The sequence below is a fragment of the Halomonas salinarum genome, assembly GCF_012062845.1.
In the GTDB taxonomy this organism is placed as follows: Bacteria; Pseudomonadota; Gammaproteobacteria; order Pseudomonadales; family Halomonadaceae; genus Onishia; species Onishia salinarum.
Genome location: NZ_WWNB01000025.1, coordinates 1 through 41,260, shown reverse-complemented (window position 1 = coordinate 41,260; position 41,260 = coordinate 1). Strand labels below are relative to the sequence as shown.

Annotated in this window: 28 protein-coding genes, 4 pseudogenes and 1 riboswitch; of the genes and pseudogenes, 14 read left to right on the top strand and 18 right to left on the bottom strand. The window is 56.3% G+C overall.

Going from position 1 to position 41,260, the window contains the following annotated elements; all coding sequences use genetic code 11:
• Positions 1-515, top strand: a 515-nt coding sequence (locus HF027_RS14405) for an integrase core domain-containing protein (protein ID WP_168016826.1), incomplete at its 5' end; no start/stop codon positions are given.
• A 9-nt stretch (positions 516-524) separates the two neighbouring features.
• Here HF027_RS14405 and HF027_RS14400 read toward each other — a convergent pair.
• Together HF027_RS14400 and HF027_RS14395 are read right to left on the bottom strand one after the other, a co-directional pair.
• A complete protein-coding gene (locus tag HF027_RS14400) occupies positions 525-1,541 on the bottom strand; it encodes a CNNM domain-containing protein (protein ID WP_168016824.1) in 1,017 nt (338 codons plus the stop codon).
• 299 nt (positions 1,542-1,840) lie between these two features.
• Positions 1,841-2,095: pseudogene (locus tag HF027_RS14395) on the bottom strand (transposase); the annotation flags it as partial.
• Between the two features lie 232 nt (positions 2,096-2,327).
• On the opposite strand from HF027_RS14395, the gene HF027_RS14390 reads away from it, so the two are divergent.
• From HF027_RS14390 to HF027_RS14360, 7 genes are all read left to right on the top strand, one after another.
• Complete coding sequence (locus tag HF027_RS14390; RefSeq protein WP_168016822.1) at positions 2,328-3,674, top strand: UDP-glucose dehydrogenase family protein; 1,347 nt, start codon at positions 2,328-2,330, stop codon at positions 3,672-3,674.
• A 9-nt stretch (positions 3,675-3,683) separates the two neighbouring features.
• Positions 3,684-5,339, top strand: a complete 1,656-nt coding sequence (locus HF027_RS14385; RefSeq protein WP_168016820.1) for a glycosyltransferase — start codon at positions 3,684-3,686, stop codon at positions 5,337-5,339.
• A gap of 159 nt (positions 5,340-5,498) precedes the next feature.
• Positions 5,499-7,079, top strand: coding sequence for a PilZ domain-containing protein (locus tag HF027_RS14380; protein ID WP_168016818.1), 1,581 nt, complete (start codon positions 5,499-5,501; stop codon positions 7,077-7,079).
• The gene (locus tag HF027_RS14375; protein WP_245184866.1) at positions 7,057-7,953 is read left to right on the top strand and encodes a polysaccharide lyase; all 897 of its coding nucleotides are present in this window, start codon (positions 7,057-7,059) and stop codon (positions 7,951-7,953) included. Before HF027_RS14380 ends, HF027_RS14375 begins: the two co-directional genes overlap by 23 nt.
• Positions 7,954-7,990: 37 nt before the next feature.
• A complete protein-coding gene (locus tag HF027_RS14370) occupies positions 7,991-9,229 on the top strand; it encodes an alginate lyase family protein (protein ID WP_168016816.1) in 1,239 nt (412 codons plus the stop codon).
• A 47-nt stretch (positions 9,230-9,276) separates the two neighbouring features.
• Positions 9,277-11,913: an SEL1-like repeat protein gene (locus tag HF027_RS14365; RefSeq protein ID WP_245184865.1), complete on the top strand. Its 2,637-nt coding sequence runs from the start codon at positions 9,277-9,279 to the stop codon at positions 11,911-11,913.
• A gap of 284 nt (positions 11,914-12,197) precedes the next feature.
• Positions 12,198-12,286: riboswitch (cyclic di-GMP riboswitch) on the top strand.
• 459 nt (positions 12,287-12,745) lie between these two features.
• The gene (locus HF027_RS14360) at positions 12,746-15,430 is read left to right on the top strand and encodes a cellulose binding domain-containing protein (protein ID WP_168016812.1); all 2,685 of its coding nucleotides are present in this window, start codon (positions 12,746-12,748) and stop codon (positions 15,428-15,430) included.
• Between the two features lie 72 nt (positions 15,431-15,502).
• Here the strand turns inward: HF027_RS14360 and HF027_RS14355 are convergent, their stop codons facing one another.
• The 3 genes from HF027_RS14355 to HF027_RS14345 all read right to left on the bottom strand — a co-directional run bounded on the left by HF027_RS14355 (position 15,503) and on the right by HF027_RS14345 (position 20,003).
• Positions 15,503-16,357: a UTP--glucose-1-phosphate uridylyltransferase gene (locus HF027_RS14355; RefSeq protein WP_168016810.1), complete on the bottom strand. Its 855-nt coding sequence runs from the start codon at positions 16,355-16,357 to the stop codon at positions 15,503-15,505.
• Positions 16,341-18,059: a glucose-6-phosphate isomerase gene (gene pgi, locus HF027_RS14350; protein ID WP_168016808.1), complete on the bottom strand. Its 1,719-nt coding sequence runs from the start codon at positions 18,057-18,059 to the stop codon at positions 16,341-16,343. The genes HF027_RS14355 and pgi overlap by 17 nt, the downstream gene beginning before the upstream one ends.
• A gap of 117 nt (positions 18,060-18,176) precedes the next feature.
• Positions 18,177-20,003: a putative bifunctional diguanylate cyclase/phosphodiesterase gene (locus HF027_RS14345; protein ID WP_168016806.1), complete on the bottom strand. Its 1,827-nt coding sequence runs from the start codon at positions 20,001-20,003 to the stop codon at positions 18,177-18,179.
• A 469-nt stretch (positions 20,004-20,472) separates the two neighbouring features.
• On the opposite strand from HF027_RS14345, the pseudogene HF027_RS14340 reads away from it, so the two are divergent.
• The 3 genes and pseudogenes from HF027_RS14340 to HF027_RS14330 form a co-directional block, all read left to right on the top strand.
• Positions 20,473-20,805, top strand: a pseudogene (locus HF027_RS14340) (transposase); the annotation flags it as partial.
• 129 nt (positions 20,806-20,934) lie between these two features.
• Positions 20,935-21,654 (top strand): helix-turn-helix domain-containing protein, encoded by a 720-nt coding sequence (locus HF027_RS14335; protein ID WP_168016804.1) that lies wholly within the window; start codon positions 20,935-20,937, stop codon positions 21,652-21,654.
• A gap of 100 nt (positions 21,655-21,754) precedes the next feature.
• A complete protein-coding gene (locus HF027_RS14330; protein WP_245184863.1) occupies positions 21,755-22,561 on the top strand; it encodes a Crp/Fnr family transcriptional regulator in 807 nt (268 codons plus the stop codon).
• Between the two features lie 12 nt (positions 22,562-22,573).
• Here the strand turns inward: HF027_RS14330 and HF027_RS14325 are convergent, their stop codons facing one another.
• The 5 genes from HF027_RS14325 to HF027_RS14305 form a co-directional block, all read right to left on the bottom strand.
• A complete protein-coding gene (locus HF027_RS14325) occupies positions 22,574-24,016 on the bottom strand; it encodes a TolC family outer membrane protein (protein ID WP_245184862.1) in 1,443 nt (480 codons plus the stop codon).
• Positions 24,016-25,407, bottom strand: coding sequence for an HlyD family type I secretion periplasmic adaptor subunit (locus tag HF027_RS14320; RefSeq protein WP_168016802.1), 1,392 nt, complete (start codon positions 25,405-25,407; stop codon positions 24,016-24,018). The genes HF027_RS14325 and HF027_RS14320 overlap by 1 nt, the downstream gene beginning before the upstream one ends.
• A complete protein-coding gene (locus HF027_RS14315) occupies positions 25,404-27,152 on the bottom strand; it encodes a type I secretion system permease/ATPase (RefSeq protein WP_168016800.1) in 1,749 nt (582 codons plus the stop codon). The genes HF027_RS14320 and HF027_RS14315 overlap by 4 nt, the downstream gene beginning before the upstream one ends.
• Positions 27,153-27,223: 71 nt before the next feature.
• The gene (locus tag HF027_RS14310; RefSeq protein ID WP_168016798.1) at positions 27,224-29,611 is read right to left on the bottom strand and encodes a sensor domain-containing protein; all 2,388 of its coding nucleotides are present in this window, start codon (positions 29,609-29,611) and stop codon (positions 27,224-27,226) included.
• A 446-nt stretch (positions 29,612-30,057) separates the two neighbouring features.
• On the bottom strand, positions 30,058-30,528 hold the full coding sequence (locus tag HF027_RS14305; RefSeq protein ID WP_168016796.1) for a PRC-barrel domain-containing protein: 471 nt from the start codon (positions 30,526-30,528) through the stop codon (positions 30,058-30,060).
• Between the two features lie 370 nt (positions 30,529-30,898).
• Here HF027_RS14305 and HF027_RS14300 point away from each other — a divergent pair, with 370 nt between their 5' ends.
• Positions 30,899-31,918 carry a fatty acid desaturase gene (locus HF027_RS14300; RefSeq protein WP_168016794.1) on the top strand — a complete coding sequence of 340 codons (1,020 nt, stop codon included), beginning with the start codon at positions 30,899-30,901 and terminating at the stop codon, positions 31,916-31,918.
• A gap of 213 nt (positions 31,919-32,131) precedes the next feature.
• Here HF027_RS14300 and HF027_RS14295 read toward each other — a convergent pair whose 3' ends face one another.
• The 6 genes from HF027_RS14295 to HF027_RS14270 form a co-directional block, all read right to left on the bottom strand.
• Entirely contained in the window at positions 32,132-32,266 is a 135-nt protein-coding gene (locus HF027_RS14295; protein WP_168016792.1) for an integrase core domain-containing protein, read from the bottom strand.
• Positions 32,253-33,440, bottom strand: coding sequence for an AI-2E family transporter (locus tag HF027_RS14290; protein WP_168016790.1), 1,188 nt, complete (start codon positions 33,438-33,440; stop codon positions 32,253-32,255). The genes HF027_RS14295 and HF027_RS14290 overlap by 14 nt, the downstream gene beginning before the upstream one ends.
• Positions 33,441-33,667: 227 nt before the next feature.
• Positions 33,668-34,156 carry a Spy/CpxP family protein refolding chaperone gene (locus HF027_RS14285; protein ID WP_168016788.1) on the bottom strand — a complete coding sequence of 163 codons (489 nt, stop codon included), beginning with the start codon at positions 34,154-34,156 and terminating at the stop codon, positions 33,668-33,670.
• Positions 34,157-34,283: 127 nt separating this feature from the next.
• Positions 34,284-34,853 (bottom strand): phasin family protein, encoded by a 570-nt coding sequence (locus HF027_RS14280; protein WP_168016786.1) that lies wholly within the window; start codon positions 34,851-34,853, stop codon positions 34,284-34,286.
• A gap of 679 nt (positions 34,854-35,532) precedes the next feature.
• Positions 35,533-35,982 carry a GNAT family N-acetyltransferase gene (locus HF027_RS14275; protein WP_168016784.1) on the bottom strand — a complete coding sequence of 150 codons (450 nt, stop codon included), beginning with the start codon at positions 35,980-35,982 and terminating at the stop codon, positions 35,533-35,535.
• A 221-nt stretch (positions 35,983-36,203) separates the two neighbouring features.
• Positions 36,204-37,346 carry a histone deacetylase family protein gene (locus HF027_RS14270; RefSeq protein ID WP_245184861.1) on the bottom strand — a complete coding sequence of 381 codons (1,143 nt, stop codon included), beginning with the start codon at positions 37,344-37,346 and terminating at the stop codon, positions 36,204-36,206.
• A 913-nt stretch (positions 37,347-38,259) separates the two neighbouring features.
• On the opposite strand from HF027_RS14270, the pseudogene HF027_RS15675 reads away from it, so the two are divergent.
• Positions 38,260-38,504 (top strand): annotated as a pseudogene (locus HF027_RS15675) (transposase); the annotation flags it as partial.
• A gap of 329 nt (positions 38,505-38,833) precedes the next feature.
• Positions 38,834-39,991: a reverse transcriptase domain-containing protein gene (locus tag HF027_RS14260; RefSeq protein WP_280730189.1), complete on the top strand. Its 1,158-nt coding sequence runs from the start codon at positions 38,834-38,836 to the stop codon at positions 39,989-39,991.
• Positions 39,992-40,335: 344 nt separating this feature from the next.
• Here the strand turns inward: HF027_RS14260 and HF027_RS15785 are convergent, their stop codons facing one another.
• Positions 40,336-40,461, bottom strand: a complete 126-nt coding sequence (locus HF027_RS15785; RefSeq protein ID WP_276605691.1) for a hypothetical protein — start codon at positions 40,459-40,461, stop codon at positions 40,336-40,338.
• 626 nt (positions 40,462-41,087) lie between these two features.
• Positions 41,088-41,260, bottom strand: a pseudogene (locus tag HF027_RS15670) (IS701-like element ISCARN75 family transposase); the annotation flags it as partial.

The following is a 41,260-nucleotide window of genomic DNA, read 5'->3' as shown; positions in this document are numbered from 1 at the left end:
TCGCCATCGACCGTGCCACGCGTTGGGTCTATCTGGAGGTCAGGCGCAGTCAGTCAGCGAAGGATGCGCGTGCGTTCATGAAGCAGGTGAAAGAGAAGGCCCCCTTCAAGATCCAGACGGTGCTCACCAGATTGTTCCGTAGGTACTACGGAAAATCCTTTACCGATCGCTTCACTCGGGCCGGTGAGCGTAAGCCCAGCGGGAATCATGAGTTCGACCAGGAGTGCCAGGTCCATGGCATCGAGCATCGCCTGATCCAGCCGGGAAGGCCGCAGACGAACGGCATGGTTGAACGTTTTAATGGCCGCATCGGTGACGTGCTGGCGACTCGGCGCTATACCTCAGGCGAGGATCTGGAGCAGACGCTGAAACGCTATATGTGGTTGTACAATCACCATATCCCGCAGAAGGCGCTGCACCATCAGTCACCGATTGCGGTGATGAAAGAATGGCAGGCCAAGCGGCCTGAGTTATTTACCAAGCGGGTGGTTAATCATGCGGGACCCGGCAGGTAGAAGAAAACTCTACTCGTTTTTCTTAAGCATCTTCGTCCAGCGCTGACGTGCGTACTTACGCAGGTTGGCGACGTTATCGGTCTCGTCGACGATGTCCTGCCCGAGAATCGTCTCGATGATGTCCTCCAGGCTAATAATGCCCACCCAGGTCCCCAGATCGTCATACACGACACAGAGGTGCTGACGATCCTGGACCATCATCGTTAACACCTGCTCGACGCTCTCATCGGCAGACACCGTCTTGACCGGGTGCATCAGCGACTTGAGGTCAGCATCGCCCTCGGCGTGATAGGTATCCGCCTTGTGCACATAGCCCAGCACCTGCTCGCCGCCATCCATCACCGGGAAGCGGGTAAAGGGTGAACGACCCAATTCCTTGTCGAATTCGTCCACCGTCATGTCCGGCGTGACGGTGACCGAGACGGTACGCGGCGTCATCACGTTCTTCACCAGGATGTCGTGAAGGTTGAGGATGTTAACGATGACCCGGGTCTCTTCGGGATCCAGCGCCTTCTCCTTCTGACCGATCTGAGCAAGGGCTTTGATCTCGCCACGCATGTCGGTGTCGAGCACGTCCTTGCCGATACGCTTGGTGATGCGCTCGGAGAGCCAGAGGAAAGGTTTGAGGATCCACACCATGGCGTTGAGCGTCGTGGCCAAGAGGCCGGAGAGCTGCCGCCAGTAGGTGGCACCGATGGTCTTGGGAATGATCTCGGAGAGGAACAGGATCAACAGCGTCATCACCGCCGAAGCAATGCCGAGCCAGGCTTCACCGAAGACCACGGTGACCTGGGCACCGACGCCGGTGGCCCCCACCGTGTGGGCGATGGTGTTAAGCGTCAGAATCGCCGCCAGCGGCTGATCGATATTGTGCTTCAGATGAGCAAGCTGCTCATGCAGCTTGGGGCGCGACTCTTTCAGCTGCGCCACATAGCTGGGGGTCATGGAAAGGAGCGCGGCTTCAAGCAGCGAGCATAGGAAGGAAACGGCGATAGAGAGTGTCGCAAACGCAACAAGCAGAAGCATGGGGTCTCGTTTGGTGGCCAAGGGGAGCCGCACGGTGCGGCGTCGGTATCTTCACCGAATCTACCACTTGATCGCAAGGTGAAGTAGTCCCCGACATACGGACCAGGCCCTAAGCAGAATTGCCCCGGTTTTGCCCCTCACCCCATATCAGGACCGGTAAGCCCGCCTCATTCCTCAGGGCATCGAGAAACTTAACCGCCCCGGTTTTCCCGGAATCCCGTTGGTTTGGATCACGCTGCAAGAACGCCCCCCTGAAGTAGTTGATGGTGTTCATTTGTCACTTGAATTCAGGCAGTAGCCTTTTGTTGTATCGATTTTTCCCGCTCCCAGCGCTCACAGCGAGCTTCCAGTTCCTGGATTCGCTGCTGCTCCGGCGTTAGTGCTTTGGAGGTGGGAGTCACCCCGCCACGTTCTTCAGCGAGCTGCTTTACCCAACGCCTCAGGGCGTTTTCGCCAACATCCAAAGAGCGGCTGGCTTCGGTAACAGAGTAGCCTTGGGTGTGCGACAGCGAACAGAGAGAAACCTCTACATCACATATCCTCGATTCGTAGATGGCAAGGGACCTACTGGTACAGGAAGTTCCCCCCGCGCGTCACACAACATGCGACGCCACCATGACATGAACCTTCTCGCCACTCATCTAATGATGAAGACGAGTTGGTTTACTTAGATTGAAATTGTTCGATGTCGAGCTTTAATACTTCGCGTCACAGCCTGCAGGAAGGCCTCTTCAGCCTCCTGTCGCGAGGCCATTGCGCCGCACATCAGCTAGGAGTAACAGGGAAATGAAGATCAGCATCTTCGCTTGTGGTTATGTGGGGCTCGTAACGGGCGCCTGCTTAGCCGAAGTCGGTCATGACGTCATTTGCGTCGACGTGGACAAGGACAAAGTGGACAGACTCAAGGCGGGCGAAATACCGATTTTTGAACCGGGGCTGGAAAACCTGGTTCGTCAAAACCAGGCGGCAGGTCGATTACGCTTCACCACCGATGCCGTCGAAGCAGTTAAATTTGGCTTGCTCCAGTTCATCGCCGTTGGCACCCCTTCCGACGAAGACGGCAGTGCCGACCTCCAGTACGTGCTGAAGGTTGCCGAGACCATCGGTCAGCACATGAATGACTATAAAATCATCGTCGATAAGTCGACTGTGCCCGTTGGAACCGCCGACAAAGTGAAGCGTGCCGTTGCCATCGAGCTTGAAAAGCGCGGCCTTGACCTTGCATTCGACGTTTGCTCTAACCCGGAATTCCTCAAGGAGGGTGCGGCAATCGAGGACTTCTCGCGCGGTTCTCGAATCATTGTCGGCACCGACTCTGAGCGCGTCAGGGAAGCCATGCGTGAATGCTATGGCCCCTATAACCGTCAGCGCGACAAGTTGATGTTTATGGGCGTGCGCAGTGCCGAACTGACCAAGTACGCAGCCAATACGATGCTTGCGACCAAGATAAGCTTCATCAACGAAGTCGCCAACCTCGCCGAGCGCCTCGGCGCCGATGTCGAAGAGGTCCGCCACGGGATCGGTTCCGACCCGCGCATTGGTTACAGCTTTATCTACCCCGGCTGTGGCTACGGTGGTTCCTGCTTCCCCAAGGACGTAAGAGCCCTAGCCAATACCGCCAAAGAAATCGGTCACCCCGCTTTAATAATCGAGGCGGTAGAACGAGTCAATTCCCGGCAAAAGACAAAGCTGTTCGAAAAGCTCTACCAAGCCTTCGACGGCCAGTTGGCTGGCAAGACCATCGCCGTATGGGGGCTTGCCTTCAAACCCAATACCGATGACATGCGCGAAGCCCCCAGCCGAGACCTCATGGAAGCCCTTTGGGATGCAGGTGCGCGCGTTCAGGCGTTTGATCCCGAGGCCAGCAACGAGTGCCGCCGCATCTACGGGCATCACGACGACCTCACGCTTGCCGAACATCGCGAAGACGCTCTGGAAGGTGCCCATGCACTGGTTATCTGCACCGAATGGAAAGCCTTCCGCACCGTCGACTTCGACCAGCTGAGAAAGACGCTGCTTGAGCCGGTGTTGGTCGACGGCCGCAATATCTTCCACCCCGAAAGTGTCAAGGCCGCCGGACTTGCCTACTACGCTATCGGCCGGGGCGACTCAGCCCGCGCCGTTCTGGCTTGAGGCATTCCGATGAGCGCTAAACGACGGGGTTATTCCTCTGCCAGCCGGATGACGGAGCTGACCACTTTTTTGTTCGGCCTGGCGCTGCTGGTCGTCACCATCAGTGGACTGCCAACGGGGGTGTTCTCGCCAGCATCGAAAAGCTTCTTTTTCATCATCGGTTGGATCGCCATCTGGCGCTACTCCTGGTGGGGAGTACAGGCTGTTCGCTCGCTCTGGTACAACCGCGTTGTCTTTCCGAGCCTGCGTGCCGAAGCCGACGCGGTCGGTGAGACCGAAAAGCCATCGGAGCTATTCGTACTGTGCACCTCCTTTCGTATCGACACGCATGTCAACTTTCAGGTATACGATGCCTTGATACGAGAGGCTCGCAAGTACGGTGTACCGACGACGATCTTCGCCTCTGTGTCGGACCGTACGGACGTGGATATCATCACTCACGTCCTGGATGAGCACCGCTGGCCCGACAACGTCAAAGTGCGCTACATGTTCCAGAAAGGTGACGGCAAACGCTCCGCCATGGCCGAGGTGCTTCGGGCCATTTCCAGGAGCCTGCCCGCGCCGGATTCGCTGCTTATATCGATGGACGGCGATATTCGCCTGGAGCCAGGCACGCTGTCACGCACGCTTGCTTTCTTTATGTCCCAGCCCGACCTGGGCGCATTGACCACCAACAACCGCGCCGAGGTGACGGGTAACGACATCACCCGCGAATGGTATGACCTGCGCTATGCACAGCGCCATCTGATGATGAGTTCGATGTCATTATCTCGGCGTCTGCTGGTGCTCACGGGCCGTTACAGCGTCTTTCGTACCGACCTCGCCATCCAGCCGGACTTCGTCGAGCTGATCGAGAGCGACCATGTCGACCACTGGCGTTTCGGTAGCTTCAAGTTCCTTTCGGGTGACGACAAGTCATCCTGGTACTGGTTGCTGAAGAACGGCTGGCCCATGCTCTACGTTCCCGATGTCTACGTCACCGGGTTCGAGGAACTGCCCGATCGGCACCGCTTCTTTGCTTCGACAACTGACCTGATGCGCCGCTGGTTCGGCAACATGCTGCGCACCAGCAACCGCGCCATCGCCCTGGGCCCCCGCCCGATGGGAATGTTCGCCTGGTGGAGCCTGGTCGACCAGCGCATCTCCATGTGGACGACCCTAGTGGGCCCCACCGTGGTGGCCCTGGTGGTACTTTTCATACGTCCCTCGTTCTTCTTCACCTACGTGCTGTGGGTACTCTTTAGCCGCAGCATTGCCACCTTGATCCTTGCCTGGCAACGCGGACGCTTTAGCCTGCTTTGGATTCCGCTGATTTATTACAACCAGCTGTGGGGCGCAATACTGAAAACCTACGTCAGTTTTCGCTTCAACCGGCAAAAATGGTCACGCCAGGGCATATCTGCAGGCGAGCCTGGCGATCAAAGAGCGGCGCGCAGACAGCGCCGTATGGGCCATGCGCTGCATGGTCTCGTCTATGGCGCCCTTCTCTTCATTCTGATCCTCTCGACCGGCGTCATGACGCCTCCAGATCGTATCTCGCTGCAAATCGGTATCGATCAGCTAGGGGAGCATAGCCAGGCGCCCAAGGGGCTTGATCGTTCGCTCGACATCCCCTTTATCGACAAGCCCTGCGAACCAGTCCGCTGTCTTCTGGCCATTTCCTGACAGAAGGCAGCCTGATCAAGATCCTGCAGCATGACGCCATCGCGAAGGACCACCGCATGGCGTTCTCAATGACCAAGTGCAACACAAGATTCAGGGTCGAGCCCCCGGCCATGACCGCACTGGCGGCGACTTACCTCTGACGCAAGGAGCGATTTACGGATGGAAGATGATACGTTGCATGCTAAAAACCAGCGCCATACCCCCTCTCTCGGGGAGAGCCTGAAAGCGACGAACACCGACACTACCTCGCACGCGAAAAGTGTCGATCAAGAGAACCAACGCCTTACTCAAGGCAAGATGCTAAAGCACGAGCGTCGTGACGAGAGGGGGTATATTCGAGTGGCGATACCGTTTCGCGTCACTCTCAACGATAGCAACGCCGAGCTAAACGGCAATGATGTCTCTCTTGGAGGCTTTTCCGCCCAGAGCCAACGTAGTTTCGAACCCGGCGAGCGCATTTCCGCCTCACTGCTGATGGCAGCAGGTACCTTTGAACTCATCGTGCCCCTCAAGGCGGAATGTCTATACGCCACGCCCATTGAAGCCGGGAAAGGCTATGACGTCAGCTTCAAGATCACCGACATCGAGCCGAAACACCACGAGTCACTGCGTCAAATCATTCGCAGCGGGCTGAGTGGCCGTGCGCCCGATATCGACGGAATACTGGACAGCGAAGATCCCCAGACACCGCGCAAGCGTCAGTCGACCAAGCCGACGCCTACCTCGCGCCCCCCCAAACCTATCGGCCGCTACATTCTTCTATTTCTGGCGATCGGCTTATTGATTCTGGCCGGCGCAGCAACAGCCTATCGCAACTTCATGCTGATTGAGCCCAGCTTCGCCGCCGTGACGGCCCCCCGCATCGAAATTCGCGCCCCTAGCCCCGGTGTACTCGGTGAACACGAGTTTACCGCTGGAGACCGCGTTGAACGTGACCAGTTGTTAACCAATGTGATCAACAGCGACCTCAGGTCAGACATGATCCTGGCAGAGGCAGCTCTCAACTATAACAACCGGCTGATCGAAAACCTGCGCGAAAGCCTCGAGGGCAACAACCAGGAGGTCAGTCTGGCTAACTCCGCACAGCCGGCCAGCGGTGACACCATAACGTTCGAATCCGTTTCGCCGGATATTGCCGAGGCGCGTGTCGAGCAGTTCGAAGTGGTGCGCGATTATGAGAACTCGCGTATCGCCGCCCTCAAGGAACTTGAGGCCAGCAACGAAATATACAGCCCTTGCGACTGCATCGTGGCGTGGGCGCTGAGCAGTGCCACCGGGGTCTATATCGACGAAGGCGAACGCATCATGACCCTGATCCGTGCCGATGAAGGCGATGTGATGGTCGAGGCCCTGGTGCATATGGAGGATATTAGCCGCATTGAACCCAACCAGCAGGCCTACGTCACGTTGGCCAATACCAGTCAGCCGATTCGAGCCCGGGTGCGCAACGTTGCTCTCGATATCGAGCTTCAGCCCCGGGCAGGCTTCCCCAGTTGGGTAAGGCAACAGCAGAACGTCGCCAGCGTCCTGCTGATTCCCGAGGAACCACTGCCTGCAGAAAGCGTGGGCCAGCCGGTAGACGTTCGCTTTACCGAAACACAACTGTTGAGTGATGCCTCAGAGAGAATCTGGCAAGGCGTTAACTGGATCACCCAGTCCAGTAAGGGCCTTTACCGCGCCGCCATCGAGAAAATAGACACCTATAGGGAAGGCTCTGATGAAACCAGCAATGAAGGTTAATGGCCTCAATCCGCGCCTCGGCTTTCGCTACCAACGTCTACTGTTGAGCTTGCTGACCGTGCTGCCACTCGGCGCTGGAAACGCCGACGAAGCCACGGATGCCGTCGTCAGTATCCCCCAGGTAGAAACCTGTTCCCAACGCTATGACTTGGCCAGAGACCCACGTCCACTTCCCGACGCAGATGGCCATCGTGCCGTTCGCCAAAGCTTTGATACCACCCGGCACTGGGGCACCGAAGAGAACGTGGACCGCTTGGGCGCTGACCACACCGGTATCGGAGAAGCTGGGCTGCGCGTTCACTACCCTGCGGGCAGTTCATCACCGGGTGAGGACCCCCTCGGAGGGGCGGGCTTTTACAGTGAGCCCTCCCAGCTTCGAGGGGCCGAACGTGCCTGCCTGAGCTACAAGGTTCGCTTTCCGTCCGACTTCGACTTCGTCAAGGGAGGCAAGCTGCCAGGACTATATGGAGGTGAAGCCCCTTCCGGCGGCGAGGAGGTCGACGGCGAGAATGGCTTTTCGATGCGTTTGATGTGGCGCGAAGAGGGTAAAGGCGAGCTTTACCCCTACGTGGTCGGCTTCGAAGGGGATTCGATCGGTCGTGGTTCATGGCATTTCCCCGTCGGCCAGTGGGTCACCATCGAGCAGGAAATCGTGCTTAACGACCCTGGCCAGAAGAACGGCCTGGCGCGGATCTGGGTCGACGGCAAACCGGTACTGGAGCATCAAGACATCGTCTTTCGTACCACACCGGACATCACCATCGACGGCCTGATGTTTTCCACCTTCTTTGGCGGGACGGGTAAAGGCTGGCGCACACCACGCGACCAGTACGTGGATTTTGCTGCCTTCCATTTCTACACCCCACGACCCTGAGCGCCAGCATTAGAGCGCCGATGGAGCGACAACGATCATGCCTCATGCCGTAGCAAAAGGACTGACCATTGCCCTGATGACGACGATGGCCAGTATCAACCTGGCGGCTGATACTTCCTCAAGAAGTACTATGTCCACCGAAGAGCGCGAGGATCTCAACCTCTCCGAATATCGCGTGACCGATACAAACGCCAGCTATTTCGACGTTAACGCGGTCATGCCTCTACTTCAGCAAACCGATAACGCGCTTTTACTGCAGTTGAGAGACAACCTTTCGACGGGCCCCAGCTGCCGCCAGAAACTTAATTCGGAACCCATCACCACGCGGGGGGCGATACCCAGTTTCTATCCCAGACCCGATGCGTGGGAGCTGGCCACCGGGCCGATATTCGGTTTCGAAGATAGCGTATCGACCCTGGCCGGTGCTTACGTTGCGAGCAGCGACCCTTACTATGCCGAATGCCTGGTGCATTACCTGCATGGCTGGGCCGAGGCTGAAGCCCTGACCGCTTTTGTCTATGATTCGGCGCGACCCCAAGCCTGGTTCGCATCCGAATCCATGCTGTTCGCGGCGGCCATGGCTTACTCCGTCGTGCGCCCCTTCATCGATGGACTTGAGGAGGAACGGGCCGATATAGAGCAGTGGCTGCACGGCCTGGCCTTGGAACACTCCTCAATCCACGGCCATGAAGAGGACAGTTGCTGTAATAACCATTTATATCGTCGCGCACTTTACGCCAGCATGATCGGCGTGTTGGTCGAAGACGATGACCTGTTTCGCTTCGGTGTCAAAGCCCTCTACTCAGCCCTGCACGACATGACCGAGGAAGGTGCCCTCCCCCACGAGGTACGTCGCGGTCGACGGGCGACACACTACCAAAACTATGCGCTTAGTTACCTCATCACCAATATGCAGGTCATCCATCGCCAAGGCTATGACATCTTCAATCTGGAATATGAGGGCAGCAACATTCATGAAGCCGTCGACTACCTGTTCCAGATTCTCGACGACCCCGCCGCATTAGGTGATTACGCGCCGCTGGAGCAATACACCGGCTTCCTGCGGGACCCGCAGTACTTCACCTGGATGGAAATCTACCTTTCTCACTTCGATCATCCAAAGATGGCCAGTCTGGTCACCCGAATACGGCCCGCCTACAACCGTAGTGCGGGTGGCCACATCACGCTGTACTTCATGGATCCCTCCGCCCAACAGCACATTTACACCAATGAACGGCGTCGGGACACCGAAGCCTTCCGGGGCTTGAACAATTGAACACTAACGGAACCACACAAGGCCGTGGTGCCCCCATGGAGAGAACAATGCAAAGGGTTCGACAATTACCCACGTTGCGGCTGACCGGCACACTAGTGTTGTCGGCTTGGCTCGCCGGCTGTGCGATCAACACTGACCAACCTTCTGTCAGCCAGCATGCTCGTCCCGTACCGGCCCACTATGCCGGCTGGTTTACCAGCGGGCCAGACGCCGATATCGACGGATCGGACTGGGGCAGCATCAATCGTGCCCAGGATCGTATCGACGAGGAACGTTACGACGAAGCCATCGCGTATCTGCAGCCCCTGATGCATTTCTATATCCCCCCTGCCTTTTACGAGATGGCCAAGCTCTATGAACATGGGCTGGGTGTCGACCAAGACCCCGCCGAAGCAGCACGCTTGTATGGCGAGGCCCTCAACAAACCTTCCTCGATACGCGGCCATGCCTCGCTCAACCTCGCTAAACTTTATCGCGAAGGTCGCGGCGTAAACCGTAACGACGTGCTTGCTTATCATCTACTTTGGCAGGCTAAAGAGGCCAACCTCGACCGGACAGCAGAAGTCGAGCTTGCCGAGCTGCTGTCCGAAGGCGGCGAAGGTGTAGAAGCAGACCCAGCATTAGCCCGCGAGCTCTACGAACAGGCGGCCTCCCAGAATAAAGCGCAAGCCCTGAGCGCCCTGGCTGAAGCGCACGCGCCCGGCGGTTGGCTGGAAGAGGATGCAGCAAAATCGAGAGCGCATGCTCAGCATTACGCCAAGCAGCTCGAAGCCAAGGCCGAAATGGGCGATGTTGGCGCCATGCTGCAGTTGGCATCGCTCTACTCTCCCGACGGGCTGCTCGGCGACCAGCCTGCTCAGCGCATCCGCTGGCTGACGTTGGCCGCTGATGCCGGCGACATTGATGCCCTGGCTCGTGTCGGGCACGAGATGACCCAAATGGGCAACTATCGACAAGGGATAACGGTGCTGGAAGATGCCGCCCGTCAGGGTCACGTCGAGGCCATGACCTACCTCGGCCAGGCCCTACTATCGACCGAGAACGCCGACCAACCCGATCCGGTCCGCGCTGAGCGCTGGCTGCGCGAAGCCATCCAGGCGGACTCGGACGACGCCCGGGTCATTCTCGGCCGCGCCCTCGTCGAGGGCCAGGCGGGTCTCGACGACCTACCGCGTGGCATGGACCTGCTGGAAAAAGCAGCAGAGCGTAATCACCCTTTGGCACTGGCCCAGCTTGGCTCGCTACTCATGGACGATGAACGCGTCGAAAGCCAACCCGTCATTGCAGCCCGCTATCTCAAGCGCAGCCATGAGCTTGGCCATCCATGGGCCACCCATCAACTAGGCGCTGCCTACCTGACGGGCCGCGGTGTGACGCAAGATCCTCAACGCGCGGAGGAATTGCTGCAAAATGCCGTCGACCTCAACCAGACCGGCGCGATGCGCCTCCTGGGTGAGGCCTATTTAAAAGGCGATGTTTTGCATCCACAGCCGCGTCGCGGCGAAGAGCTGCTTGCACAAGCCGCCGATCAAGGAGACACCACCGCCATGACCCTGCTTGGTGAGGCCTATCTCGATGGCACGCTTGAGGGCAATCCTCGGGAAGGCATTCACCTACTGACACAGGCCGCCCAGCAAGATGACGGCTACGCGATGATTGTGCTGGGTCGCGTCTACCGTGAAGGCATCGGCGTTAAGCGCGACCTCAACGAGGCCAACCACTGGTTGACCCGGGCGCAGGAAGCAGGCCATGCGTCCGCAGATGATGCGCTCACCTACGTGCAACGTGATCTCGGGGCAGAAGGCAATATTGATGCGCTTATCGCCGCTGCGAAAGGCGGCCATCCGGGCGCTATGGCCGACCTGGGTCGAGCTTATCTCGACGGGAAGGGGATCGAGCGCAACCAAAGCCAAGCCGAGAACTGGCTAAAGCGGGCTCACCGGGCAGGGCATGCCGGTGCCGGTGCAAGCCTTGGCCGCCTATATCTTGACCGGGGCAACAGTGAAAGCGGTATCGACTACCTCAGCACCGCCGCCGCCAGGGGACATGCCGGTGCCAGCACCGACCTTGGTGAAGCTTATTTAACCGGCAATCATGTCGAACAGGACGTGGTGCGTGGCTTCGAGCTGCTAACTACCGCGGCCGAATCAGGTGTTCCCCATGCCGCTTTCATGCTGGGCGATGCCTACCAACACGGTAACGGGGTTGCAAAAGATGCTGTACCGGCCGAGCGCTGGTATCAACAAGCAAGTGATGGTGGCGCCGTCTATGCGCAAACGGCGCTGGGTATCGCTTATATGCGCGGTGAAGGCGCCATTGTTCAGGACGTCCAGCGTGGTCACGAGCTGTTGATGGATGCTGCTGAGCAGGGCCACGCCGGCGCCCAGGCGTCTCTTGGCCGTGAATACCTTCGCGGGGAGAATATCGAAAAAGATCCCGAGCGTGGGGTCAACTACCTCTACGAGGCAGCAAGCCAAGGACATCGAAGCGCACGCCTCGCCTTGGCCGGGGCTTATCTTTCAGCTCGCGGGCATGAGAATCCCAATCAAGAGCAAGCAATGCTGTGGCTTGATAACCTCATCGATAACGAGGGACAAATGGCGATCGAGACGCTGCATCAACTGCTCATCGAAGAGGCTGCCTTCGCCGCCGTCGACGAGATGAAAGCAACATCTCAGGAGTGACACCACTCGCTCACCGGATCTCCCCGGTGAGCGTTGGCTTCAGGTAATGTCACGCAAATCCACGATGTACAATCTCTCCCCCCCCAGTCAGCAACCCCGCCCAGGCGCCCAATTCAATTGAGAATCCATCTCAACAGGTGGCATCAGGTTACTTTGTTCCTGATTTGTGTGGCGCGCAATTCCCCTCTTGTCGAAAGCACTCCCTTCAGTTAGCGTGATTCCCGGTTAACTCATCGAAAGGTGATGCGACTCTCGGCAAGCTGGTTGCTTCAACCGTTTGCCGGAATAGACAAAGGCAAACCCGTCGAAAGGCGGGGGCGCAAAGTCACCGGTCTAAAAGGCTTAACAGCCTCAAGATAGCGGGACCGCCTACCCTCCCTCTGGGTCTGAGTACGATATTCTCTTGCTCGACTTCATAGAAGTGTTTTCGGTCCCCTACTTGGTATTCATTCAAGCCTTTGCCTTCGGTAAACATCCGTGGCAATCGTTTACTGGGGATTGGTTAATGAGCTCACCTGCAATTCTTAACAAGCATCTCGTCACAAAACGCCGATCACCATCATGATGTTCTTACTGATCATGAGGCGTCTCCTATGGGTCTGACCAGCACTTAGCCCATCGTCAGATTTAACGAAGAAACGTTAACTCACTAATACGTAGATAAAAGGATTTTTCCATAGATCTTCAACCTTAAACGTCAACTCAACTAAATTAGATTAAACTTATACAATAATTTCTAATTTATAGAAGCGATGACGAAGGATGCTCTGCAGGGTACTGAAGGTGCGACTACGTAACCCGTTTCTAAACTGCGACAACCTGGAGTTTTATCATGGCTTCTATACATCATATTGATACCGGCACCTCGGCCGATGACATCAATAACCTGATCCGTAATGCCGAGTCTGGCGCGACCATTCAATTCGCCGCCGGCAACCATCTGCTCGACGATGGACTGCGGATCGATCGCTCCGACATCTCCCTGGTGGGCGCAGGGTCACAGGAGACAACGCTCACTTTCACCGACGAAGCGCTGGCCAGAAATTCGGAAACCGCCATTCATGTGGAAGGAGAGATGGAGAGTCACGTCGGCCTTCTGAAAAGCGGCGTTGAAGAGGGTGATCGCCAACTGACGCTGGATCGAGGTCACGATCTCAAGCCAGGCGACACCGTCAGGGTCTGGCAGGAAAACGACGATGCCTTCTTCGACGCGATCGGAGACACCGCTTGGCGCAAGGTGGAACACGCCGAGCTGCGCACCAGCATGGCCCGCGTGGAATCGGTGAACGGTGATACCCTCACCCTTGATCGCGGTGTCCACTTCGACTTGGAGGCAGCCAAGACCAAGGTGGACCGATGGAACACCGCCGATGACGTTGCGCTCAATGGCTTCGGCATCGAGTTCCAGTTAGGTGACCCCGATCCGGGCGAGTTTTCCAACACCCTGGGAGATCTAGGCCGCTATAAAGCAGTGCTGTTGGAGGGTACTCAAGGCGCAAACCTGACCGATATCGAGGTCAACGACGGACCTTCTACCGCCTTTCGCTTCTCGAAAGCTCTGGACCTCGTCGCCGACGATATCCAGGCCCATGGCACCTTCAACAAGGGCGGTGGCGGAAACGGCTACGCCTATGAACTGCACGAAAGCTATGACGGCAGCCTTACCGGCCTGGAAGACAGCGGTATGCGCCACGGTCTGGTCTTCGCTTCCTGGCGTTCGTCCGTTGGCAATGACGCCGAAGTCGTCTTTACCGACCGCGATATCAACCTCCACGGCGGTCGTGACCACGACAACAGCGTCCGCGTCCGCGAATCCGTTCGCGATGCCGATAACGATAAAATGTCGACATCGCTCTGGATCAACCAAGGCGGGGAATCGTTCGGTGCTCCCACCGACCCCGACGCCAACACGGTAACCTTCGACTATCTGATTGGTTCGCGCCGTGACGATGTCATCCAGGGTAGCGACGATGGGGTCTACCTCAATGGAGGCCTGGGCTATGACACACTCGTCGGCGGTGCGGGGAATGATATTCTGGAGGGTGGGCCCAACAATGGCTGGGGTGACAACTATCTTGATGGTGGCGCTGGACTCGATACCGCCCGTTTCACCGGCGACTATGCTGACAATGAGATCGAGTTCGCTGGCGACGAAGTCATCATCACCAGGCAAGGCAGCATCGATACCCTCGTCAACATGGAGTACGCGATCTTCGGCGACGGCACCAAGCTGGACTTGAACGCAAAAACCACCTCACAAGGTGAGCCGCTCGCGTTTCCCACCGCGGAATCGATAAGGGCAAACGACGACGAGGAGCCGGCGCCAACCGACACCGACACGGAAACCGAACCAACGGCGCCAACGGATACCGAGGAGGAAACTGCGCAGCCGGATCCGGTCGACACGAGCGGGGACGTCGAACTAACCAGCAACATGACCAGTCGCTGGTCCACCGGCTTCGTGGCCGAAGTCTTTGTCAAAAACCACTCCGACCAAGCCATCCAGAACCCGGAGGTCACCTTCGACCTGGGCGCGGACATCAATGAGGTATGGAATGGCCAGGTCGACGATGTCGATGGCGGCTATCAGGTACGTCACGACACGACACTGGAATCGGGCGAGACGTGGCGCTTCTCCTTCAAGGCTTATGGAGACGACCAGACACTGCCGGACAACATGGCAGTCAGTTCGGATGAAGGGCTGATCGATTCGGGCACGCAAACCGAGGAGCCTGAGCCCACCGATACAGAGACGGAAACTGAAGCGTCTGAGCCCACCGGCACTGAGGCCGAAACCGAGGCACCTGAGCCAACCGACGCCAAGACGGAGACCGAGGCGCCTGAGCCAACCGATACCACCACGGAAATCGGTCTGACCGGCAATATCACCAGCAGTTGGTCCACCGGCTACGTGGCTGAAATCTTTGTTAAGAACCTCTCCGACCAGGCCATCCAGGACCCGGAAGTGGGCTTCGAGTTAGGCGCCGATATCGATACGGTATGGAATGGTGAGGTTGAAGATGCCGAGGATGGCTACAGCATCCGCGATAACAACGCCCTGGAGCCAGGTGAAACGTGGCGGTTCTCTTTCAAGGCCTACGGCGACGACCAGACGTTGCCCGACTACATGACAGTCAAGACAAATGGCAGCCCGGTGGATACCGAGACGGGCACCCAGATGACCAGCAACATCACCAGCAGCTGGAATTCGGGCTATGTGGCTGAAGTCTTTGTAGAGAACACGTCCGACCAGGCCATTCAGGACCCGGAGATTCTCTTCGACCTGGACGCTGATATCGATACGGTATGGAATGGCCTATTCGAAGACGTCGAGGGCGGCTACCGAATCAGCGACGATAACCCGAGCACCCTGGACCCGGGTGAAACCTGGCGGTTCTCTTTCAAGGCCTACGGAGAAGACGAACTACCGGAACAGAGAGTTAGCGAGACGAGCGACAGCGAGCTACAGGTGCAACTGCTCGGCCTGGGTAGCGATAGCGGCGAACTCGTTATGTGATGATGCGGCTTGTCATCCCACTATAGCATCACGTGAACTGGGGGTACCGTTACGGTATCCCCTTCTCGTGCCTCACACCTCATACCCTGCTTCCCGTGCCAAGGTGGTATTGGCCTGCAACCAGCCTTCAATGTGGCCGCAGTCAAAGGTGCGCCCGAGCATACGAAATGCCTGTACGGTGTTGCCTTCCTGCATTAACCGATCAATCGCATCCGTCAACTGAACCTCGTTTCCTGCTCCCGGTGGTTGGTCACTCAATAGCGCCATGATGCGGTGCGGCAGCACGTAGCGACCAATGACAGACAGGCATGAAGGCGCTTCTTCGGGGCTCGGCTTTTCGACCACGCCCCGCATGTCGGCGCTCTCACCAGCAGCGGGTTCATCGCAATCAACGATACCATAGCGCTGAACCTCAGCTCTCGGTACGGCCTCCACCATAATCTGGGCTTCCCCCTTGGCGCTCCAACGCTCAACCATACTCCCTAGGTCGCTTTTATCACTCCCAACCTGAGACTTAACCAACACATCCGGCAGGATCACTGCAAAGGGCTCATCTTCATCCAACAGGTGAGCCGCGCAGTAAATCGCATGTCCCAGGCCTGTCGCACTGGACTGGCGAACGCTGGTGACTTTTAAATGCTTCGGGCAAATGGCAAATAGCGTTTCCAACAGGGCATCCTTTCCCTTGCTCGCCAATGAATGCTCGAGTTCGAAATGCGCGTCAAAATGGTCTTCAATCGCCGACTTACCTGCCCGAGTCACCAGAATAATCTCATTGATACCTGCCGCCAGCGCCTCCTCTACCACATGCTGAATCAATGGACGGTCCACAACGGGCACCATCTCCTTGGGGATCGCTTTGCTGATAGGCAAAAGTCGTGTACCGAAGCCGGCAACCGGAATAATCGCCTTACGAACCTGAGACATGCATCGCGCCTTTTTCATCTGATTGATTACGCCATGCGTTCACTTTGCGCAGAAGCTGAGCCGTGCCGCAGTCGTCCACGTTCTGTTGTGCTAGCGGCTCACCGGCCAATGTCTGATATAAGCTGGTCGCCAGACATTTGCCCAACTCTACACCCGGCTGATCAAAAGGGTTCAGATGCCACAACACCGATTGCACAAATACCTTATGTTCGTAAAGCGCTATCAGCGCACCCAAGGTCCCGGCATCCAGCGACTTCAACAGCAATACCGAGTTTGGCTGGTTGCCTCGGTACCCTTGGGCCATCAAGCCACGCAGCGCCATCGGAATGGCATCATCTCCCAACGCCAAAAGCTGTGACTGGGCAAGGCAGTGCGCCATCGTCAACTGTTCCTGGGCTTCCAGACGATGACTAACGTCTTCATTCGTTGAAACGTGGCGCTCGGCCACCGCAACAAAATCCGCACTTACCGTGTGCTTGCCTTGATGAAGCAGCTGGTAGAACGCGTGCTGACCATTGGGACCCACATCGCCCCACAGAATAGGACAGGTCGTATGATGAACCGGCCCACCGTCCAGCCCCACGCTTTTGCCATTGGATTCCATTTCCAACTGCTGAAGGTACGCCGGTAGACTTTTGAGCCGGCCATCGTAGGGCAAAACAGCATGCGTTGGGATATTCAAGAACTGGCAATTCCAAGCGCCTACCAGTGCCATCAAGGCAGGCAGGTTCTCCTCGATGGGCGCTTTCATAAAATGCTTATCCATGGCATGGGCACCCGCCAGCAGCGCATCAAACACGTCCATACCCAACTGCATCGCCAGACTGATACCTATCGGCGACCAGAGCGAAAAACGCCCGCCAATCCACTCCCCGAATACCAATTGGTGGCTTTCAGGAATACCAAACGCCGTCATTTTTTCCGGCCTGGTTGAAACACCAATCAGCTGCCGGTGGCATACTTTCGCTTCATCGACCTCCAGCGCATGGCTTAACCAGGCAAGCGCGGTTCGGGCGTTGAACTGAGTATCTGCTGTGGTGAACGATTTAGACGCCAGCACCAGCAAGGTAGTGGCGGGATTCAAGCGCTCCATCAATGGCACTAGCTGCGAGCCATCCATGGTCGACACATAATGCACCGCCACTTTTTGGGTACTGGGCCGGTCTGCCAATGCCTCACTGACCATTTTCGGCCCCAGGTCAGAACCCCCAACGCCAATGTGCACGACATCCGTAATGGTCTGCCCGGTCGTACCATACCACTGGCCAGCGTGCACACGATTGACCATTCCTACCATTCGTTCTCGCTGTTGATGACAAAACGCGACGGCCTCCTCCATCCCCGCCGGCGGCGTTTCAGTTGCTGGCCACCTGGCTGCCATATGCAACGCAGCACGTTTTTCAGACGTATTGATTTTTTCCCCCGCAAATAATGCCTCGCGCTTGGCCGCCAGTCCGCAGCTTTCAGCCCACTCCGTCAGCAATGCCATAGTTTGGGTCGTCAGGCGCTGCTTGCTGAAGTCGATATGCAGATGCCCGAAAGTGAATGCCAGGGCATTGGCTCTGCGGCTAGCAAGACCAGGGGCGGAGTCATTCACCAGCAAATCGCTCAGCGGCTGCGGTTTCATGCTTTCAGCATGGGCATGTAACGCAATCAATGGGGTATCAATGCGAGTATCGAATACGGAAACTGATGAGCTCATTGGTTCGTCCTTGAAAACATTGGATATATTTCCCGCGCAACATTCAAACCCGAATCCAGGGTTATCGGCCGGCATTGACTGTGGCACTGAATACGCCAGATTTATAAAGACCCGTTTTTAGGCACGGGCGAGCAACCGATCGGAACCGAGTAACGCACGGAAATCGCTGGCCGACAGCGGCTTGCTGAACAAGAATCCCTGAGCGCCCTCGCAGCCTTGCAATTCCAGATGGTCCAGCTGGGCAAGCGTTTCGACGCCCTTGGCGTTGACGCGCAAGGATAAATTCTGGACAAAATTGATAAGGGATTTGTTGAACAGCGCATTTCCACGGTTTTCGGGCATGTCATACACAAAACAAGGCGCGAGATTGACCGTGTCGATGGGGAAACACTGCAGCTGCTTCAGGCTGGCACTCCCTTCACCGAAGTCATCAATGGCAATGCGTATCCCCATATGACTCAGTTCGGCCAGTGTCATGATGGCGTCATCGGTTTGAAGGTGCATGAGGCTGCTTTCAGACACTTCCAGTTCCAGAAACCGCGCATCTAGCCCGGTTCTTCCCAGTATCTCCGCCACACGGACGGGCAAGGTCTTGTCTCGAAGCTGCATCACCGACATGTTTACCGAGATGGGCACGATGTCGCCGCCTTCGCTGCGCCAAGCCTGTAACCGGCGGCAGGTCTCGCCCAGCACCCAATAACCAATCGGGACCATGAGCCCACGGGCTTCCGCAACGGGCAGGAAGGCCGATGGCTGCATAAGCCCTTGCGTCGGATTGTGCCAACGAACCAGTGCTTCTGCGCTCACCATAGCACCGGTGGCAATATCCACCCTCGGCTGGAAATCCAGAAACAAGGTGTCGGCTTTAAGCGCCAGGTGCAGCTGAGAGGCCAGGATATTATTGTGCATCTTGATGGCGTCCATCTCACCACTGAATAGCCGGTACCTGTTGTGGCCACCTTGCTTGGCGTGATACATCGCCATATCCGCATTATTCAGCAAGGTAGGTTCGTCTTTACCGTGATCAGGATAGAGGCTGACCCCGATACTGGCGGTAATATGCAGTTCATGCGGGTAAATATGATATGGCTCAGCTAACGCAGTGAGGATTTTCTCGGCCACTCGTGTGGCATCCTCCGGCTTTTCAACTTCACTCAGCAGCACCACGAACTCATCTCCCCCCTGGCGACATACCGTATCGGTGTTGCGCACACATTCGTTGAGACGATCCGCTACCGAGCGTAAAAGCAAATCGCCAACCGCATGACCAAGAGAATCATTGATGGTCTTAAAATCGTCGAGATCCAGATAAAGTAGCGCGACCTGTAGCCGGTGCCGTTTTGCCAGCCCAATGGCACGGGATAGCCGCTCCGAGAGCAGAATCCGATTGGGTAGCTCGGTGAGGACATCATGCTGGGCCTGATACGCCAGCCTGGACGAATGAATGAGCGAGTGGCAGGCATCGTGGAACACGATCACCGCGCCTTGGTGACGGCCATCCCTGTCATGAATAGGGGCGGCGGAATCTTCGATCTGCAATTGGCTGCCATCCTTGCGAATCAGTATGCAACCCATGGCGAGGCCCACGGTACGGTTCTCATCCATGGCGCGCTGCCCAGGATTGGCCGCTGTCTCACGGGTCTCGCCATCGATGAGCTTCAGAACCTGAGCCAACGGTTTGCCAAGCGCATCCGCACTCAACCAGCCGGTTAATGTTTCAGCCACCCGGTTAAGGTAGGTGATCCGGCACGCCAGATCCGTCGTGACCACGGCGTCACCAATGGAATTCAAGGTTACCTGCGCCCATTCTGTCGCAGCTTGCAAGGCCGCTTCGGTATCTCGCAGACGCGTATCGAGCTGTTCCTTATCCGCGGAATTATCGAATGCTTGACTCTGACTGATCTGGCAGTTAGCGCGCCGCATTATCTCGACCTCCTCGCTCATCAGCCACGGCTTGCCGTTTTCCCGCTTGCAAGATCGCTTCTCTTCCCATGGGCTTCCCTCCCCGTTTTGAAACAGCAGCCTCTCTGCGCCAACGGCTGTTGTTGAACGTGTGGTTCACTGTGGAGAAATCACCGTTGCTAATTCGACTTTACTTTAGAGGAGCGCTAGATCCTGCTTCTGTGCGTAATCGAACACATGGGGATTTTTCGATGCTGGACTGCCACGATGCTTGCGGCAGTGACGTTTGAAAGAGACGCTGCGTTCCCAGCAGCGCATAGTGCAACATCCCTGTTTAGGCATATCCGTCGCCTCACGAATAGTGACAATAGACGCCACGTCAGCATCTGACTGTGCGCTGACAGACATGGCGCTGAAATCTCTCCGAAGCCTTCCCATTTTTTCTACGAAGCAAGGCACTGCGCATTCGTAAATAGTCGCTATGCCCAACAGGCCATTGACAACGCTCAGGAGCCAGATCATCAGTGATGGCCTGGGGTGTTTCCGAGCCTTCGACACACCTCGCTACGTCCATGACTGCCACATCACCGGGGGTGGGCGTACCAGAGTGGAGAACCCCGCGTTCAACTGGGTCAACACCCTGCTGGGCAACGTCAAGAACGCTATCTCCGGAACTTACCATGCCATCCGCGGGCAGCATGCCCCACGCTACCTGGCCGAGTTCGAGTACCGGTTCAATCGGCGCTATGACCTCAAAGGCATGATCTTACGCTTTCTCACAGTGGCGGCGAGAACGCCGACGATGCCGTACCGCTTCCAGAAGTTGGCTAACTCCTACGCGTAATCAGCTAAACTTATGTGCGGTAACGTACAGAGATTGTCTTTTGGCCCCCTATATAATTCGGAAAAAGGCATGCTTTAACCCACTGATTTTATTCAGGTTACGCTAACACTATTGAGAGGAGGGATATCAATGCCAGGGTCTTGTAGTTTCCAGCAAAATGCTTTGCTTGGCTTACTGCCTGAAGAAGAACTGAATCGTCTTTGGCCTCATTTTGAGAGGGTGACACTGACACTAGGCCAGTCGCTGTGTGAATCCGGACAGCACATGAACCATGTCTACTTTCCGCTTGACTCCATCATCTCGCTGTTGTGCGTGATGGAGGATGGCGCCTCAACAGAAATTGCGGTGGTGGGCTATGAAGGCGTGGTAGGGATCTCGCTGTTCATGGGTGGCGAGACGACACCCAGCCGAGCCATCGTACAAAGTGCCGGGCAGGCATTACGTCTCAAAGGGGGTATGATCAAAGACGAGTTCTACCGCGCCGGGCCCATGCAGCGTTTGCTACTGCGTTACACCCAAGCCCTGCTGACGCAGATGGCACAGACGGCGGTATGCAATCGCCATCACAACCTCGACCAGCAGCTATGCCGCTGGTTGCTGCTCAGCATTGACCGTTTGCCGAGCAATGAACTGATCATGACCCAGGAGTTGATTGCCAACATGCTGGGGGTCCGCCGCGAAGGGGTCACAGAGTCGGCGGGTAAGCTGCAAAGGGCTGGGCTGATCTCCTACCACCGAGGTCGTATCAATGTGCTTGACCGGCCCGGATTAGAGGAGCGTGTCTGTGAGTGCTATTCGGTGGTCAAGGAAGAATACGACCGCCTACTCAACCACAATCACGTCATGTGAGTGACCGGAGACCACCGACCTATTAAAACCTTGATTGCCGAGTTGTGTACGCTAGCGTGCCGACGCCTAATTTATCCAGTGATAGTATGCAGATAGGCCCTTGAAGATTACTGATGGCCTATCTGCAGTCGACATCGAAATGAGACAGACCTTCATCATGCCGTTTGCCAGGTTCGTTCAAACGGAGAAGCACATGTCGGATATTTCGCCAGATATCAATACCAATAAACTCCTCACTGCACTACCCGACACCGAACGGGACGCTTTTTTGGCGGCCTGTGAACCAGTGGAACTTACCTTCGGCAACGTGCTGCTCCAGCCCGGCGATGCCATCACCCACGTCTATTTTCCGATAGACAGCTTCATTTCACTTATCGCTGTTATCGACGGTGATAACCACCTGGAAGTCGCGATGGCAGGCCGAGAAGGCATGTTCGGTATATCCCTTGTACTTGGCATCGAACAAGAACCGCTGCTCGCCTTGGTTCAAGGCGCGGGGGCAGCCCTACGCATCAATGCAGACAGCTTTCAACGGCTATTACGAGAAAGCCCCGTCTTGCATCATCGACTGCAGCGATATCTCTATGTGGTGATGAGTCAGCTGGCAAGAACCGCCGCCTGCAACCATTTCCACAAGATTGAGCCACGTCTTGCCCGCTGGCTCCTCATGACCCAGGATCGCGCGGGTACTCAACACTTGCAGCTGACCCATGAATTTCTGGCCATGATGCTTGGCGTCAGGCGCGCGGGGATCACGCTGGCAGCGACGGCCCTACAGGCGCGCGGCTTAATTCGTTATCACCGTGGCGAAATCAGAGTGCTTGACCGGGAGGGCCTGATCGAGGCGTCCTGCGCGTGCTATACCAAAGATCGTTTACTGTACAGCGACATGTTGCCAGCCTGGTAACGCCATGCACTGTTACTTTGCCGTCATGGATGCTAGTAGCTGCATTATTCGGGCAAGGTCTTCACTTTCCAGGCCACCCACCGCGGCCTGCAACGCCAGGCGGTCTAACGCATACTCCCCCAGCGTATCGATATAGTTGATGCGCTGATCATGAAGGCTAGCCCGGGCATCGAGCACATCGACGAGGTCGCGCAGCCCAAGCTGCTCACCGCGTTCAGCAGCCTCAAGAAAAAGCCGGCCAGATTCAATGGCTTGCTCCAACGCGTCTAAACGACGTACACCCCCGTTGAGCGAGCGAAGTCTTGTGCGCACTTCTTGCACGGCGAGGTTCTGCTCGTTGTCTACCGCAGCTTCACCCGCTTCGATACGCTTTTCACCTTGCCTAACGCTCGCGGTGGTGTAGCCGCCGCGATAGATCGGCATACTCAGTTTCACAGTCGCGGTGTAGTCTTCACTGGTGCGCAACCGATCGTCACTTTCGCGATCAGAGTAATTGAGGTTGAGGTTAAGCTCAGGGTAGTAGCCTGCACGACGGGTACTGGTATCAGCTTCGGTGGCGCTCTGTTCTTTACTAGCTCGCAGCACGTCTACATTCCCCCCCGTGCGCGCCAGCCAATCCTCCGGTTTACCCCATTCGCGCTGAAGCGCCACATCGGTCAGCTCCCCCACTGACAGACCGCCCATATCCGGCCGCATGCCGGTCAGACGTTCCAGTTCACTAAGCGAATTATCCAAATCGTTTTCAGCCTCCACTGCATCAGCCATCGCTTGGTCAGAGCGCGACTGCGCTTCGAGCAGGTCAACCCGGTCACCTACACCCAGGTCAAACGCTCGGCTTGCCTGGCGAACCTGCAGCACCAGAGATGCTTCCTGGGAGGTCAAAAGCCCCAAGCGCTGCGAAGCTAAATAGGCTTGCACGTAGGCTTCGGAAACACTTAAGGCCAAGTCGCGTTCGGCCACGGCAAGCTGAGCTTCTGCAGCGCTGATTTGCGCATCGGCTACATTTAACTCACGCCAGCGCTCCAGGCTGAAAAGCGTCTGTTGCAGCTCGAGTTGCCAGTACTGCTCATCGAATTCACCGGGACGCTGAGCGGGCTGATCAAGGCCAAAACCACCGGGGTCGGTTTGCACATTGGTCGAGTCTTGCCGCAGGTACCCACTGCTAGCACTAATTTGCGGCAATAGCTGAGCGCGCGCCATAGGGCGCTCTTCTCGGGTAGCCTCTAGCTCATAGCGTTGGCGCCTTAGCTCAGCGTCGTGGTCTAGTGCGCGAGCAAAGAGCGCCGGCAGGGAAGGCAGGCGAACCTGCTCATTAGCGGTGGTATCGAGGGCTTCATACTCTGCCATTGCCTGACCGGCAGCGGGAACATCGTTTTGACCGTAAAGCGGGGAGGTCGCGGCCATTGCCAGCCCCAGAGGGACAAGGCAGCACCATGCGCGTGTCATGCGTTGCATTAGTCCTCCTGGATGGCGCGCGCCAGCATATCGGTAATCGGTTTCGCTATGTAGCTTGCGAAAGTGCGCTCGCCCGTACGGATCATTACTTCGGCGGGCATGCCGGAAAGAAGCTGCATTTGCTCGGTCATATCTTCACGTCCCTGTTCCGTTACACGCACCCTTGCCCGGTAGTAATTATCCCCGGTCGCTTCGTCTTCAAACGTATCAGCACTAACATGAATCACTTCACCGTCGATTTCACTGGTCAGACGCTGGTTAAAAGCACTAAAGCGAATCTCTGCGAATTGACCCACAAAGATGTTATCGATGTCGCGGGTGGGAATACGCGCCGCTACAACGAAACCAGCGTTTGAAGGCACAATATCCATGATGTTGTCGCCACTTCGAATCACCGCGCCTTCGGTGTGAATTTGCAAACCCACGACGGTACCCGACACCGGCGCCTTGATCACGGTGCGCTCGACCTGATCGTTTAGCGAGACCATTTTCTCCTCGGCCTCGGCAATTAATAACTGTGCCTCGCGTAGCTGCTCGCCGACTTCTTTCTGGAATTCTTGCTGCTGAATTTCGCGCTCCAAACGATTCTCGCTGATCTGCGATTTCAGCTGGGCGATGTTGGAGCGAAATTCCGAGCTACTGCCCTCATACTCCAATACCTGACGCTCAAGCTCCCGTATTCGCTGATTGTCGCCCAGCCCCTCCTCGTAAAGCGCGCGAAAGTCTTCCGTTTCAGAGCGTAATGATGTGACGCGCTGTGCATTTACCTGAATGCGCTCTTCCAGACCACTAATCTGCTCGCGCATCTGCACGATCTGCTCATCCAGCGCTTCCAGCGTGCTTTCCTGTGATTGTTTGCGGGCCAAAAAGAGGCTTTGCTGTACGGCAACTACTTGCTGAATACGTTGACTATCAATATCTTGCAGCTCTTCAGGAACGTTCATCATTTCTGCCCCCTCTTGTTCGGCCAGCAACCGCGCCTCTATCGCTCGGTTGATGAGGTACTGCGAGCGGGCAATTGCTAACTGCGAGCGAACCTGAGTATCGCTGAGTTCCACAAGCGTATCACCGGCTTCTACTTTGTCGCCGTCTTCAACGTGTATGTCTTCGACAATACCGCCTTCCAGATGCTGCACCGTGCGCTTGAACGACTCGCTAGAAACACTGCCCGGCGCCACCACGGCAATCGCAAGCGACGCCGTTGTCGCCCAGGTACCGAAGCCGCCAAAAGCAATCAACAAAATGACAAAACCCAGCTTACGGTAGCCCTTTTCGCTGGTTGGAAGCCTTTCTTGCGCTTCACCTTCCAACATGGCGGGCTCTTGAGGGGACGTGTCGGCCTCTGATTTAACTGGGGAATTTTGTGTATCCGCATGATGGTCATCGCTCATGGCTTGTTAACCTCCCCACCGGCACTGGTCGATAGTCGTGTCGTGTTTTGGCCGACGTGAGAGCGTGTTTTTTTGTCAAACTGGGCGAATACATCGTCCCGCGTGCTAAACATGCTGACCTGGCCTTCTTTCATTACCAGCAGCTTATCCATATGCTTGAGAACGCTGGTGCGATGGCTAATCACAAAGAGCGTGGCGCCTTCGACTTTGAGCTGTTGAATGGCTTCCGCCAGCGCATATTCACCAGCACTATCCAGATTGGCGTTGGGTTCATCCAGCACGACGAGTACGGGATTACCATATAGCGCACGGGCAAGCCCAATGCGTTGGCGCTGCCCCCCTGAAAGCACACCACTGGTGGATGAAATCACGGTGTCGTAGCCGTTGGTCAACTCCAGCACCATGTCGTGAACACCAGCCTTTTTCGCCGCCGCGACGACCTTCTGCGGTTCCACCTCGCCAAAGCGGGCAATGTTTTCGCTGACAGAACCATCAAAGAGCTCAATATCTTGCGGCAAGTAGCCAATGCATGGGCCTATCTCGTCACGGTTATACTGAGTGATTAACCCGCCATCCAGGCGCACTTCGCCCACTTGTGATGGCCAGACACCCAAGAGCACGCGAGCCAGCGTGGTTTTACCCGCCGCACTAGGCCCGATAATGCCGATGTGTTCGCCTTGGGCCACGACGAAATTGATCCCGCGGATTGTGGCCATACGCGACCCTGGAGGTGCGGCTGCCAGGCCTTCAACACTGATATTGCCCTGCGGAGATGGCAGCGACATCCGCTTCTCTTCAGCAGGAATCTGGGTAAGCAGTTCATTTAAACGGTCATACGCGCCACGGGCGCTGACAAAGCCTTTCCAGCCACCAATCATCTGGTCAATCGGCGCCAGTGCTCGACCCATAATGATAGACCCCGCAATCATCATGCCTGGGGTCATATCGCCTTGCAGCACCAGGTACGCCCCCAACCCCAAGATCAATGATTGGAACAATAGGCGAAGCATTTTTGAGGTATTGGTGATCGCCCCCGCGCGGTCACTTGCTTGTGACTGTTTCGCCAGAAATTGATGATGACGCTTGGACCAGCGCCCCATGATGCCCGGCAACATTCCCATGGCCTGCAGCACTTCAGCGTTGCGCAGGTTAGCGCTAGCGAGGTTTTGCGCCTGAATATGCTCGTTATTGGCTTCAGCTAACAGTTTTTTCGTTGCTTTCTCATTGGCAATGGCAAGCACCAGTAAAATAATGCCGGCGCAAGTGGCAAAGATACCCAGCCAAGGATGAAACAAAAAAAGCACGCCGAGATAAACCGGTACCCAGGGGGCATCAAAAAACGCAAACAGGCCGTTGCCGGTTAAAAACTGACGGAGATTGGTCAGATCGCTCAACGGCTGCGCGCTTTGTCCATCTTGCGTTACTAAGCTGCGGCTGAACATCGCACTATAAAGGCGTTTGTTAATGGTGGTGTCGAGCCAGTTACCGATGCGAACCAGCATCCGCGAACGGACCAATTCCAGGCCTCCCATCACCACGAAAAGAAACACCAAAATCAGCGTTAACATAACAAGCGTATCAACGCTTTGGGTGCTAAGAACGCGGTCGTATACTTGGAGCATGTACATAGGTGGGACAAGCATCAACAGGTTGACGAACATGCTGAAAAAGCCCACCAGTACGAACGATCCCTTACAGGCTTTTAGCGCGCTCTGGAGATCCGTTGCTTCCTGTTGCTTTGCCATAAAATGGATACCGTTTAACAAAACCCAAGTAAAAAAATGTGTAACATTACTTAATAGCGCGGGTTCTGCTCCTAATGACGTGTTTCGAGGAATCCCTTCAATCGAGCCAAGGGCATGGGTTTTGCAAAATGAAAACCTTGGTAATGGGTGCATAGCTGACGGGAGAGATAGTCAACTTGAGCATGGGTCTCGACCCCCTCGGCCAGCAGTTCAAGCTCCATCGCTTGCGCCATGGCAATGACCCCTTGCACGATAGCGGCGTCACGATGGTCGCTGATGATGTCATTAATGAAGGACCGGTCGATCTTGACCTTACTCACGGGCAGGTGCTTGAGATAGCTGAGGCTCGAAAAGCCCGTCCCGAAGTCGTCGATGGCAAGCTGAAGACCTTCCCGGCGCAGGTCCCTCAGCGTCTCCATCGCCCACCCGGCACTCTCCATCAATATGCCTTCAGTGAGCTCGAGCTCGAGCAGCTCAGGCGCAAGGCCGCTTTTCTTGAGCACTTTGAGAAGGTCTTGCACGAAGTCGGTGCGCTGAAACTGCATTGGCGAGATATTAACCGCCATGGTGAGCTTGCCCTTGCCCAGCGCATTGAGCTCTTGGGCATCTTGGCAGGCAGTAGCGAGCACCCAGTCGCTGATCGGAATGATCTGGCCGGTACTCTCGGCAAGACCAATAAATTCAGCAGGTGATACGTAGCCCCGCTGTGGATGTTGCCAACGGATCAATGCCTCAACGCCGGTAACCCGCCCGCTCGGACCATGAATCTGGGGCTGGTAATGAAGCTCGAACTGCTCGCTATCGATGGCTTTTTGAAGATCTCGACGCAGGGAAACACTTTCTCTTGCCTTTACGCCGAGCTCCTGGCGATACCAGTAAATGGCATTGTGTCCCTGGTGCTTGGCCCGATACATCGCCATGTCGGCACGCTGCACAAGAATCATCGCCGAGGCGAGACCCCCCTCTTTTATAGCGATACCGATGCTTGCGGTGATACGCAGGTCATTTTGGTTGATACGATAGGGTTGGGCGATAATAGCCAGAATCTCATTGGCCATGGATTGCACTGCTGCTCTATCTTTGCAGGCTGGCATTACCACCACGAACTCGTCTGCACCGAAGCGGGCCACGCTGTTCTTTGGCCCGACCTGTTGCAAAAGACGACTTGCCACTTGTTTGAGCAGCTTGTCACCAATCCAATGACCGAGGGTATCGTTGATCGGCTTAAAGCTATCGAGATCGATAAATAACACCCCCAGACATCCGCCACTCGATGTATCAAGGTTGGCGCTTTCCAGGTGCTGTTCCAGTAAGGCGCGGTTAGCCAGTCCGGTCAACTGGTCATGCGTGGCGCTGTAGGCCAGGCGCTCCTCATTGTCGCGCTGGATAGTGATATCGTGCAGTACACCAATGAAGTGCGTGGCCTGCCCCTGTTCGTCAAGCACCGGCGACACACTCAGCCCGTTCCAGAAGGACGTGCCGTCCTTGCGGTAATTACGAAGTACCACCTGGGTTTTTTGACAGCCACGAATGGCGGTACGCAGCGTTGCAATAGTGTCCGGGTCGGTGCCCGGGCCCTGAAGAAAGTGGCAGTTGTGCCCTATGAATTCCTCGCGACGGTAGCCCGTTAGACACTCAAACGCAGGATTGGCAAAAATGATCGGCTGATTCTCTTGGCGTGCATCGGTGATAATGACGCCGTTGATGCTCGCCGCGATGCTGCGCTCGAGGATATGAAGCTGCTGCTCAGTGTCTTTGCGCCGACTGATGTCGCGGAGATACACCGCGAGCCCTTCGCAGGAAGGGTAAGCATTGACCTCGAACCAGCGTCCAGGATGGGAGTCGCTTACTTCGAATGAGACGCTGACGTCTTCAGCCAGCGCGCGCCGGCATTGCCGCTCGAACTGAGGACCAAGCCTTCCGGAAAAGGCATCAAAGAGACTCACACCCTCAAGCTTACTGAGGTCGCGTTCAAGCAGGCGCTCCGCTTCAGGATTGAGGTAGGTGAAGCCCCACTCGGGGTCTAATGTGACGAAGACGTCGGTAATGCTATCCAGGGTGGTGATAAGGCGCCCGGCCAGGCGGTCGACCTCCTGGCGAAGGCGCATGTGGTGGGTGATATCCCGAGCCACCATATGAATTAAACTTTCTTCGCATAGGGCGGCCTTGACCTCTATCCAGTGCAGATGGCCCCAGGAATCCTCGACCCGCAAGACCAGCTCTTGTATCGGGCACTGCTGATCCAGGCGTATTAGCGCCTTCTTGACCAAGGAACAGTCTTCGGCTATCACCAGATAGGTATAGGACTTGCCTTTCAGGGTTTCGAGTTCATAGCCCAGAAAGCGCTTGAAGGCAGGATTGACCTGCAGGAAGTTTCCAGCCCGATCCACCCAGGCAAACAGGTCAAGAGACAACGTAAAAAAGGGATCCTGCTCGAGCAGTCGGTCTGAAATTTTCATTGCACCTCATCGAACAGAAAAGAGGCATTTACCATTGAGCGCATCTCTCGGCGCCAAGGCAGAATGCAGAGCGTGCGTGAGTCCTTGTCCCATGTAAGGCAAGAATAATGGTGGATGGACGCTCTTTCAGTGCGTTGAGCAACACAGCGTTTGCAACTGGTTCCAGGCCTTGATGACCCAGAAGGGGAACGGCTGTGAAAATGCCGTCATCCCGCCTCATTCACGAGGGCTCTGATCGGCTCTGCATCGGCATCAGGACCCCTTGCTCAGGGGCTGAGGGAAATACCGCTATACGAGTGTCGCATCGTACAGTCGCCCCTGGTTGTTCCAAGTGAAGTGGCGGCCCCGTTCCTGCTTCAGCTGAGCGCCTGGTCCAACTTTCGGGGACCCGACATTTACCCACAAAAATGGGGGCACATTGTGCCCCCCGTTCTCTGCGGCTTGGATCAATTGCGTTCGTACTTGGGTGAGTTGCGCAGTGCTTCCTCTTCCATATCCGTGTAGAACACGGATTCCTCATCTTCCATGCTGTGCTCTATGTGATCCCACCCTAATCCAGTCTCCTGTCCACCGAGCCCCAAGAAGCCACTAGTCGTCACCACAACGCCGATGATACGGCCATCTTTGCCGATAACCAGATCCTGAACTTCGCCAATGTCCTCATCTGATTGGCGGTGCTTGACGTTACTTCCGATGACATCAGTTGCGTAGAACGCACTCGAGGGCTTAACGCCAAATTGTGGTTCGTTGGTATGATTACGCTGCTCACTGGCATTTTTGTTGTCAGTGCCTTGCATGCTGGAAGACTGCTTTTCGCCTGCCTGCATGTTGTTTTGGCTCTCAGCAATTGCGACCGTGCTCAGTGCAAAGGGCGAGGCGATAGCGGCGGTAAAAATCAATGTGGTTAGTTTCTTCATGGTTACTTACCCTCTCTTTCATGACAGTCTGCCGGACCCATAGAGGTCTATAGTGCAGTCCCTAATCTCGGGAATGCCGTTTTATAGTAGGCATAAGAAAACGATTCGTCGGTGCGTTAACAAACACATGGCCGCTATCGTTTTTCAGGCAGAGTTTGGTCAAAATCCTGTTTCGGGAAGGATCGAAGGCACCAACGAATTCGGTGGGGTCGAACCTTTCCAGGCTCAATGTATTATCAGTGTACGCAATCGCACATACACCTCACCATCTCTTGGCGCATCCTTGACCGTGCCCCCGAGCTTCCATGCACGCCCCCGCCGAAGGCCGCTTATCTCGGTAGGGCTTACTGGACCGGACAGGAGCCTGCAAATGGATACCCCACGGCAGAAAAACGACCTCAGCAGCGAGCCGCGCGCCCTCATGCGTGCTCTGGGAGACTACCGCACGCCACGCATCGCCCGGAGCGTCTTTGAGCTGCTGGTCACACTAATTCCTTTCGTCTTGCTCTGGACCCTCTCCTGGGCAGCGTTGGCCGCTGGCCACTGGCTTAGCCTGATACTCACCCTCCCCGCCGCAGGCTTTCTCGTGCGACTGTTCATGATTCAGCATGACTGCAGCCATGGTGCCTTCTTCCCCTCAAGGCGAGCCAATGATTGGGTCGGACGAGCGATCGGCGTGCTGACCCTGACCCCTTTCGACTTCTGGCGCCATACTCACAGGCACCATCATGCCCATTCCGGCAACCTCGACCGCCCGCGTATCGGTGGCATCGACACCCTGACGGTCGAGGAATTTTGCGCTCTGCCTCGCAAAGAGAGGCTGCGTTATCGCCTCTACCGTCATCCCTTCGTTCTCTTCGTTCTCGGTCCTGCGTACCTGTTTCTGCTAGACAATCGGTTGCCAGTAGGCTTCATGCGTGCAGGCTGGATGCCTTGGCTGAGTACCATGGCGACCAACGCGGCAATCCTAGTCCTCGTTCCCGCTATGATGTGGCTGGTGGGCATCGGTTCCTTCCTGCTCGTGCAACTGCCAATCACGCTGCTCGCCGGAACAATCGGTGTCTGGCTCTTCTATGTTCAGCACCAGTTCGAAAACACCTTTTGGGAGCACGACCCTGACTGGACCTTCCAGAAGGCAGCGCTGTACGGTAGCTCGCATTATGACCTGCCCCGCATCTTACGCTGGTTCTCCGCTAACATCGGGGTGCACCATGTCCACCACCTATGCAGCCGCATTCCCTTCTACCGCCTGCCTGATGTGCTACGCGATCATCCCGAACTGCGTGGCATCGGCCGCCTCACCCTATGGCAAAGCCTCGCATCTGTGCGCCTGGCCCTGTGGGATGAGAAGAAGCACCGCCTGGTGAGCTTCAGGGAGGCAAATGTCTAACCGACCTTCGGGATCATGCAGGATCATAAGAATGACTAAGCCTGTCAGGATTGTGCATTCGGCATCCATCGGAAAGGGCCTACTCTGCGATCGTGATCAGCGCCATGCGTGAGAGCCTTTTGGCAGGCACGCTGAAGTGGCCCCCATCTTTTGGACCACCTGACAGGTCATCTAAGCTCGGATCGGGTCATCATCGGCGTCAGGCCGCCTTGTTCAGTGGTTGAGGGAATCCCGTTCATCGAGTGTCGCATCACCCAATCCCTGGTGAGGCCGCTCCTGGTTGTACCAGATGACGTAGTGGCCAAGCTCATGCTTCAGCTGAGTGGTGCTGCCTTCATGGCCTTTCATCTGGATTATTCAGCGTGCGTTTCAGACTCGTCTTGATTTCTCCCCAGATAGCAACGAAAAATGCCGTCAAGGGAACCGCGAGTATCAGGCCAATAATACCGCCCAAGGCCGTCCCCCAGAAGAACAGGGAAATAACCACGAGTGCGGGATGAAGGCCTGAGCGATTGGCCATGACATTCGGTGTCAGCAACAAGCTTTCCACCAATTGCACCGCTGCAAACACCAGCCCGGCCAGGACCAATAACTCAACGCCGCCATCCGGCTGTAGATAGGCCATGGGCAGGATCACCAGCAGGCCGATGAGGGTGCCTAGGAAGGGGACGATGTTCAGCAGTCCCAGCACCAGTCCGGCAAGCACGCTAAAATTCAGGCCGATCAGTGTGAAACTCATGGCATACAAAATGCCCATACACACGGCGATGATCAGCTGGCCTTGAAAGAAGGCTGATACATACCCGATGAACACATCCATGAAGTACAGCACTTTCTTCTGAGTGGCCTCGTGGAAAATGGATAGCAGTTCGGATGCCTGCCCTCGGAGCAATTCCCCGGAAAGCAGGGTGAAAAACAGGAACAGGGGCACGAAACTGATAGCCGCCAATCGCCCCAGATAGGACATGATAGCCGTGCTCGGATTTTTCACGCCTAGTAATACTGATTCGGATTCCTCGCCACCGCTGCTCTCCATGCTGGTGGAAATCATGGAGCTAAGCCCTGGGAAGTGAGCGGAGAAATGAGCCTGGAAGCTTGCCAGTGCATCGGGCAGAACGGTCATCAACTGGACGACCTGGCTGACAAGGATGGGGACAAGCAGGAAAATCAGGCCACCAATGCCCACGAAGAAGACCACCAGCAGAAGAATGATGGCCAGCAAGCGGGGAAAGCGAAGCCGGCTCTCGAGAAATTCCATCACTGGATAAAGTACCAGTGCTAGAATTCCGGCCAGCGACAGCGACAGGAGAAGATTGTAGAACGCATTCAGTATCCAACCGAATGACCACCCAATAATTCCTATCAGCGCTGCCAGTACAACCAGGCACAACAGAACCGCTGTGTAACGAAACAAGCGAAGCTGGACCGCATTGAACAGTTGTTTATCCGGATCTATTTCCGCTGGATTCTGACCGGCAACCTTCGACCCGCTAACCAAGGAGTCCTGTCTGTTGTCAGGCATTGCTAATTCCTGCATTAGTTGCTCGCGAATTCACCAAACAGCAGCAGTCCAACCCCGGGACTGTTAGGGAAATCGTGTTCGGAGCCGAATCGTTCATCGTGAGCCTCTTGCTGGCCTCACCGAGTGGACGACCATGACTGGTCGCCCATTCTGTTGTCTACTCAGTGAGATTCCAGTCAGTGATGTGCATCGTGATCCTCAGGATCATCGCTGCTCTCAGGTGTCGGCTACTGAAGCTTTTGGCGTTGTTCATCGGTCATGAGGTCATGCATGGTATTTCGCATGCGCACCATTTCGGCCATCATTTCACCGTGAAGCTCGGCTAGCTTGCTATGCAAGGCTTTGACCTGCTCTGGGTCGGGGCGCTCGCCATGCATTTCCGCCATCAGGTCATCGCGCAGATTCATCAGGCGTCCCATACGCTCGAACTGGGTCGGGCGGTGCTCTTGCATCAGCTCTCGCATCTCATCCCGCTGTTCCGGGTCGAGCATCTCTTGCATCATGCCCATACCAGTGCCACCCATCATTGGGCAGGGCATCTCGCCGCCGCCCATCATGCTGGGCCCCATGCCACCTTGGCCGTTGTGACCACGCATCATATCGCTCCCTTGACCGGGCTGGCTTTCCGACATGCCTTGGGCAAGGGCTACGCCGGTACCACTGGCACCGAGTGCCAGGGCGAGCCCAAAGACGAGAGTATGTTTGCGAATATCCATGATCATTCCCCTTAAGCAATAGGCCCTATATAGGATCTAGATATTTAAGGCCTATGTATCAAAATTCTTTGGCTGAAGTATTGAGACCGCTCCCTTCAAGTTCCGACATTCTGTCAAACACTAAACGTTACTTGTCATGCGTGCCGGTCGCCTTCTTGCTCTTGTCGGTCTGACGCTGGCCTTTCTGTTGATGACCGCCAGCTTCTTCCTTACCCTTCTGAAGGCTATCTTCGACTTGCTTTTGGCCCTTCTCAAGTTTTTCCTTGAACTGCTTCTGGCCTTTCTCCATGTTTTCCTCGAGCTGCTTGCTGCCCGACTGCATATTCTCCGAGGTCAATTGCTCAGTCCCCTTAAGGTATTCTTGGCTCAAAGAGCGGATCTTGTCAGTATCTTCCTTCAACCGCTCACTCATTTCCCGAACGGCCTTTTGCTGCTCCTCGATCACCTGACGAAGACTTTCGGAATCCTTGACCTCGAGCCAGGAGCGGGATTGCGCTAAACTGGTGTCTGCAAAGGCACGAACGGCATCGAACTGAGCCGAGAACAGTTGTTCAAAGTAATCCGTGGTCAGTGCCCCGTAGGCGCGCACCGGCTCCAGAACGGCCTTGTCGAACTGCTCCGTGGCTTGCTCGGTGGATTGATCACTAGATTGATCAGTAGACTGATTGCTATCTGATTTTGCCTTTTCGGTGCTCATTTAACTTCTCCTTGCCTTGTAACAGATTAAGTGACCTTATTACTTAAAGTGAGATTAACGACTCAAGTAAAAATTCACTCTTCAGAAAGTAAACCTTCAAAAGACGCGATGCTGCTTTCGCCTGATGATGTAGAAGCCCCAACCCTCAATGAATATATGTGATTCCTAGTCGGTCCGGCACTTTCAACTACACCCTATGAAGTGTAAGCCGTGTTGGGGAATTTTTCCGTGCGGCAGCACACCCTAATGCCTCACCAAATTGTCGCGCCTGGCTTTTCGGCCTTTCTTTCTTCTGGTCGCGTGGCTCCCCCCTTCAAGTTGAGTTCTTCGGTCGCATGACCGAAACCTGTGTGGCCTGTCACAGCACCTACGTGACAGACCGTTTTGAGGGACTGGAAGCTTCAAATGTCCCGGCAGAGGGGCGCCGACCACCGCCCACGCGCGATGCCGCCAAGGCCCCGGCCACGCACCAAGTGTTTCCACAGAGCCTCGGAAACCAGGGGCTTGATCTGCCCAGCCATCACCAGCCCCCAGCAGCTAGGGCAGCGGAGAGGGCAACGGCCAGGATGGCTTCAGCAATTGCATGGGCGGGCTCCTCGGGGAATGGTCTATTCAGCGGCCAGCCGGATAGCCGTCCATCAAGCGTGGCGCGCAGCGGGCATACAGGATGCGCCCCTCGTCAACCCCGGATCTCGGCGATGACCTCATCGGTTTCCTCGCTCATTCCTGTCTCTTGGAAGCCGAGACTAGCGTAGAAGTCCCGGGCGACCTGGTTGGTAGACACATAGCAGATCGCGATTCTCTCGAAGGGGCCCTGTGCCTTGATCTCGTCCAGCACACACTGCATGGCGCTGTGCCCGATGCCTCTTCCCTGATGGCGTCGATCGACCATGAGACGGAAGATGTTGTAGACCGGCGGCCGTTCGTTGTGGTGAAAGGATTCGTACATGAGAAAGCCGACCACTTCGCCGCCCCAATAGATGGCGCGAGGCTGATAGGTCGGATGGAAGCTCGATTCGGCAATGGAGTACAGGTTGTCAGCGACATAGTCACGCTGTGATGCCGCTACCTCCAGGGCAATGACAGCCTCGAAGTTCTCGCGGGTGATGCTCTTCAGTGTTACGCCCATCCCATGCTCCTCCCCTTTGGGTATTTCACCCAGCCACGGGCTGCCGATCTGCACGGTCACCTCGTCCTCACACAGGATCACCCAACATACACGGCCGGGTAGCTGTGTCGGATGCTGAACCGCAAGGGACGGCCACTCGGTACCTGGGCACGCGATGTCCATAACTGGATCGTGCTCGAGTGCCAAGGCAAACGGTGAGGCTATTTAGCTCATGTAGTGCATTATTGCCCATCCTGACCGGCGCGGGGTGGAGCAACCGAAGCATCCGATTCGGTGACGAAGGCACCGCGATGGAAGTCCGCCGCGGCCTCGACTTCGGCGATGCCACGCTGGCCAGGTTCCGCCGGCACATTGCCAGCCAGCACCTGAAGCACCGTCCTGACACCGCGTGACAGCGAGATCAGGTTGTAGCCGCCTTCCAGTACGAAGACCAGCCTTCCCCCGCATTGCTGGCGTGCCAGGCTCTGCAGGATGCCGGTCATGGCGGCAAAACCGTCATAGGAAACATTCAGCGCCAGGTCATGGGTGTGGGGATCGAAGCCTGTCGAAACCAAGATCAGGTCGGGGCGGAACCACTGGGCCGCAGGCACCAGGATCTCGCGGAAGGCCTTGAGATAGGCAGCGTCGTCGGCATCGGCAGGCAAGGGAACATTGACATTGGTGCCATCCCCGAGGCCCACCCCGACTTCCGCGAGACTCCCTGTGCCGGGATAGAAGGGAGAGGCACGGTGGATATCGAAGAACAACACATCCGGATCGGCCCAGAAGATGTCCTGGGTACCGTTCCCATGATGGGCATCCCAATCGACGATCATGATTCGGTGGCAGCCCAGCGCCGCCTGGGCATGGGCGGCCGCCACCGCCACGTTGTTGAACAGGCAGAAGCCACGGGCGCGCACCGGTTCGGCGTGGTGACCGGGGGGTCTTACCAGCGCGAAGCTGCTCTCGGCCCTCCCCTCTACCACCGCCTCGACGGCGGCGATCGCCGTGCCGGCGGCCACCTCGGCGGCATCGACGCTCCCGGGGGAGACGGCCGTAGTATCGTCGTCCAGCCAGGCGCTCTCTCCGCGCAGTTGGTAAATGCTGTCCAGGTAAGAGTTGGTGTGGACGCGCCCCAACTGCTCCCGCGTCGCTGCCATGCCCGATTCGAATGTCATGCCGGGAACCGGCTCGAGTTCCAGAAGGTGCCGGATAGCGGTGAGCCTGGCGGGATGTTCCGGATATTTCCAGGGAACGCCCAGTTCCACCAACAGTGAACGGATACGAACGTCCATGCGACCCGGCAGGAAAGGCACCTCGATATCCGGCTCATGGGCCAGCATTCGCTCGTCGTAGAAGACAATCACGCTGTTCTCGTCGGCCACAATGCAAACTCCATGGGTGTGAAGTGAAAAAATGATTTAGGGCACATGCCTGGCTACAGCATAGATGGGTAATGCTATGGGGAACGGGTGTCGATGAACTCAATAGGTGGCCAGGCACACCGGCAGGCTCTTGCGCAGCGAACGAGGGGTGATGCCCCGGTCGTCGATTGGCTCACACCAAGAGGCCACCGATCAGGGATCGGCGACCTGGGTATCTTGCGTAAGCTGCCCGCGTGCTCATAGATTTCTTGGCCTTGGTCGCACCGAGCTGGGCATTGAACATGTACTGCTCCTCGGCGTCGCCTTTGGTGGCAAGGCGGACGACGATCGGCAAGGCCTAGCGGTATTCTTGCTGCTCATGGCTTCCCAGCTTGTCGGTGTAGGTATCATCGGCACTGGTCAGCGCGATGTAACTGAACAGAAAGCGCAGGAACACGAATTCCTCGAGGATGGTTGTGAGGGCGTCTCCAGCGGGATGGTATGTCTCCGGCCGCCAGCCCCTCAGCTTCCGATGCCTTGCCGATCCGCTCGTTCCTCGCTTGCCTCAACGAAGACCGAGAAAGGAGAGAACCACCAGAACGATGACGATGGCGCCGACGATATAGACGATGTTGTTCATTGAGTAATCCTCTCTGGCGTATGATCCTGTGTGAAGATGCTACAGGATGGCTCGTGTCATGATGGCGTCGCCGTCCGTGCGACGCGTGGTGCAACTCCCTGTACAAGCAGTCCCCTTGCCTCACCCACGTTGATGATAGGCGATTGGCGCCCCACCATCTGTGCGCTGGCGTACAGTGTGCATCGCATCCGATGCCTAGCGGAACGCCCGGCCCTCCACTAGACGTCGAGAAGTTGCTGTTCATGCCGGTCCCGATCATCGCTTAAAGAGGCGCTAGCACGCCATGGGCCGCCGGAGATATTCAACACTGACCAAGGCTGCCAGTTCACCAGCCAGGCCTTCACTAGGCGCTGGAGACCCATGATGTCCGGATCAGCATGGACGGCAAGGGCTGTTGCCAGGACAACATCTTCGTGGAACGGCTCTGGCGCAGCGTGATGTACGAGTGCGTCTACCTGAAGGCCTTCGAAGATGGCGCTCACCAGCGAAAGGAGATGAAGCGTTACTTCACTGGATTCAACAAGGAGCGGCCCCATCAGGGCGGGGAGCAGTCAGTGCGCCGGGCACGGCGCACATCTATAGGGTGAAAGTCCCGAGCAGTGAAGTTGGGAGTAGCTGTTAGCCAACACGGCAAGGGTGTCCATCGCAAGGTGGAATCTGAAGGAAGCCTGCGGCAAACCGCCGAGCCGAGGAACACGAATCTCATAGGTGGCGGGCTACGAAGAGTGAGTGTGCTGAAGAACACAAAGCTCATCCCAACACGGCAGCGCAGCACGTATATGAGGCGGCCACATGGCGGGAAAGATGTGCGTCTTACCCCGGGAGGTCCCTCACGACCGCCGGTGCCAAGCCAACCACTCAGCGGGAGGTGAGGCAAGGGCCGGTCAGGACGGTTCACATTCCGAAAGGGAAAGGGAACTACCGCATGCTGGGAATCCCCAACGTGTTGGACCGTCTGATCCAGCAAGCCATTCATCAAGTGCTCAGCCCGCACTACGAGAAGGATTTCTCACCTTCAAGCTACGGCTTCAGACCAGGCAGGAACGCCTGGCAGGCGATTGAGCAGGCCCATGGCTACGTCAAGCAGGGCCATAACATCGTGGTCGACATCGACTTGGAGAAGTTCTTCGACCAGGTCAACCACGACATCCTGATGGCCAGGCTGGCAAAGAGGATTCTCGACAAGCGTTTGCTTGGCCTGATCCGCCGCTACCTACAATCTGGGATGATGATGGGTGGTCTCGTCAGCCAACGCGAGAAAGGCACACCCCAGGGGTCTCCCCTGAGTCCCTTGCTCAGCAATATCCTGCTCGATGACCTCGACAAGGAACTGGACGCCAGAGGCCATCGGTTCTGCCGATATGCCGATGACTGCCAAGTCTACGTCAAGAGTCGTCGAGCGGGTCGCCGGGTCAAGGAAAGCATGACGGCCTTTCTGGAGACACGGCTGAAACTCCCGGTGAATCGGGATAAGAGTCGTGTCGTGGCCGCCTCGCGCAGCAGTTTTCTGGGATACGGCTTTCTTGGAATGGCCACCCCCCGGATTCGGTGCAGCACAGAGACGGTCAAGCGTTTTAAGAGACGGGTCAGGCAACTGACCCGAGGGCATGATCGAGATCAAGCTGGCTCGCCTCGACAAGAACCTTCGAGGCTGGACGAGCTACTTTCGGCTGGCGGAGACGCGCCGGATGTTCGCCGACCTCGACAGCTGGATCCGAAGCCGTCTACGGATGTGCCTGATGAAGCAGTGGTTCAAGCCGCGAACCCGAGTGAGGAAGATGATTCAGCTCTGGCTTCCCGTGGAAGATGCCAGGGGGTACTGTCAGCCAAGCGCTGGTGGTTCCTGGCCCAGCTTCATCATACGCGGTTTGCGATGAACAACCGCTGGTGGCATGCCCGAGGCTTCCGTGGTGTGAGCTTCTACATGAAGCGGTTTGCAACACTTGACCAACCGCCGTGGTACGGATCCGTATGCCCGTATATGGAGTCCTCCCCGTTTGCAAGCATGAGGCACGGTCAGCGGTAGGTACGACTGCACACGTATATCCGGTCTCTCTGATGATGCCAGGGGCATCGGATACCGACAACCTCAGGCAATTTTCACTTGCTCGATATCCGTACCTGGTCGATTGTTCGACCTTATGCACTGCCGGAACGCCCCTAACGCTGATGATCTTGCCCAGCACCAGTGTCCACGATTGCTGGGTAAGATCAATAACATGCGTACACAGTTGGTTCTGGCCGCTCTGGAGATGACCTTAGGGCGCCGGCAGCCCAAGAGCAACGATCGAGGCAGCCAACTTAGGCTCAAGGAGTCGTCGCAACACTGGCTCAGTTCAGGGGCAAATTCCACTCCCAGCGATGAAGAGCCTATTTTGCCTTATGTCCTAGAACATCAGTTTCGCCTTTCTTTGATTGCTTGGCAGCTTTCTTCTCCTTTGCGGTTAAAAGCGGCTTCTTTTTACTATCTCTTTTTTTGTCCTGTCCTTTGCTCATTATCTTTACCTTTATTTACAACTGCATGAGCCTAAAATTAGTTTGGGCTCTGAGGCTTTTTACTAAGCATAGAAAGCTGAGATTTCGATGCGTGGAGACATTAGTATGGTCCTGATCACGAATAACTGAAAGCGTTTGTCATGTTTTTAGACCGTGGATTTTTGTTTGATTGTTAATTTATATATAAATTAGTAAGATGCGTTTTTTGTCGTAATTTCATGATCTATATTGAGAAAGTGTTTAAGTAGGCCGGCCTAGTACTACAGTCGTAACTACTGCCGTGATCGTTCATGAATTGCTAGGCTTTGTCTGAAAAGTCGACGAGCGAAGGCCAGACAAGGCAAAAATTGGCGAAAGAGCGGAGTTTACGGGGTGTAAATGAGCATCTTGAGCCGATTTTTAACGCCGTATGGGCGAGCGCAGTACTTTTCAGACATTGCCTAGTCGGGCTTGTTGCTGCCGACAGTGGCATTGCCAAGCCCGGTACTGGTGCTTTCGTCGCCAGTCCGACCAATGAAGCACATGGGACAAGGCTTGCTGCCCTTGCCATAGCCATCTCCCTATTAGTCGCCTGAGCTCGGAGAGTGTCCACTGGATCCTGCCGGCAACGGTTTTTTTTGCTGCTGGCTCGCTTGCCGAATCGCCATCAACAGGGCGTGGGCCAGCAGCGACAAGGTGATGTGGCGATGCCAACTGGCCCAGCACCTCACCTCGTACTCATCCAGGCCGCATTCCCCCTTCGCCGTCTGAAAACCCTGCTCGATTTTCCAGCGCTGACCCGCGACCCGAACCAGTGTCT

Bases quoted from the DNA above. Each gene is read 5' to 3' on its own strand.
- HF027_RS14400 (WP_168016824.1), bottom strand. From the start codon at position 1,541: ATGCTTCTGCTTGTTGCGTTTGCGACACTCTCTATCGCCGTTTCCTTC.
- HF027_RS14390 (WP_168016822.1), top strand. From the start codon at position 2,328: ATGAAGATCAGCATCTTCGCTTGTGGTTATGTGGGGCTCGTAACGGGC.
- HF027_RS14385 (WP_168016820.1), top strand. From the start codon at position 3,684: ATGAGCGCTAAACGACGGGGTTATTCCTCTGCCAGCCGGATGACGGAG.
- HF027_RS14380 (WP_168016818.1), top strand. From the start codon at position 5,499: ATGGAAGATGATACGTTGCATGCTAAAAACCAGCGCCATACCCCCTCT.
- HF027_RS14375 (WP_245184866.1), top strand. From the start codon at position 7,057: ATGAAACCAGCAATGAAGGTTAATGGCCTCAATCCGCGCCTCGGCTTT.
- HF027_RS14370 (WP_168016816.1), top strand. From the start codon at position 7,991: ATGCCTCATGCCGTAGCAAAAGGACTGACCATTGCCCTGATGACGACG.
- HF027_RS14365 (WP_245184865.1), top strand. From the start codon at position 9,277: ATGCAAAGGGTTCGACAATTACCCACGTTGCGGCTGACCGGCACACTA.
- HF027_RS14360 (WP_168016812.1), top strand. From the start codon at position 12,746: ATGGCTTCTATACATCATATTGATACCGGCACCTCGGCCGATGACATC.
- HF027_RS14355 (WP_168016810.1), bottom strand. From the start codon at position 16,357: ATGTCTCAGGTTCGTAAGGCGATTATTCCGGTTGCCGGCTTCGGTACA.
- pgi (WP_168016808.1), bottom strand. From the start codon at position 18,059: ATGAGCTCATCAGTTTCCGTATTCGATACTCGCATTGATACCCCATTG.
- HF027_RS14345 (WP_168016806.1), bottom strand. From the start codon at position 20,003: ATGAGCGAGGAGGTCGAGATAATGCGGCGCGCTAACTGCCAGATCAGT.
- HF027_RS14335 (WP_168016804.1), top strand. From the start codon at position 20,935: ATGCCAGGGTCTTGTAGTTTCCAGCAAAATGCTTTGCTTGGCTTACTG.
- HF027_RS14325 (WP_245184862.1), bottom strand. From the start codon at position 24,016: ATGCAACGCATGACACGCGCATGGTGCTGCCTTGTCCCTCTGGGGCTG.
- HF027_RS14320 (WP_168016802.1), bottom strand. From the start codon at position 25,407: ATGAGCGATGACCATCATGCGGATACACAAAATTCCCCAGTTAAATCA.
- HF027_RS14315 (WP_168016800.1), bottom strand. From the start codon at position 27,152: ATGGCAAAGCAACAGGAAGCAACGGATCTCCAGAGCGCGCTAAAAGCC.
- HF027_RS14310 (WP_168016798.1), bottom strand. From the start codon at position 29,611: ATGAAAATTTCAGACCGACTGCTCGAGCAGGATCCCTTTTTTACGTTG.
- HF027_RS14305 (WP_168016796.1), bottom strand. From the start codon at position 30,528: ATGAAGAAACTAACCACATTGATTTTTACCGCCGCTATCGCCTCGCCC.
- HF027_RS14300 (WP_168016794.1), top strand. From the start codon at position 30,899: ATGGATACCCCACGGCAGAAAAACGACCTCAGCAGCGAGCCGCGCGCC.
- HF027_RS14295 (WP_168016792.1), bottom strand. From the start codon at position 32,266: ATGAAAGGCCATGAAGGCAGCACCACTCAGCTGAAGCATGAGCTTGGC.
- HF027_RS14290 (WP_168016790.1), bottom strand. From the start codon at position 33,440: ATGCCTGACAACAGACAGGACTCCTTGGTTAGCGGGTCGAAGGTTGCC.
- HF027_RS14285 (WP_168016788.1), bottom strand. From the start codon at position 34,156: ATGGATATTCGCAAACATACTCTCGTCTTTGGGCTCGCCCTGGCACTC.
- HF027_RS14280 (WP_168016786.1), bottom strand. From the start codon at position 34,853: ATGAGCACCGAAAAGGCAAAATCAGATAGCAATCAGTCTACTGATCAA.
- HF027_RS14275 (WP_168016784.1), bottom strand. From the start codon at position 35,982: ATGGGCGTAACACTGAAGAGCATCACCCGCGAGAACTTCGAGGCTGTC.
- HF027_RS15785 (WP_276605691.1), bottom strand. From the start codon at position 40,461: ATGAGCAAAGGACAGGACAAAAAAAGAGATAGTAAAAAGAAGCCGCTT.